The 57,671-nt window shown below is 63.9% G+C and carries 51 protein-coding genes and 2 tRNA genes (2 of these 53 running past the window's edge); 36 read left to right on the top strand and 17 right to left on the bottom strand.

The annotated features are described in order from the left end of the window. On the bottom strand, positions 1-74 hold the 5' portion of the coding sequence (rpsT, locus tag D3260_RS02090) for a 30S ribosomal protein S20 (RefSeq protein WP_120096882.1). The gene continues 199 nt to the left of window position 1, outside the view; the window shows 74 of its 273 coding nt (coding positions 1-74); the start codon lies at positions 72-74; its stop codon lies off the left edge, out of view. Positions 75-226: 152 nt separating this feature from the next. Between rpsT and murJ the strand changes: the two genes are divergently transcribed. The 4 genes from murJ (at position 227) to D3260_RS18020 (ending at position 3,975) form a co-directional block, all read left to right on the top strand. After that, positions 227-1,807, top strand: coding sequence for a murein biosynthesis integral membrane protein MurJ (gene murJ, locus D3260_RS02085; RefSeq protein WP_120096881.1), 1,581 nt, complete (start codon positions 227-229; stop codon positions 1,805-1,807). Positions 1,808-1,868: 61 nt separating this feature from the next. Then, positions 1,869-2,807 carry a bifunctional riboflavin kinase/FAD synthetase gene (locus tag D3260_RS02080; protein ID WP_158583349.1) on the top strand — a complete coding sequence of 313 codons (939 nt, stop codon included), beginning with the start codon at positions 1,869-1,871 and terminating at the stop codon, positions 2,805-2,807. After that, positions 2,804-3,346 carry a signal peptidase II gene (gene lspA / locus D3260_RS02075; RefSeq protein WP_120096879.1) on the top strand — a complete coding sequence of 181 codons (543 nt, stop codon included), beginning with the start codon at positions 2,804-2,806 and terminating at the stop codon, positions 3,344-3,346. The genes D3260_RS02080 and lspA overlap by 4 nt, the downstream gene beginning before the upstream one ends. 368 nt (positions 3,347-3,714) lie before the next feature. After that, a complete protein-coding gene (locus D3260_RS18020; protein ID WP_370456269.1) occupies positions 3,715-3,975 on the top strand; it encodes a hypothetical protein in 261 nt (86 codons plus the stop codon). 639 nt (positions 3,976-4,614) lie between these two features. On the opposite strand, the gene D3260_RS17955 is transcribed toward D3260_RS18020, so the two are convergent. From D3260_RS17955 to D3260_RS02040, 7 genes are all read right to left on the bottom strand, one after another. Next, complete coding sequence (locus D3260_RS17955; RefSeq protein ID WP_158583348.1) at positions 4,615-5,091, bottom strand: type IV pilin protein; 477 nt, start codon at positions 5,089-5,091, stop codon at positions 4,615-4,617. Continuing rightward, positions 5,088-8,819 (bottom strand): pilus assembly protein, encoded by a 3,732-nt coding sequence (locus tag D3260_RS02065; protein WP_120096877.1) that lies wholly within the window; start codon positions 8,817-8,819, stop codon positions 5,088-5,090. Before D3260_RS02065 ends, D3260_RS17955 begins: the two co-directional genes overlap by 4 nt. Before the next feature lie 12 nt (positions 8,820-8,831). Continuing rightward, positions 8,832-9,428, bottom strand: coding sequence for a PilX N-terminal domain-containing pilus assembly protein (locus D3260_RS02060; protein ID WP_120096876.1), 597 nt, complete (start codon positions 9,426-9,428; stop codon positions 8,832-8,834). Between the two features lie 3 nt (positions 9,429-9,431). Further along, a complete protein-coding gene (locus tag D3260_RS02055) occupies positions 9,432-10,193 on the bottom strand; it encodes a PilW family protein (protein WP_158583353.1) in 762 nt (253 codons plus the stop codon). Beyond that, positions 10,190-10,696 (bottom strand): type IV pilus modification protein PilV, encoded by a 507-nt coding sequence (gene pilV, locus D3260_RS02050; RefSeq protein ID WP_158583347.1) that lies wholly within the window; start codon positions 10,694-10,696, stop codon positions 10,190-10,192. Before pilV ends, D3260_RS02055 begins: the two co-directional genes overlap by 4 nt. A 20-nt stretch (positions 10,697-10,716) precedes the next feature. After that, the gene (locus D3260_RS02045; RefSeq protein ID WP_158583346.1) at positions 10,717-11,235 is read right to left on the bottom strand and encodes a GspH/FimT family pseudopilin; all 519 of its coding nucleotides are present in this window, start codon (positions 11,233-11,235) and stop codon (positions 10,717-10,719) included. Between the two features lie 194 nt (positions 11,236-11,429). Continuing rightward, positions 11,430-11,505: transfer RNA gene (locus D3260_RS02040), tRNA-Thr, on the bottom strand. 182 nt (positions 11,506-11,687) lie between these two features. On the opposite strand from D3260_RS02040, the gene D3260_RS02035 reads away from it, so the two are divergent. Together D3260_RS02035 and D3260_RS02030 are read left to right on the top strand one after the other, a co-directional pair. Further along, positions 11,688-11,777, top strand: a tRNA-Ser gene (locus D3260_RS02035). Between the two features lie 74 nt (positions 11,778-11,851). Then, positions 11,852-12,871 (top strand): class I fructose-bisphosphate aldolase, encoded by a 1,020-nt coding sequence (locus D3260_RS02030; protein ID WP_120096873.1) that lies wholly within the window; start codon positions 11,852-11,854, stop codon positions 12,869-12,871. A gap of 446 nt (positions 12,872-13,317) precedes the next feature. On the opposite strand, the gene dapE is transcribed toward D3260_RS02030, so the two are convergent. The 5 genes from dapE to map form a co-directional block, all read right to left on the bottom strand. Beyond that, positions 13,318-14,454: a succinyl-diaminopimelate desuccinylase gene (gene dapE / locus D3260_RS02025; RefSeq protein WP_233543913.1), complete on the bottom strand. Its 1,137-nt coding sequence runs from the start codon at positions 14,452-14,454 to the stop codon at positions 13,318-13,320. Between the two features lie 5 nt (positions 14,455-14,459). After that, positions 14,460-14,813, bottom strand: coding sequence for an arsenate reductase family protein (locus tag D3260_RS02020; protein WP_120096871.1), 354 nt, complete (start codon positions 14,811-14,813; stop codon positions 14,460-14,462). A 6-nt stretch (positions 14,814-14,819) separates the two neighbouring features. Beyond that, the gene (gene dapD / locus D3260_RS02015; protein ID WP_120096870.1) at positions 14,820-15,644 is read right to left on the bottom strand and encodes a 2,3,4,5-tetrahydropyridine-2,6-dicarboxylate N-succinyltransferase; all 825 of its coding nucleotides are present in this window, start codon (positions 15,642-15,644) and stop codon (positions 14,820-14,822) included. 121 nt (positions 15,645-15,765) lie between these two features. Then, positions 15,766-18,447 (bottom strand): [protein-PII] uridylyltransferase, encoded by a 2,682-nt coding sequence (gene glnD / locus D3260_RS02010; protein ID WP_120096869.1) that lies wholly within the window; start codon positions 18,445-18,447, stop codon positions 15,766-15,768. 4 nt (positions 18,448-18,451) lie between these two features. Then, complete coding sequence (map, locus tag D3260_RS02005) at positions 18,452-19,219, bottom strand: type I methionyl aminopeptidase (RefSeq protein ID WP_120096868.1); 768 nt, start codon at positions 19,217-19,219, stop codon at positions 18,452-18,454. A 464-nt stretch (positions 19,220-19,683) separates the two neighbouring features. Here map and rpsB point away from each other — a divergent pair, with 464 nt between their 5' ends. The 22 genes from rpsB (at position 19,684) to truD (ending at position 44,866) form a co-directional block, all read left to right on the top strand. Further along, the gene (gene rpsB / locus D3260_RS02000) at positions 19,684-20,598 is read left to right on the top strand and encodes a 30S ribosomal protein S2 (protein ID WP_120096867.1); all 915 of its coding nucleotides are present in this window, start codon (positions 19,684-19,686) and stop codon (positions 20,596-20,598) included. 60 nt (positions 20,599-20,658) lie between these two features. After that, a complete protein-coding gene (gene tsf, locus D3260_RS01995) occupies positions 20,659-21,540 on the top strand; it encodes a translation elongation factor Ts (protein ID WP_120096866.1) in 882 nt (293 codons plus the stop codon). 119 nt (positions 21,541-21,659) lie between these two features. Continuing rightward, the gene (gene pyrH, locus D3260_RS01990; RefSeq protein ID WP_120096865.1) at positions 21,660-22,409 is read left to right on the top strand and encodes a UMP kinase; all 750 of its coding nucleotides are present in this window, start codon (positions 21,660-21,662) and stop codon (positions 22,407-22,409) included. Next, a complete protein-coding gene (gene frr, locus D3260_RS01985; protein WP_120096864.1) occupies positions 22,406-22,963 on the top strand; it encodes a ribosome recycling factor in 558 nt (185 codons plus the stop codon). The genes pyrH and frr overlap by 4 nt, the downstream gene beginning before the upstream one ends. Further along, entirely contained in the window at positions 22,963-23,703 is a 741-nt protein-coding gene (gene uppS / locus D3260_RS01980; protein ID WP_120096863.1) for a polyprenyl diphosphate synthase, read from the top strand. Before frr ends, uppS begins: the two co-directional genes overlap by 1 nt. Continuing rightward, the gene (locus D3260_RS01975; RefSeq protein ID WP_120096862.1) at positions 23,703-24,524 is read left to right on the top strand and encodes a phosphatidate cytidylyltransferase; all 822 of its coding nucleotides are present in this window, start codon (positions 23,703-23,705) and stop codon (positions 24,522-24,524) included. Before uppS ends, D3260_RS01975 begins: the two co-directional genes overlap by 1 nt. A 91-nt stretch (positions 24,525-24,615) precedes the next feature. Further along, positions 24,616-25,974 (top strand): RIP metalloprotease RseP, encoded by a 1,359-nt coding sequence (rseP, locus tag D3260_RS01970; RefSeq protein ID WP_120096861.1) that lies wholly within the window; start codon positions 24,616-24,618, stop codon positions 25,972-25,974. A 13-nt stretch (positions 25,975-25,987) separates the two neighbouring features. Further along, entirely contained in the window at positions 25,988-28,336 is a 2,349-nt protein-coding gene (gene bamA / locus D3260_RS01965; protein ID WP_120096939.1) for an outer membrane protein assembly factor BamA, read from the top strand. A gap of 84 nt (positions 28,337-28,420) precedes the next feature. Continuing rightward, a complete protein-coding gene (locus tag D3260_RS01960) occupies positions 28,421-28,933 on the top strand; it encodes an OmpH family outer membrane protein (protein WP_158583345.1) in 513 nt (170 codons plus the stop codon). After that, entirely contained in the window at positions 28,930-29,985 is a 1,056-nt protein-coding gene (lpxD, locus tag D3260_RS01955; protein ID WP_120096859.1) for a UDP-3-O-(3-hydroxymyristoyl)glucosamine N-acyltransferase, read from the top strand. The genes D3260_RS01960 and lpxD overlap by 4 nt, the downstream gene beginning before the upstream one ends. Then, positions 29,978-30,433, top strand: a complete 456-nt coding sequence (gene fabZ, locus D3260_RS01950; RefSeq protein ID WP_120096858.1) for a 3-hydroxyacyl-ACP dehydratase FabZ — start codon at positions 29,978-29,980, stop codon at positions 30,431-30,433. The genes lpxD and fabZ overlap by 8 nt, the downstream gene beginning before the upstream one ends. Then, positions 30,433-31,206, top strand: a complete 774-nt coding sequence (lpxA, locus tag D3260_RS01945) for an acyl-ACP--UDP-N-acetylglucosamine O-acyltransferase (protein WP_120096857.1) — start codon at positions 30,433-30,435, stop codon at positions 31,204-31,206. Before fabZ ends, lpxA begins: the two co-directional genes overlap by 1 nt. A gap of 10 nt (positions 31,207-31,216) precedes the next feature. Continuing rightward, positions 31,217-32,380, top strand: coding sequence for a lipid-A-disaccharide synthase (gene lpxB, locus D3260_RS01940; RefSeq protein ID WP_120096938.1), 1,164 nt, complete (start codon positions 31,217-31,219; stop codon positions 32,378-32,380). Continuing rightward, on the top strand, positions 32,380-33,003 hold the full coding sequence (gene rnhB, locus D3260_RS01935; protein ID WP_120096856.1) for a ribonuclease HII: 624 nt from the start codon (positions 32,380-32,382) through the stop codon (positions 33,001-33,003). Before lpxB ends, rnhB begins: the two co-directional genes overlap by 1 nt. A gap of 51 nt (positions 33,004-33,054) precedes the next feature. Then, positions 33,055-36,567 carry a DNA polymerase III subunit alpha gene (gene dnaE / locus D3260_RS01930; protein WP_120096855.1) on the top strand — a complete coding sequence of 1,171 codons (3,513 nt, stop codon included), beginning with the start codon at positions 33,055-33,057 and terminating at the stop codon, positions 36,565-36,567. A 4-nt stretch (positions 36,568-36,571) separates the two neighbouring features. Continuing rightward, positions 36,572-37,543, top strand: a complete 972-nt coding sequence (locus tag D3260_RS01925) for an acetyl-CoA carboxylase carboxyltransferase subunit alpha (protein WP_120096854.1) — start codon at positions 36,572-36,574, stop codon at positions 37,541-37,543. Positions 37,544-37,865: 322 nt separating this feature from the next. Beyond that, positions 37,866-39,203 carry a tRNA lysidine(34) synthetase TilS gene (gene tilS, locus D3260_RS01920; protein WP_120096853.1) on the top strand — a complete coding sequence of 446 codons (1,338 nt, stop codon included), beginning with the start codon at positions 37,866-37,868 and terminating at the stop codon, positions 39,201-39,203. A 40-nt stretch (positions 39,204-39,243) separates the two neighbouring features. Then, positions 39,244-40,887, top strand: a complete 1,644-nt coding sequence (locus D3260_RS01915) for a CTP synthase (protein WP_199671305.1) — start codon at positions 39,244-39,246, stop codon at positions 40,885-40,887. After that, the gene (gene kdsA, locus D3260_RS01910; RefSeq protein WP_120096852.1) at positions 40,884-41,726 is read left to right on the top strand and encodes a 3-deoxy-8-phosphooctulonate synthase; all 843 of its coding nucleotides are present in this window, start codon (positions 40,884-40,886) and stop codon (positions 41,724-41,726) included. Before D3260_RS01915 ends, kdsA begins: the two co-directional genes overlap by 4 nt. Before the next feature lie 71 nt (positions 41,727-41,797). Next, complete coding sequence (eno, locus tag D3260_RS01905; RefSeq protein WP_120096851.1) at positions 41,798-43,081, top strand: phosphopyruvate hydratase; 1,284 nt, start codon at positions 41,798-41,800, stop codon at positions 43,079-43,081. Positions 43,082-43,156: 75 nt separating this feature from the next. Beyond that, positions 43,157-43,486: a cell division protein FtsB gene (gene ftsB / locus D3260_RS01900; RefSeq protein WP_120096850.1), complete on the top strand. Its 330-nt coding sequence runs from the start codon at positions 43,157-43,159 to the stop codon at positions 43,484-43,486. A 303-nt stretch (positions 43,487-43,789) separates the two neighbouring features. After that, entirely contained in the window at positions 43,790-44,866 is a 1,077-nt protein-coding gene (gene truD, locus D3260_RS01895) for a tRNA pseudouridine(13) synthase TruD (RefSeq protein ID WP_120096849.1), read from the top strand. On the opposite strand, the gene D3260_RS01890 is transcribed toward truD, so the two are convergent. Then, positions 44,867-45,430, bottom strand: a complete 564-nt coding sequence (locus D3260_RS01890; protein WP_233543912.1) for a Smr/MutS family protein — start codon at positions 45,428-45,430, stop codon at positions 44,867-44,869. Between the two features lie 129 nt (positions 45,431-45,559). On the opposite strand from D3260_RS01890, the gene surE reads away from it, so the two are divergent. The 8 genes from surE to recJ all read left to right on the top strand — a co-directional run bounded on the left by surE (position 45,560) and on the right by recJ (position 54,578). Further along, positions 45,560-46,309, top strand: a complete 750-nt coding sequence (gene surE, locus D3260_RS01885) for a 5'/3'-nucleotidase SurE (RefSeq protein ID WP_120096848.1) — start codon at positions 45,560-45,562, stop codon at positions 46,307-46,309. A 41-nt stretch (positions 46,310-46,350) separates the two neighbouring features. Beyond that, positions 46,351-46,986, top strand: a complete 636-nt coding sequence (locus D3260_RS01880) for a protein-L-isoaspartate(D-aspartate) O-methyltransferase (RefSeq protein ID WP_120096935.1) — start codon at positions 46,351-46,353, stop codon at positions 46,984-46,986. Next, on the top strand, positions 46,980-47,561 hold the full coding sequence (locus D3260_RS01875) for a YqaA family protein (protein ID WP_120096847.1): 582 nt from the start codon (positions 46,980-46,982) through the stop codon (positions 47,559-47,561). Before D3260_RS01880 ends, D3260_RS01875 begins: the two co-directional genes overlap by 7 nt. After that, a complete protein-coding gene (locus tag D3260_RS01870) occupies positions 47,561-48,562 on the top strand; it encodes a peptidoglycan DD-metalloendopeptidase family protein (protein WP_158583344.1) in 1,002 nt (333 codons plus the stop codon). The genes D3260_RS01875 and D3260_RS01870 overlap by 1 nt, the downstream gene beginning before the upstream one ends. Before the next feature lie 126 nt (positions 48,563-48,688). Beyond that, entirely contained in the window at positions 48,689-49,897 is a 1,209-nt protein-coding gene (alaC, locus tag D3260_RS01865; protein WP_120096845.1) for an alanine transaminase, read from the top strand. 25 nt (positions 49,898-49,922) lie between these two features. Continuing rightward, positions 49,923-51,236: a homoserine dehydrogenase gene (locus tag D3260_RS01860; RefSeq protein WP_120096934.1), complete on the top strand. Its 1,314-nt coding sequence runs from the start codon at positions 49,923-49,925 to the stop codon at positions 51,234-51,236. Then, complete coding sequence (gene thrC / locus D3260_RS01855) at positions 51,236-52,624, top strand: threonine synthase (protein WP_120096844.1); 1,389 nt, start codon at positions 51,236-51,238, stop codon at positions 52,622-52,624. Before D3260_RS01860 ends, thrC begins: the two co-directional genes overlap by 1 nt. A gap of 202 nt (positions 52,625-52,826) precedes the next feature. Further along, positions 52,827-54,578 (top strand): single-stranded-DNA-specific exonuclease RecJ, encoded by a 1,752-nt coding sequence (gene recJ / locus D3260_RS01850; protein WP_120096843.1) that lies wholly within the window; start codon positions 52,827-52,829, stop codon positions 54,576-54,578. A gap of 342 nt (positions 54,579-54,920) precedes the next feature. On the opposite strand, the gene D3260_RS01845 is transcribed toward recJ, so the two are convergent. The 3 genes in view from D3260_RS01845 to sufD are tightly spaced (at most 34 nt apart) and all read right to left on the bottom strand, a layout consistent with a single transcriptional unit that may run on beyond the window. Next, entirely contained in the window at positions 54,921-55,241 is a 321-nt protein-coding gene (locus tag D3260_RS01845; RefSeq protein WP_120096842.1) for a non-heme iron oxygenase ferredoxin subunit, read from the bottom strand. Between the two features lie 34 nt (positions 55,242-55,275). Beyond that, positions 55,276-56,532: an aminotransferase class V-fold PLP-dependent enzyme gene (locus D3260_RS01840; protein WP_120096841.1), complete on the bottom strand. Its 1,257-nt coding sequence runs from the start codon at positions 56,530-56,532 to the stop codon at positions 55,276-55,278. Between the two features lie 19 nt (positions 56,533-56,551). Continuing rightward, positions 56,552-57,671: the 3' portion of a Fe-S cluster assembly protein SufD gene (sufD, locus tag D3260_RS01835; protein WP_120096840.1), read on the bottom strand. The gene runs 218 nt beyond the window's last position; only the last 1,120 of its 1,338 coding nucleotides appear in the window; the start codon falls outside the window, past its right edge; its stop codon occupies positions 56,552-56,554.

The raw sequence follows: 57,671 nt of genomic DNA, 5'->3' as shown, positions 1-57,671 counted from the left end.
CGCTGCGCCATGTTGCGCTGGCGACGCTCGGTGGCCTGGAGGACGCGCTTGCGTGCTTGGGCAGTATTCGCCACGAGGTGCTCCTAGAAACTTGTCGATTGAGTGACTGGACTGGACAGGCGCGCGATTCTCTTTGTTTCCCGCGGTTTTGTCAATAACCGGACTGCTTTGCGCCACGTCGCACAAAGGCTATAGTGCGCCACGTTTTCAGCTGTACGCGCGCACCATGGCTTCATCTCTGGCACGCTCGACCGGTGTCGTCGGCGCTATGACGTTCATCTCCAGAATTCTGGGGTTCGGGCGTGATGTGGTTCTGGCCGTGATGTTCGGCGCCGGGCCGGCCATGGACGCTTTTCTCGTGGCGTTCAAGATTCCCAACTTCCTGCGTCGCCTGTTTGCCGAGGGCGCGTTCGCGCAGTCGTTTGTGCCGGTTTTGTCGGCCACGCGCGACCAGGAAAGCGGTGACGACGTCAAGAATCTGGTTGCGGTCGTCTCCGGCACGCTGGGTCTCATCCTGCTGGCGATGACGATCATCGGCGTGGTTGCTGCCCCGTTGCTGATCTATCTGTTCGCGCCGGGCTTCGCGGAGAACCAGAGTCAGTTCGATCTCGCGGCCTCGCTGTTGCGGCTGACCTTTCCGTATCTGTTCTTCATCTCGCTGACCGCGCTGGCTGGCGGCATTCTGAACACCTACGGCCGTTTCGCGATTCCGGCGGTGACGCCGGTTCTGCTGAACATCTGCATGATCGGCGCTGCGGTGCTGATTGCGCCGATGCTGTCCGAGCCCACGTTCGGGCTGGCGATTGGCGTTTTTGTCGCCGGGCTGGTGCAGCTGCTGTTCCAGTTGCCGTTTCTGATACGCCTGGATCGGTTGCCGCGGCCGCGCTGGGGCTGGGCCGATGCCAAGGTACGGCGCATTCTGAAGCTGATGCTGCCGATCATGTTCGGCTCATCGATCGCTCAGATCATGCTCCTGCTGGATACGATCGTGGCCTCGTTTCTGGCCAGCGGCAGCGTGAGCTGGCTCTATTACGCCGATCGCCTGATGGAATTTCCGCTGGGGGTGTTCTCGGTCGCCATCGCCACCGTGATTCTGCCGTCGCTGTCGGCACGCCATGCCAGTCGGTCGACCGCGGAATTCTCCGCGACACTCGACTGGGCGCTCAAGCTGTTGATGGTCATGGGCCTGCCGGCGATGGTGGGGCTCTACGTCATGGCAGGGCCGCTGGTGACGACGCTGTTCAATTATCGCTCGTTTGCCGAGCACGACGTCTTGATGAGTCAGTACGCGCTCATGGCCTATGCGCTCGGCTTCATGGGCTTTTCGATCGTCAAGGTGCTCGTCACGGGGTTCTATTCGCGCGAGGACTCGAAGACCCCGGTCCGTTGCGGCGTGATTTCGATGATCAGTGCCATGGCGATGAACCTCATCTTCGTCGGCGTGTTCATCTGGCAGGACTGGCCGGCGCCGCACGCCGGTTTGGCGCTGGCGGGCTCACTCGGCGCGTTTGTCAACGCCGGGCTGCTATATCGCTATCTGCGGGCTTCCGGTGCCTATCAGCCGGGCAGTGGCTGGGGCCTGCTCTGGCTGCGGACCGGGCTGGGGTGTCTGGCGATGGCACTGGTGCTGCATTTCGGTGCCGCGGCGCTCGATGTCTGGATGGCGCGCGATGCGCTCATGCGCGTGGCCTGGCTGGCTTGCTGGATCGGCAGCGGCATGCTCGTATACTTCGGCATTCTGGCGCTGCTGGGGATGCGCCCGGGCCATCTGCGCCTGTCGCACCCAGACACGGCCAGCCCAGGGTAAGCCGTTCGAGTCTGTCAGACTGACGGCCACGGAATCCTTCGGTTCGAGACGATACGCGCTCATGCAGATTATTCGTTCGATTCGTCATCACCCCGGCCTGCGCGGCGGCTGTGTGCTGACCGTCGGCAATTTCGACGGTGTTCATCTGGGGCATCAGGCCATCATCGCGCGCGTGCGCGCCAAGGCAAGGCTGCTCGGCGTACCGGCGGCGCTGATGACTTTCGACCCGATGCCGGGCGCGTTCTTCCGGCCGGATGCGCCGCCGACGCGTCTGTCCTCGCTGCGGGAGAAGATCGAGGATGTCGACGCCTTCGGTATCGATTGCTTCGTGCGAGCCCGTTTCGATCGTGCGTTCGCGGCCATGTCGCCGGAGACGTTTCTTGACCAGCTCATCGCGCGACGTCTGGGTGCACGGGCGGTTCTGGTCGGTGACGACTTCCGGTTCGGCCATCGCCGGGCCGGTGATGTGGAGACGCTGGCCGCGTTCGCCGAGCAGCGCGGCATCGAGCGCATGTCGTTGCCGGATGTGTGTTTCGAGGGGGAACGGGTCAGCTCCAGCAGTGTGCGACAGGCGTTGGTGAACGGCCATGTCGAGCAGGCCGCGCGACTGCTCGGGCGCCCCTATCGCATCAGTGCGCGCGTGGTTGCCGGCCAGCAGCTCGGGCGCACGTTGGGATTTCCGACCGCGAACCTGCGTCTTCATCGGCCGAGCGCGTTGCGCTACGGTGTCTATGCGGTGCGGGTGGGCCTGCCCGACGGGCGCGAGGTCGGCGGGGCAGCCAGCTTCGGCGTGCGTCCGGCGGTCAACGGCGACGAGCCGCTGTTGGAGATCTATCTGCTCGATTTTGCCGAATCCATCTACGGATGGCGTCTCGACGTCCGGTTCGTCGAGTTCATTCGTCCCGAGGCGGACTACGATTCGATGGATGATCTGGTCGCCGATATCAACAACGACATCGCCGAAGTCCGGCGTATCCTCAATCAGCCGAGTGTTGCATGACCGAACAAGTGAGCGAGAACCGCACGACACGCCGGACAACGACATGGCAGAACGTGCACTGGCTGTGGCTGTCGGTGCTGGTCATCGCGGCCGACCAGTTCACCAAGCAGCTGGTCGTCAACCATTACGCGCTCTACGACTCGACGCCGCTGACTTCCTGGTTGAATCTCACGCTCGTGCACAACACCGGTGCGGCCTTCTCGATGTTGCACGGTGCCACGCCCTGGCTGTTCGTGGCACTCGGTGTGGCGGTGACGTTGGGTATTACCATCTGGATGGTGCGCAACCCGTACGACAAACGATTGTTCGCGGGCGCACTGGCCCTGATCGCCGGCGGCGCGCTCGGCAACGTCGTCGACCGGGCGCTACGCGGGTTCGTGGTCGATTTCGTGGATTTCCATATCGGCGCCTGGCACTACCCGGCGTTCAATCTCGCCGATTCGGCCATCGTTGTCGGTGCGGTTTTGATCTTCGTCGATATGTTGTTCGTTTCCGGCTCGCGTGGGTCAAATAAAGAAACTGACCCGACATCGAAATAAACGACGTTTCGGGGGATAAGACGCACCGGTGAACGCATTTGCTCTTGCCCAGAGGGCGCCGCATTGCAAGCAGGCGACGGGTAGGTCGCAGTGTTTGTTTTTCGATGGCGTTGAGGGTTACAAGGTCGGTGCCAGTCGTGCGGCTGATATTGATCGAGCACCAAAACAGCTGACGACGTCAGCTGTTTTCAACGCCTCGTCGCGGCGGCGTCGACGACCGATCAGAGCAAGCCGCATCAAGCGGTTCTGCGTTGTTTGCGCTTTCGATCCGAGGCGATCGCGGACTGGGCCAATGACGATTTGGCGGCCCGGCCCGTACCCAGGCGGTCTCTGATGGCTTGTCAGCGTTTCGGGCACTGCGCGCCGAAGTGGCCGATCATGATGTGATTGTGACCGGGTCGGGGTTGCCGCGGCAAAGCATCCGGAAATTCGAGTGCGTGAACATCGTGCTCGGTCACTTGAAGAGCGCCATCACGGGCACCTATCGTGCATTCAACTTCGCCAGGTACGCCGCACGTTATCCAGTACCGATTCAATCGCCGGTACGACTCGCGTGCCATCCTCGGCGGACTCATCGCCGACGCAGCCACAGCCAAGGCCTGGCCCGAAGCCAGGCTCAGAGGGGCTGAGTTTCGGACCCAGGGCCTGTTATTAATCCAGCACCAAAACAGCTGACGACGTCAGCTGTTTTCAACGCCATCGAAAAATAAACGCCGGCGCTCATTTTTTGCAAGACAAGGCATCGGACGCGTACGGCCGTCATTCTGGCGTCGCGAACGACAACGCCGGATTGCGGAAAATGACCGCCGTCCCGTCGGGTTGCGCGCGAAGTGTGAACAGGCTCCAAGGAACCTCTGATCTATTCATCCACGGTCGCGCCGGTGTCTTCTGCGCGCGTCTGACAAGACGCCGCGAGCGCCGTTTGCTGAATGCAAATGAGCGAGCGGCAACGCCGCTCAGGCGCGCGCAAAAGCCCGGCCGCCAAGCGGTTTGGCCCAAAAGGCCGCGCTACGGCCTTGCATGGCTGGATCATGGCGTGGCTATGACGCGGCGCCATGCGTCTTGTATCGTGGCCTTTTGGGACTCAAACGCGACCGTGGATGAATAGATCAGAGGTTCCCTAATCAGATCTACTTTCATGACGGGTCGATAACAGCCGATCCCGTTCGAAGCGTGGTCACGCAAAGGCTGGCACCGACTGGCTCCGGCCCCACGCTTTGAGTTGGCCTCGCTCCGTCGCCGCTGTCGAATCGGCCAAGCGAGAATACCTACCAGCAACGGGCCGTCACGTCCTTGCCCTTGCCATCGCCGGCACCGCTCCAGGCTTTTTTGACGTCCCGTTCGTTGATCACGAAAGTTCGACATGGGTCGTTGGTCTGATCGCCCCGGGCCGTAGCTACGACGGTGTATCGCTGTGTGTCATCGTCAACGATGGAGGTCTTGACGTCATAGAAGCCGTTTTCTGTCGCGTCTGGCAGGCTGAGCGCTGTCATCGAATTCAAGTATCGATTCTGATTGGCGGCGTAGAGCTGCTCTTGGCGATTGGCTGCCCGTAGCACCAGGCTTTTGGCCTCGGTTCGTCTGGCTTTACGCACCTTGTCTATGTACGTGGGATATGCGATTGCGGCCAGAATGCCGATGATCGCAACGACAATCATCAGCTCGATCAACGAGAAACCAAGTATAGGTGCATGGACTGTCGTTGGCCGCGAATGGCCGGACGAATCAGTTCGTTGATCGATCATTCGCGGATTTCCCGCCATGAACGCCGCCCGCTTGATTGGACATCACTAAGCAGAATATTGACATCGCCACCGGAGGTCGAGCCACCGATCAGGCGTACGGTGTTCGTCGAGCGATCGCTGAGTCGCGCGAGCGTCCCGGCCGAGCCGCCGCTAAGTGCCACGCCACTGGCGGTCGCGCGCTCGCCGTTGCCGAGTTGGAGGTTATCGTCGGCATTGATGACGCCGTCTCCGTTGACGTCGAATACATTCGTATCGGGCGAGCCGCCACTTGCCAGATCCAACGCCATCACGAAGCCACTTCGGGTAATTGAGCAGGCGTTGCGCCCCTTGATCGTCGTCGTGAATTCGAGTCTCGAGGTGCGCAATGCCGCGATCGGACGCGTCAGTATCGCTTCGCCATCGCCCGGCAGATCGAACCGCCAGCCCCGATAGGTGTTGTCCGCGCTCGTACCGAAACGAATCGGGTGTCTGGTTACAATGCGAAATTGTAGACTGCGGCGATCCTGCGTCTCGCGAAGTGATTGTTCGAGCAACTGGTCTCGTGAGACGGACCAATTATTGCGGGCACTTGGTGAAACGACGTTGTCCGATGTCGAAAAGACGGCCGGATCCCAGACGCCGTAGACCGAATTGGCACCGCGGGCCTGATCGTCGATCGAGAGCACATCCTGGCCTGTGCCGACGTAGACCATGGCGCCGTAGGTGCTGCCGTAGGGGTGTGGGATCGCAACGGGCGCGGTCGTGATCGGCTGCGGATCGCCGTTGGCACTGACGGCACGAAACAGGGGCTGTGCCGGGTTGCGCCAGGCGGATGGATCGGTCGAGGTGAGATCGAATTTCCAGACGTTGCCCTGGAAATCGCCGGCATAGATGAAGTCTGCGATGTGGTCGTTGTCCAGATCGAGCACTGCGGGCGAGGCGAGACCGTTACGCCCGGCCGTGTCGCCCCCGCCGGGCGCGCTTGCCTCGAGGCGACGTATCAGTTGCCCGGTTTCCATGTCGACAATATAGAGTCGGGCCCCGGCCTGGCGGCTATTGTAGCCGTTGCCGAAGATGGCGGCCCAGCGGCCACTGTGCAGGCGCGCAATAACCGGGTCGCCATAGGTCAGCCCGAGACCGGGATCCCGAAATTCCCACTTGACGATATTGCCGACGTTCGCCCGAGTGAAATCTTTCGGGTTAGTGATGTCCAGTGCGTAGATCGTGCGCCCGCCGCTACGTAGACCGCCAACCAGCATGGTGCGCCATTGTCCGCCGACGAACACGGCACCGGAGGTCGACTGGCCGTCCACGAAGTATTGATGCACATACTGCGATGACTGCAATCCGGTGTCTGGCGCGCCGATTCCGTTGAGCACAGCATTGGGTACGAAGGCCAGTTTCTCGTCGCCGGTGTTTGCATCGAAGCCGTGGAGCATGCCGTCGTTTGCACCGACGTAGATCATTGGCGTGCGCGCGGCATTGTCGACGGCGAAACCACGGCCGGCCGCTGGATTGTAGTACAACCCATTGTTTTCGGGCGCCGTGAGCTCGGGGTGGCGAGCATCCTGAAACCGGCCGGCGTAGAGGGCCGGATTGGGCGCGCCGACATAGGTCGGCACGGAATGCACGATATCGCCCAGTACGGTGTTGTTAACGGGATTACCGCGATTACGCATGTTGCCACCATTGGACTGCTCGTCGCCGCGATAACCTCTCAGATAGAATATTGTCGTTGGATCCAACCCCGGAAATTCCCGGGTGTAGCTGACGGGATCGGCGGCAAAGCGCACGCTGTCGACCTGGCCGCCGCTGTCGCTGTCGGTACGGCGCAGATCGGTCACCACCAGACGGGTGTCCTGCGCGGGATTGGTGAAGCCCGTCAGTTGGTCGGCGGCGCTCCACTCTCGGCCGTTTGGGGTGGCATCACCATTGACCGCATCGTAGGCAACGAGGTTGCCGGTCCAGTTCGAGGGCGCATAGCTCGTCTGATAGACATCAGTGCCCAGCGAAAAATTGCGTGAACTCGCCGACGCATTGGTCAGCGTGGACTCGCGCGCGAGGATATCGGTCAACGTTTGTGTGAAGCGGTCGGTCAGCTCTTCAGGCGATTCCGCGTTGAGCAGCTGGCCGTGCGTGTCCAGAGTGGCATGCCAGAGGTCATCAATTTCAAAAGCGCCGCCGACCGGCATTCCGCCGCTCGGAATTTTCTGTAGATTATCGTCGACATACCACGGGGGCGGATACTGGTACGGTTGGCGATTCGCCTGAGGGTAGGCGGTCGTGTTGCCGAATATCGGGCCGTTTAGCCCGACAGTGACGCCGAATGTCGTCATGTGTAGATTGGGATTGCAGTCGAGCGACGCATCGGGACAGCCAGCTGGCAGCGCCAGTTGTCCACGCTGTGTGTCGTAAGGCGCCGGTGCGTTCAGGTCGCTGTAGAAACGCATCGCGATATCCGACATCGCGTTACGATAGCCGTCGCTGTCGCGATCGCCGATATCGTTGACCTGTCCGCTGTTGAAGCCGTCAGTGAACAAGATCCCATAATTGCGCTGACAGGCCGACTGGATGATCGATTTGTTGTTTTCGAGCTCCTTGCCGAGGTCGTAGAGGGCAGGTCGGTTGGGGGTTCCGAGTGGGGAGTGAAAGTCGATGTTGTATATCGACTTGCGGAATGCTTCTCGAGCGCTGGCACTCTCAAGAGAGCGCATGGTCATTGCCTGAAAGTTGCCTGCGCTGGCGCGTGAGTCGGCTTCGTTGATCGAGCAGGCGGCAACGCGAACTTTCGGGAGACGATCGAAAGCGGTCGTGACGGCCCCGCGAATCGCCAAGCTGCGCTTTCGGTAGTAGCTATACCAGTTGGCGAAGTTCTGAATCGCGGCCCGGTATTGGCGTCTGCCTTCCGCGTCGTCGGAAAAATTGGACGGCCTAATCTGGTAAGAGCGCATGGGTTCGCCGTTCGGCCCTTTGCCACCGAACACTGAGCCGTTATATCGGCTGTAATTATCGGGCAGTGCTTGACCGGCCGGCAGAAAGAACGTGGCCGGAAAATACTTGATACCGATCTCGGTGTAATTCTGAAACGTGACCGGTCGGTTGTAGCTCTGCCAGCGACCGTCGATATAAATCGGCAAGTTGGCATCGATATAGATGCCGGGACCAACGAGAAATCGCTCATTGTTCTTGCTGCTGCTGATGTCGTTGGTCAGATTCATTGATGTGGTGCCAATCGCCGGGTCGGACAGCGCTGCCTGTGGATCGGCGTTCGGATAACCTATCCAGGGTCGATAGGTCACGGTCGGGTCGAAGTAGGCCTTGTTATATCGCGCCGAACGCGTAAATCCCAATTGTTCGACAGGGGGGGCCGCATTATCGAAGTTTCCGCCATTGGCGCAGTACACGCGACGGTCTCTATACCCGTCGTCATTGCAACCATTCGGGAAGAGATAGCTGTAGTTATAGAAATCGCCCTGATCGCTGTAAAATGTCCCGTTACTTTTGGTAAAGCGATATCGACTCGATCCTGCCCGTTGCCAGTAGAGCGTTCCATTGAGCGTCGGGAACAACAACTCGGAGTCCATAGAGGCCGAGTTATCGACTGCGACAAGCACGTTGGGCGGCGGGCCACCGCTGCCTGGCGGTTGATCGTCGAGACTTAGCGAGCTGTTGTCCTGAGCGGAGGCGTTCGTACCGATGAATGTGACGGCCAGCAGGAGCGTGTAGGTGATCCTTTTTGTTGTTGTCATGACATCCCTGCCTCAGTGGTCGATTTCATAGACGCTTTGCGCCATCGCGCTCGCTGCAGGCGATGCACCGTCCGCGCGGGCGGAAATCAGGAAATAGAAATTCGCATCGGTACGACCGTCGCCGGCCGCGCTCTGGCTGGCGAAGGCCAGATAATCGACGCGGTAGACCACATGAATCGGCGCGCCGCCTTGCGTCGTTGGCAGTTCGAAGGTTCGTACGGTCGGTGCTTGCCAGAAAGCCGTGTCTGCATAGTCCTGTGCAAACACGTTGTGCCAGCCGGCGCTTGGGTCGTTCTGAAAGCTGGCGAGATTCACGGCCCGGGCGAGCTGCCCCGCAGGGCCGGCGCAGCTATTCTGCTGGCTGGGCACGATGAAAAGCGCCATGCATTGGGTGAAACCCGAGTCCGACATCAGGCTCTCGACGTGGGCGAGGGCAGCGTCCGCTGCCTGCAGTGCCCGATTCTTCTCCTGCTGGTTGGTCGCCATGCGGGTGCCGAGCGTCGAGGAGTTGATGGCCGATACCGCGAGCAGCGTCAGCACCACAAGCAGTACCAGACTGGTCACCAGAATCAGACCCTGCTGTCTTTGAAATGTCTTCCCGGTGTCCATCGATCAATCCGGAATGAGATTCGGAAGCGCGATTGTTTCGTCCAGGAGCATATGAATACGTCGATCATCAAAGGTCGTGATGCTGCCGTCGGCGAACGTGAAAGTACGTTCGATGTTTGCGGCTAGCGGGGTCTTGCCGTATTCGCTGGACAGCAAAAGCTGAATACGGATGCTGCGTACCTGGACCGCCTGTCCGGCAGATAGCGACGCGACAAAGCGATCAACCCCGGGCGTCTTGTCGGAATCGAGGCCGTAGGTCACTTCGAAGGCATCCACGTTTTCGGCTATCGGTTGTCGGTCGCCACCGATGACATGGCAGATCAGGCTGTTGTTATTGTTGATATAAAACTCGAAATCAGCGGTCTCGATGTCGGTCGTGCGACCAATATCTTTGCCACGGCAGTCCCGTATACCGCCGCCGCTTTTGTAACGTATGCGCAAGGTGTCGTCGTAACCATGAGTATCGGGCTGATCCGCGACCACGGCACCGGCTGCAAGGCCGGGCTTGCCCGGCATCGAGGGAAAGATATCCGCCGCACGGACATTGAGTGGGACATGAAAGCCGGCGTGTGCGATCGAGTGCGAGAGTACGAATTCGGCGAGCCGAAGATTCTCCTGCACGCGCGACGTCGCCTCCTGTGCATCGAAGCTCTGGCGATTGCTGAGCATGATCTGAAGCACGCCGGCGAGGAGCAACAAGCCGATCGTCATGGCGACCATCAGTTCCACGAGACTGAAACCGCTTATGGTCGAGCGCCGCGTCATGGTGCCACCTCGGAAATGAGGCAGGCACCGTGAATATCGTGTCGGGTATCGGCACATCGCAGCCCGGCGGTCTGATCGTCGGCGTGGTCACGCAGCCGCCAGCCGATCGTGACCCGATAAACGCTGCAGCGCGAACCGCCGGCCTCGGTTCGAGCACAGTCGACGAATCCGCGGCCATTGGGCAGCGTATCGGCGATCCCCTGGGACCATTGCCAGACATCGAGGCGCGCCATGGCTTCGGGCGAGCAAGGCGTCTCGCTGCGGCACTTGTCAGAGGGCTCGCCCGGTGAGTCGATCGCGCTGTAGAACCCCTGGTCGGCAGCACGGGGATTGGCCTGCATACGCGCAGCAATATCCTGGATGGCGATTGAAGCGAGGGTACGGTATTGCGAGCTTTGTGTAGCGGTGATTGCATACGTCTGCAGGCCAAGCAGGCCGAGCAGACCGATCGAAATCACCACGATGGCGATCATCGCCTCCAGCAGCGTGAAGCCAGACTGCATGCCTGTTTGACGGCGCGCAATCATTCGCTGCAACTCTTGCCATCGGCGATCCGCACGCGACCGGTTGCCGCGATACAGACGACACGCGTGATGCCGATATCCGAACGTCCGCCTTGTATCGTGCGCCCGACCATGGCGAAGCCGCTGGAATTGAAGGAAAGCGGCGTTCCATTGTCACCTCGGAGCAAAAAATCCGGACCGAGCCCGGCATGCACCCGAATGATCCGATCGTCGACCGGGGTGGCTGGACAACTGCCGTCGCTGTCCTGTCGGTAGACGATCCATCCCGAGCGCCAGTCGCCGGCTGCCCGGCCGCTGCCACACGCGGTCTGGCTACCGCTGCTGCACACACAGATGGTGGTGCCGCGAGATACGGCCTGACTGCGCGCGTAGTTGAGTGTGGCGACCAGATCGTTGAGGCCGGCGGTCAGACTGTTGCGCTCGACCATGCGATGGTAGGACGGCATGGCAACCGCCACCAGGATCGCTGCGACCGCGATCGTCACCAGCACTTCCAGCAGCGTAAACCCCTTTGTCACCACCCCCTCCGTGTCGGGTACGCACCACGACATGATCATTATGCACGATCGGGGCACGGAATCGCCGGTGTCGGGTATCGGCTGATGGCCGGGAGCGTTCGAGGCGATGTCGATCCGCACGCGTAGTGCGTGGGCGGCGGCTGGCGCCAGACATGAAAAAAAGCCTGCATATCCGTGATATGCAGGCTTTCGTATGGTGCCGGGAAGAGGAATCGAACCTCCGACCTACTAATTACGAATCAGTTGCTCTACCGACTGAGCTATCCCGGCGAATCTTGCGAGGCGCGGAGTATAAAGAAAGCAGGGCGTCTCCACAATGCCCGATGGACAATCGATGGATTACGCGTTTTGCGGCTTGCATTCGAGGGCGTCGGCCGACGAAAATAGCGGGATAACGACAAGGCGGTCGATGATGCTCATCGACGATTCAGCCGGCCAAAACTAGCGTTCACGGAGAGGTGGCAGAGCGGTTGATTGCACCGGTCTTGAAAACCGGCAGGGGTTCACGCCCCTCGTGGGTTCGAATCCCACCCTCTCCGCCATCCTCCACACGAAGATTTTGCTCATGCCGATCGCGTATCGATCGGGTCTACGCATTTTTGGAGGAGAGAATCCGATGAATTCGGAAACGCTGACGCGTACCGCGCAAGAAATCATGGCCGACGGGAAGGGTATTCTCGCGGCGGACGAGTCGACCGGTACGATCACCAAGCGATTGTCGAGCATCGACGTCGAGTCAACGGAAGGCAATCGACAGGCCTACCGTAATCTGCTGTTCACCACGGAAGGTGTGGCACAGCACATCAGCGGCGTGATCCTGTACGAGGAAACCCTGTATCAGGCTGCCGACGACGGCACGCCCTTTCCCAAACTGCTGGCCGACCAGGGCATCGTGCCCGGCATCAAGGTCGACAAGGGCGCCAAGCCGCTGGCGCTCTCCGGCGACGAGAAGATCACCGAAGGGCTCGACGGGTTGCGCGAGCGGCTGGCCGACTACGCCAAGGCCGGTGCCCGCTTTGCCAAGTGGCGCGCGGTGATCGATATCGCCGATGACCAGCCGACGGATTACTGCATCGATGTCAATGCGAACGCGCTCGCGCGTTATGCCGCCCTCTGTCAGGAAGCCGATATCGTGCCGATCGTCGAGCCGGAAGTGCTCATGGACGGCGGCCACGACATCGCCGTGTGTGAAGCCGTGACCGGTCGCGTGCTCAAGGCGGTCTTCGATGCCCTGAACACGCAGCAGGTGATGCTGGAGGGCATGCTCCTCAAGCCCAACATGATCATCGCCGGCAAGAAGTCTGCGCGGCAGGCGGATGTCGATGCCGTGGCCGAGGCAACGCTGCGTTGTCTGAAGCGGTATGTGCCGGCATCGGTGCCGGGCATCGTGTTCCTGTCGGGGGGGCAGAGCGATGAGCTGGCCACCGCGCATCTCGATGCCATGAACAAGCGCGGCCCGCATCCGTGGAAGCTGTCGTTTTCCTACGGTCGGGCGCTACAGGCGCCGGCGCTCGCGGCCTGGCGCGGCGAGCCCGAAAACGTGCCGGCAGCGCAGGCGGCGTACCTCAAGCGGGCGCGCAACAACGGCGCGGCCGCCGCCGGTCGTTACGAGTCGACGATGGAAAACGTGGCCTGAGCGGACTGCCGCCCGAGGCATGGTCCGAGCCGGCGTCTGTATGACGCCGGCTTTTCATTATCGATCGGCTCGTCCTTGATCGACGCTGATCGACGCGTTGTCGGTGTACGCGGAAGACTGGCCGCGGCCATCGCCATGTAAGCGCGCCAGAAAACGGATGACAGGCAAATCGACATGCCCCGGACGCCGACGGTTCAATCCGGGCCGTCGACGAACGTCGGGCTTGCCGGTTCGCTGTTCCGGTGCGGAGCGGTGGCTCATGTTGCCAGGCCACGTGGCTGGGCCGCATGGCCGGTTCTTGGGTGCAACCCGACGGGGCGGCGGTCCCATTTTCGCAATTCGGCGTTATCGTTCGCGACGCCAGAATGACGGCCGTACGCGCCCGATGCCTCGTCTTGCAAAAAAATGGGCGCCGGCACGGCGCACGCAGGACGTGTTGACAGGCCCTAGTCGATCAGAAGACGCGCCAGAATCGCCTCGTAGATTTCACTCAAGCGCGCGACGTCGCGGGCGGGGATGCGCTCGTCGGCCTGATGAATCGTCTGATTGCACGGGCCGAGTTCGATGACTTCAGCCCCGGTGGGGGCAATGAATCGGCCATCCGAGGTGCCGCCGCCGGTCGACAACGCTGGCGTCGTGCCAAGACAGGCCTGCACGCCGGCGCGGGTCGCCTGGATCAGCCGGCCTTCGGTGGTGACGAACGGTGCGCCGGAGAGGTGCCAGTCGATGGCCTCGGGCGGGATGCCATGGGCCTCGCCGTACGCCTCGGTGACGGCCCGCAGCGATTCCGCGCTCTGCAGCGTGGAAAACCGCCAGTTCACGGCCGCATCCGCAACACCGGGAATCACGTTTTCCGCGCCGGTGCCTGCATTCAGATTCGAGACCTGAAACGAGGTCGGCGGGAATGAGGCGTCGCCGTCGTCCCAGCGATGTGCAACCAGATCAGCCATTAATCCGAGCAGACGATGCAGGGCATTGTCGGCCTTGTGCGGGTAGGCGACATGGCCCTGCGTGCCACGCACGCGAACGCGCGCGTTCAGGCTGCCGCGACGCCCATGCTTGGCCGTATCGGCCAGCGCGAGATCGCTTGACGGCTCTCCGATCAGACAATGATCGATACGTTGCCCCCGCGCGCCCAGCCAGTCCAGCACGGCGCGTGTCCCGTCAACGGCAGGACCTTCCTCATCGCTGGTCAGCAGAAATGCCAGCCGACCGGCATGGTTCGGTTGGGCCGCACGAAAGCGTTCAGTGGCACAGACCATGGCCGCGACGCTGGATTTCATATCCGCGGCGCCGCGCCCGTAGAGCCAGCCGGCCTCGTCGACGTGGGCGGCGAACGGATCGTGCGTCCAGTCTTCGATGGGGCCCGGCGGCACCACATCGGTATGCCCGGCGAAGCAGGTGATCGGCCCGTGATCGCCGGCCACGGCCCAGAGATTGTCGACCGAGCCGAAGCGCAAATGCTCGACATGAAAGCCGGCACGGGCCAGGCGTTCGCCGATCAGGGCCTGGCAGCCGGCATCGTCGGGCGTCACCGACGGGCGACGAATCAACTCACGCGCGAGTTCGAGCGGTGCCTGCATGGACATCAATCCGCGCCGGCGAGCGCCGCTTCGTAACGCTCGGCCGAAAACCCGGCGAGTGTGTGCGGCGGCGCATCCAGGATCGGGCGCTTGATCAGCGTGGGATGCGCGATCAGCACCGGGATCGGGTCCTGTCGCGTCGCCTCACGCTGTTGTTCATCGAAGGCGCGCCAGGTCTGGCTCCGTTTGTTGATCAGCGCGTCGTCGCCGAGCGCTTCACGCCAGGCGACGAGCTGTTCGCGATTGACCGGGGTGTCCCGGAGATCGATGAATTCGTGCTTGATCCCGGTGCGTGTGAGCCACTGACGCGCCTTGCGGCAGCTATCACAGTTGCGGATTCCGTAAAGACGAACGGTCATGGCGGATCACTCGGCGTTGCGCAGCAGCTCGTTGACGCTGACCTTGGCCCGCGTGCCTTCATCCACTTTCTTGACGATGATCGCCGCGTTGATCGAATAGCGTCCATTGTCACGCGGCAGGCTGCCGGCAACCACGACCGAGCCGGCCGGCACTTCGCCGTGGATGATGGTATCGGCTTCGCGGTCGTAGATCGGGGTCGAGGCGCCGATGAACACGCCCATGGAGATGACCGAGCCGCGGCCGATGCGCACGCCTTCGACAATTTCCGAGCGTGCCCCGATGAAGCAGCCGTCCTCGACAATGGTGGGGGCGGCCTGGAGCGGCTCGAGAACGCCGCCGAGGCCGGCGCCGCCGGACAGATGCACGCCTTCGCCCACCTGGGCACAGGACCCGACGGTCGCCCAGGTATCGATCATCGAGCCACGGCCCACATAGGCGCCGATGTTCACGTAGCTCGGCATGAGCACGACGTTCGGCGCGATGTGGGCACCGCGGCGCACGGTCGCCGGCGGCACCACGCGTGCGCCCTGACGCTTGAAGGCAGCATCGTCGTAGTCGGCGAACTTCGAGGGCACCTTGTCGAAATACTGCGTGTAGGCGCCGTCCATCGGCGTGTTGTCACGCAGGCGGAAGGACACGAGCACGGCTTTCTTCAGCCACTCATTGACGTGCCAGCCGTCGGCCGTCGGCTCGGCAACACGGGCTTGGCCACTGTCGAGCTGGGCAAGGGCGGCCTCGACGGCCTCGACAATGCTCGGGTCGGCACTTCCCGGGGACAGCGTCTCGCGGTTGTCGAATGCGTCCTCGATGATCGACTGGATATCGGCCATGGTTGATTCCTGTATGCAATGCCGTGATGAAGCGCGCCGCGGTCGGGACATGAGACCGCGGCGCAAGGTCGGGGCGGAAGTCTAACGCGGCTCTCCCCGACGATGAAAAACCGCTGCGGGATCAGTTGTCCGCGCGATCGAGCTCGAGCGTCATGGTGCGCCGCAGTTCGCGCAGGATGCCTTCATCCCGAAGCGCGATCTGCTGACGGTCCGTGACGAAGAACACATCCTCGGCGCGCTCGCCGATAGTGGCGATCTTCGCGGTCTCGATGAGAATGCCGCATCGATGGAAGACATCGCCGATGATCGACAGCAGTCCAGGCCGATCGGCGGTGATGATCTCCATGATCGTGCAGTCGCGCTCGATCGCCTGCGAGAAATAGATCTGCGTCGGCACGTTGAAATACTGATTGCGTCGTGCCGGCCGGCGGGTGACGTCGATGCTCTCGATGGTCGGGTCGGCAATAGCGCTCACCAGCGCCTGTTCGACTTCCTCGCGCCGGAAGGCTTCGTGGATCGGCTCGCCCGTGCTGTCGGCGATGACATAGGTGTCCAGGGTGTAGTCGTCGCTTGTGGTGTTGATGCGCGCATCCAGTACCGACAGGCCGAGCTGGGCGAGTACCCCGGTCGTCACGCCGAACAGATAATCGCGGTCGCGTGTGTAGACGAACAGTGTCGTGCCCTGGTCGGGGATATCGGTCAACGTGACCAGCGGGCGGCCATCGTCGCCATGATCGATGATCGCCCGGGTCTGCCGGGCAATCTCGTCGGGACTGTGGCGCAGGAAGTATTCCGGTTCGAACCGAGTCCAGAGCTGCTTGAACGCGGGGGTGTTGATGCCGGCACGCGTGAGCATGGCGGCCGCGGAACTCCGGGTTTCGGCGACCAGCTCATCGCGGTTGAGCGGGTCGTCCAGGCCGCGTTCCAGGGCGCGGCGCGTATTCAGATAAAGATCGGTGAGCAGGCTTTCCTTCCACGCGTTCCACAGGTCCGGGTTAGTGGCGCGGATATCACAGACCGTGAGCAGAAACAGACGATCCAGGCGCTCGCGACTGCCGACCTCGCGGGCGAAATCGTTGACGACTTCGACATCGTTGATGTCGCGTCGCTGCGCGGTCATCGACATCAGCAGATGACGTCGGACCAGCCAGCACACGAGATCGGTGTCTTCGGAGGACAGACCGTGTGCTTCACAGAAATCACGCGCATCGGCCGCGCCGAGTTCCGAGTGATCGCCGCCGCGTCCCTTGGCGATATCGTGCATCAGGCCGGCGATATAGAGAATCTGCGGCTTGTTGAGCGACTGCATCAGCTCGCTGGCAAAAGGCAGTTCGTCGTCGAACCGGGACAGCGTCAGCCGGCGCATGTTGCGGATCACGAACAATGTGTGCTCGTCGACCGTCAACGTATGGAACAGGTCGTACTGCATCCGCCCGATGATCTGGCCGAAGTTGGGCAGATACCGTCCGAGGATGCCGTAGCGATTCATGCGACGCAGGGCGCGGATCACGCCGCTGCGCTGACGTAGAATCTCGGTGAAGAGGCGCCGGCAATGGATTGAATTGCGGAAACTTTCGTCAATCAGGCGCCGGTCCCGACGCATCAGGCGCAGCGTGCGGGCCCGAATGCCGTGCAGGCCGGGGCGAGTCTCCATCAGGTAGAAGATCTCGAGCAGGGCGCTCGGCGTCTGCTCGAATACCCGGTCGCTCGTGACCTCGATGAAACCGTGACGTGCCTGGAATCGCTCGTTGATCGGGCGCGGCCGTTCGTCCTCTTCATCGTCTACGTGAAGAATGGCCTCCGAAAAGAGTTGAAGTAGAATATCATTTAATGCCGATAAGGCTTTGATATTTCGATAATAACGCTGCATGAATCGCTCGACTGCGAGCGTGTTCTCGGCATCGTCGTAGCCCAGCATGTGGGCGATCTGGATCTGATGATCGAACAGCAGTCGATTTTCGTTGCGCCCGGTCAGCACATGCAGGGCGAAGCGTACGCGCCAGAGAAACGCCTGGCCGCGCTGCAGATCGCTGTACTCGCGCTGGCTCAGGAAACCGTAGTCGACAAGCCCGTCCAGTGTCTGGGCCGAGAACTGTCGCTTGGCCACCCAGGCGATGGTCTGGATATCCCGCAGGCCGCCGGGCGACTCCTTCACGTTCGGTTCGAGCTTGTAGGCCGTTTCGTCGAAGCGTGCATGGCGTGTGTTCTGTTCGGCGATCTTCGCGTTGAAGAAATCCGCCGAGGGCCAGACGTGTTCGGCCGAGGTGGCCGCGCGCATGCGCGCGAACAGCGCCGGGTCGCCGGCCAGTACGCGAGACTCCATCAGGTTGGTGATGATGGTGATGTCGTCGGCGGCGATTTCGGCGCACTCGGCCGGCGTACGGACGGCGTGGCCGATCTCGAGGCCCAGATCCCAGAGATGAGTCAGGAAGCTCTCGATCGAGGGGCGTACCGTCTCGAGCTGGCCGCTCTCGTAGAGTACGAGCAGATCGATGTCCGACTGCGGCAGCAGCTCGTTGCGACCGTATCCGCCTACCGCGACCAGGCAGGCATGTTCGGTGGCGGTGAGCACGCGCCAGGCGTGTTGAAGCACGCGATCGACGATCTGGCCGCGTGCCTTGACCAGTCGCCCGATCGAGACCTCGGCCGTGAACGCGTCGGCGATGCGTCGCTGCCCTTCGCCGAGCGTGTCGCGTACGGCATGCAGATCACGGATATCGAGCGCATCGATCGTATCGAGGAAATCGGCCCAGCCATCCAGGCCGGGAGTCGTCGCGTCGGCGCGGCTGGTGATCGCGTTCATGGTCTCAGGCGGTGGCCAGCTGGCTCGGCGTGAGAATTTCGACGCCGTCCTCGGTGACGAGGATCGTGTGTTCCCACTGTGCCGAGAGCGAGTGATCCTTGGTGACCACCGTCCAGCCGTCGGGCAGCAGTTTCACATGACGTTTACCGGCATTGACCATCGGCTCGATGGTGAAGGTCATGCCGGCTTCCAGCGTCGTGCCGCTGCCGGCCGTGCCGTAATGCAGCACCTGTGGCTCCTCGTGAAAGCCGCGGCCGATGCCGTGGCCACAGTACTCGCGCACGACCGAGGCGCGCTGTGATTCGACGAATGTCTGGATCGCCGCGCCGATGTCGCCGAGTGTGGCGCCCGGGCGCACCTGGTCGATGCCGACATAGAGCGCGCGCTCGGCGATATCGGAGACCCGCGCCGCTTTCACCGACGGTTCGCCGGCAAAGAACATGCGCGAGGTGTCACCGTGGTAGCCGTCCTTGATGAGCGTTACGTCGATATTGACGGAATCGCCTTTCTTGAGCTGCTTGTCGCCGGGAATGCCGTGACACACCACATGGTTGACCGATGTGCACACGGATTTCGGAAAGCCGTTGTAGTTGAGCGGCGCGGGCGTGGTGCCGAGCTCATCGACCATGTAATCGTGGCAGCGCGTGTTGAGTTCGTCCGTGGTCACGCCCGGGACCACATACGGTCCGATCATGTCGAGGACCATGGCCGCGAGACGACCGGCCTCGCGCATCTTTTCCTGTTCTTCGGGCGTCTTGATCGTTGCGCTCATCTGACGGATATCCTTGGCTTTCGAATCGAGGCGGCAGCGTTTGTGTTCGGGGTGTCGCGCACGGCATCGCATCCGCGTCGCGGGTTTCAGAGCCAGGCCGGCGGTCGTGTCCGGAAGACGCTGCGCTGCCGCGAATTCTACGCGACTGCGCGAGCATGCCGGCCAGCCGAGGCGTCAACGACGTTCGGCAGGGCGCGGCACATGCGGATTGGTCCGCCGCAGGGCGCATGTCGAAACGGCGGCGCCCGGCGCGGCGAGAGTGGCATCGTTCGAGCGGCAACTGACTCTGGCCTGTCGAGGTGGGCTATGGTATAAACCGCCGGCGTTCGCGGCAATCGCCGCGCGCTGCGGCCATCGTGCCGTCATATATTTCAATTACACACGCACTTCGACACATGAAGCTGGGTGCCCGTTTCGACGGGTTGCTTCATGGGATGTGCGGAGGCTCAACCCGGAGACAATCTATGAGCGATATCAGCATGCGCCAGCTGCTCGAGGCCGGCGTGCATTTCGGCCATCGTACGCGTTACTGGAACCCGAAGATGGGTCCGTACATTTTCGGCCATCGCAACAAGATCCACATCATCAACCTTGAACAGACGCTGCCGCTGATCAAGGATGCCTATAATTACATCAGCCGGCTCGCGGCCAACGGCGGCAACATCATGTTCGTCGGCACCAAGCGGGCCGCGCGCGAGGCGATCGGCAAGCAGGCCCAGCGTGCCGGCATGCCGTTCGTCAACTACCGCTGGCTCGGTGGCATGTTGACCAACTTCAAGACGGTCAAGAACTCGATCCAGCGCCTGCACGATCTCGAGCAGATGATCGAAGACGGCTCGATCCGCAAGCTCAACAAGCGCGAGGCGCTCGATCTGTATCGCGAGCGCGACAAGCTCGAGCGTTCGATCGGCGGCATCAAGGAAATGACGAGCCTGCCGGACGCGCTGTTCGTGATCGATGTCGGCTTCGAGAAGATCGCCATCGACGAAGCACGCAAGCTCGGTATCCCGGTCGTGGCCGTGGTCGACACCAACTGCTCGCCGCAGGGCATCGACGTCGTCATTCCCGGCAACGACGATGCGATTCGCGCGATCCGCATCTACAGCCAGATGGCGGCCGACGCCGTGCTGGCCGGTCGTGGCAGCAAGGGCCAGTTCTCGGGCGTGGGTGAGGACATCACTGATGTGCAGGCCGAGGGCGAGACCCATGAGCCGGGCAAGCCGGCCGAAGCCCAGGCCGAGTCCAAGGCTACCCAGAATTCGGTGATTCAGGAGTCGCAGGGCGAGGCCGAGCCGACCGCCACGGCTTCGCTGGGCGATGTCGCCTCGGTGCCGGCTGAAGAGCCGACCAAGGCCGACCCGCAGCAGTCCGACCGATAAGCAATTGGGAGCGCGGCCGCTGCGCGCGGCCGCATCCGTCCACTTTTCTGGAGTCAAAAAATGGCAATCAGTGCAGCTCTGGTGAAAGAGCTCCGCGAACGCACCGGCGCGGGCATGATGGAATGCAAGAAGGCCTTGCAGGCCGCCGAAGGCGATATCGAAGCCGCTGCCGAGGCCATGCGTCGTGAAGGGTTGGCCAAGGCCGACAAGAAGGCCGGTCGGGTGGCCGCCGAGGGCCGTATCGCCACGGCGACGTCCACGGCCAAGGACGCCGCGGTGCTGGTCGAGGTCAACTGCGAAACCGATTTCGTCGGCAAGAACGACGACTTCGTCGACTTCGCCAATGCGCTGGCCGAGCTCGTGCTCGAGAAGAAGCCGGCTTCCGCTGACGAAATCAACGACCTGCCGATGGCCGGTCAGACGGTTGAAGACCGTCGTCGCGAGCTGATCTCGACGCTCGGCGAGAACATCACGGTACGTCGTTTCTCGCGCATCGAAGCGGTTGGCGGCACACTCGACGTATACTCGCACGGTGCCCGCATCGCCAGTGCTGTCGCCATTGAAGGCGGCGACGAGGCGCTGGCACGGGATCTGGCGATGCACGTGGCTGCATCTGCGCCCGCGCATCTGTCCGCCGAGGACGTGCCGGAAGAGCGCCGCAACGCCGAGAAAGAACATCTCATGTCGCAGGCGCGTGATTCCGGCAAGCCCGATCACATCATCGAGAAGATGGTCGAAGGCCGCCTGAACAAGTATCTCGGCGAGATCACGCTGATGGGTCAGCCGTTCGTCAAGGATCCGGACCAGACCGTCGCGAAGCTCGTCTCGGAAAAAGGCGCCAGGGTTCTCGACTACGCGCGGCTGGAAGTCGGCGAGGGTATCGAGAAAAAGACCGAGGACTTCGCCGAAGAGGTCAAGAAACAGGCCGGCACCTCGGCCTGATGCCTCGAAAACGCCGGCTGCTTCGGCAGCCGGCTTTTTTTTGCCCGCCGGGCTTCCGGCATCGGCGGGTGCGTGTGACATAATTCGCGCGTTTGTGACACCGACGGGATGCGCCGCCCATGACCGATAAACCGATTCCGAGCTATCGCCGTGTTCTTCTCAAGCTGAGCGGCGAGGCTCTCATGGGACGGGAGCAGTTCGGGATCTCGGCTGATGTCGTCGAACGCCTGGCCGGCGAGATCCGCGAGCTGGTCGAGGCCCGCGTACAGGTCGCCCTGGTCGTGGGGGGTGGCAACATCTTTCGCGGCGTGGGACTGGCCGGACGTGGCATGGATCGCGTCACCGGCGATCAGATGGGCATGCTGTCCACCGTGATCAATGCGCTGGCCCTGCAGGATGCGATCGAGCATGCCGGGATGAACGCCCGTGTCATGTCGGCGGTACGCATCAACCAGGTCTGCGAGGACTATATCCGGCGTCGCGCCATCCGGCATCTGGAAAAGGGGCGTGTGGTGGTCTTTGCCGCCGGCACGGGCAATCCCTTTTTCACGACCGATTCGGCGGCGAGCCTGCGGGCCATCGAGATCAACGCCGATCTCATGCTCAAGGCCACCAAGGTGGACGGCATCTACAGCGCCGATCCGATGAGCGACGCCAGCGCGAAGCGCTACACGCATCTCACCTACGATGAAGTCATCGACCAGCGGCTGGCAGTCATGGATACCACGGCCATCGTGCTGTGCCGCGACAACGGCATGCCGCTGCGTGTGTTCGACATCAACAGCCCGGGCGACCTGATGCAGGTCGTGATGGGCGCTGATGACGTCGGCACGCTGGTCGACAACAACACCACGAGAGCCAATCGATGATCGACGATATCTATGCTGACGCGAAGCAGCGCATGGACAAGAGCATCAGCGTCATGCGCGAAGACTTCGCCAAGATCCGGACCGGTCGGGCCTCGACCTCGCTGCTCGATCACGTCACGGTCGAGTACTACGGCGTCGAGGTGCCCCTGAACCAGGCCGCCAACGTGGCCACCGAAGACGCGCGGACCATCACCGTCATGCCTTATGAGAAGAGCATGGTCCAGCCGGTCGAAAAAGCCATCATGACGGCCAATCTGGGGCTCAACCCGTCGACCGCGGGTCAGGTGATCCGTATCGTGCTGCCGCCCATGACCGAAGAGCGTCGCAAGGATCTGGTCAAGGTACTGCGCTCGGAGGCCGAGGACACACGTGTGGCCGTGCGTAACGTGCGTCGCGATGCCAACGCGGACATGAAAGAGCTCGTCAAGGAAAAGGAAATCACCGAGGACGAGCAGCACGGTGGCGAAGAGCGTATCCAGAAGCTCACCGACGAGCACATCGAGCGCATCGATGCTCTGCTCGGCGAGAAAGAGCAGGAGATCATGACGGTCTGATGGCGCGCGGCGAGACGCAAGACCCCAAGCCCCGTCATGTCGCCGTCATCATGGACGGCAATGGCCGCTGGGCACGCAATCGCGGTCTGCCGCGCGCAGCCGGTCATCGTCGTGGCGCGAAGGTCGCCCACGAGGTCGTCGAGTCTGCGTCCCGCGCGGGCATCGAGGCGCTCACGCTCTTCGCGTTCTCGAGCGAGAACTGGCGTCGGCCGACGCACGAAGTGCGTCTGCTGATGGACCTGCTGCGCCGGACCATCCGCAAGGAGCTGGCCGGGCTGGATGCCAATGACGTCCGCCTGTCGTTCATCGGCGACCGATCACGGTTTTCGGCGGCGCTGGCCAACGAAATGGCGGCGGCGGAAAGCCGTACGGCCGACAACGACGGGTTGCGGTTGATCATCGCGGTCGACTACGGGGGGCGTTGGGACATCGTGCGTCGCGCCCGGGATCTGGCGGCGGCAGTACAAGCCGGCGACATGACGGTCGACGAAATCGACGAAAGCCAGTTCTCGGCGGGCATGAGCCTGTCCGGCTGGCCGGTGCCCGATCTGCTCATCCGGACCGGCGGTGAGTGCCGGATCAGCAACTTCCTGCTCTGGGATCTCGCCTACAGCGAGCTGTTCTTCACTGATGTGCTGTGGCCGGATTTCGATGAGACGGTGCTGGCCGGGGCGCTCGACTGGTTTGCCGGCCGCGAGCGTCGCTTCGGTCTGGTGGCGGCGCCGGCTGCGAGGCGCTGATGCTCTATCAACGCATTCTCACGGCGGCCGTGGCGCTGCCGATCACGGTCGCGGCCATTCTGTTCCTGCCGACCTGGGGTATCGCGACGGTCGTGGCGGTTCTCATGCTGTTCGCGGCCTGGGAGTGGGGCGGTCTGATGGCACTTTCCACGGCCGGCCGCAGCGTCTTCGTCGTGCTTGTGGCCGCTTGCTTGATGCTGCTCGGTGGTCTGCGCGACAGTACAGGGATGGTGACGCCGGATGTCGCCGTAATCGCGGTGGCCAGTCTGTTCTGGTTGCTCGTGATCGGCCAGCTGGCCCGTTTTCCGCGCGGTTGGCACCATCTGCTCGGGCGGCGGCCGCTTGCCGGCATCGTGGGCTGCATCGTGCTCAGCGCGCCGGTCGCGGCGCTGGCCTATATCCACCAATCGGATCACGGTCCATCACTGGTGTTGCTGCTTTGTGTGATGGTCTGGGGCGCGGACACCGGGGCCTATGCCGCCGGACGAACGCTCGGGCGGCGCAAACTGCTCGTCAACGTCAGTCCGGGCAAGACGGTGGAAGGCGCGCTGGGCGGCGTGGCGGCAGCCATGCTGACGGGGGCTGCGGGCGCGTTTCTTCTGGGCCTGCCGAGCATGCGTATACTCGCGTTCATCGTTCTCGGCGCGTGGATCGCACTGATCTCCATCGTGGGTGACCTCACCATCAGCATGTTCAAACGCCAGGCCGGCCTCAAGGACAGTGGTTTTCTGTTCCCGGGCCACGGTGGCGTGCTCGATCGGCTCGACAGCCTGACGGCCGCCGCGCCGTGGTTCGTTGTGGGCCTGTTGCTCATGCGTTGATGATCGGCTTCAACGATCACAATTTCATGGTCAGCCGTTGTGTGCCACAACCGGCTTTACGCCATGCCAAGCGATTCGGCAGGGGGCGGCGATGAGTCAGCTCCTTATTTCCGTGCTGGCATTTCTGGTGGCGATCGGTGTGCTGGTGTCCGTTCACGAATACGGGCACTTCTGGGTCGCGCGCCGCCTGGGCGTGCGTGTCTTGCGTTACTCCATCGGGTTCGGTGGGCGGCTCTGGGGCTGGACCAGTCAGCGTACCGGCATCGAGTACCGTCTCTCGGCGCTGCCGCTCGGCGGCTACGTCAAGATGCTCGACGAGCGGGAAGCGCCGGTCGACGATGCAGACAAGCCGTTTGCCTTCAACCGGGTTCATCCCTGGCGGCGTATTGCCATCGTCGCGGCCGGGCCGGGCGTGAATATTCTGTTCGCGATTCTGGCCTACTGGCTGGTCATGATGCTTGGCGTGCCGGGCATCAAGCCGATCATTGCGCAGCCGGCCGCGGACACGCCGGCTGCGCAGGCCGGGCTTCATGCGGGCGACCGGATCGTCTCACTGGGCGGCCAGTCGATCGAAGACTGGCAGACGTTGCGCATGGCTCTGGTCGAACGGGCGCTGGATGGCCGTACGGTCACGGCCCGGGTGACTTCGCCCGACGGTGAGACCCGTACCGCGCGGCTTGATCTTCAAGGCGCGCCGGCAGATCCGCAGGCGTTGTTCGACAAGATCGGTCTGTCGACCTACGAGCCACCGGCGACGCCGTTGATCGAACGTGTCCTGGCCGATTCGCCGGCAGGTCAGGCCGGTCTGGCCAAGGGCGATGCGGTGCTTGCCGTGGACGGACAGTCAATCGGCTCGCCACGCGGACTGATCGAGGCGATACGGGCGCATCCCGGCGAACGTATCGACCTGCGCATCCGGCGCGACGGGGCGATACAGACACTGCCGGTCACGCTGGCCCGCGAACAGGATGACGGCCAGGCGGTCGGCAAACTCGGTGCCGCGATCGGTGTCGCGCCGGGGGCATGGTCGGACATGCAGACGGTCCGCCAGCTCGGCCCCGTGGCAGCCGTGCCGGCGGCGCTGTCCCAGACCTGGGACCTGTCGGCGTTGTCGTTGCGCCTGATCGGCCGCATGATGGTGGGCCAGATCTCCTGGCACAACGTGGGCGGGCCGATCCAGATCGCCACGGTCGCCGGCCAGAGTGCCCAGGTCGGCCTGGTGGCGTTCATCAGTTTCCTGGCGTTCATCAGTATCAACCTGGCACTGATAAATCTGTTGCCAATCCCGGTGTTAGACGGGGGGCATCTTCTGTATTATGCGATCGAATGGATTCGGGGCAAGCCTCTTTCAGAGGCCGTACAAGCGGTCGGTCAGCAGGTCGGGATAGCCGCGCTGCTACTGCTCATGACTGTCGCTTTCTATAACGATATCCTGCGCTTGCTCGGGTAGCGGAGCTTTGTATATGGCTGGAATGGTTAAGCGCGCCGCGGGCGTGTTGCTGGTTGCGTACGCCGCGGGGTCTTATGCCCAGTCGTACGACTTTCAGATTTCGAACATCAAGGTGCAGGGCGTTCAGCGTCTCGAACCGGGCACGGTGCTGACCTATCTACCGGTGTCGGTCGGCGACCGCATGAGCGAGTCACGTGCCCAGCAGTCGATTCGTGCGCTCTACGACTCGGGCCTGTTCGAGAACGTGGCACTGGATCGTCAGGGCAGCACGCTCGTCGTCAACGTGACGGAGCGCCCCGAGATCGCCAGTTTCAAGATCGAGGGCAACAAGGCCATCGGCGGCGATCAGCTCAAGAAGGCGCTCAAGCAGCAAGGGCTGGCCAAGGGCGAACTGTACAAGCGATCACTGCTGGACTCGCTTCAGCAGGAACTGCGTCGCCAGTACTATTCCAACGGTTACTACAGCGTCAAGATCGATACCGACGTCAAGGATCTCGGTAACAATCGGGTCTCGATCGATATCAAGGTGACCGAAGGCCCGATCGCCTCGATCAAGGACATCAACATCATCGGGAATCATGAGTTCTCCGACGAGCAGTTGAAGGACGTCTTCAACCTGAAATCCCATAGTGCGTTCTATACGCATCCGTTGACGTTCTGGAAGCACCCCGATCGCTACTCGCGAGAAAAGCTGGTCGGCGATCTCGAATCGTTGAACTCCTATTACCAGAACCGAGGCTATGTCCGGTTCAACGTGAGTTCGGTCCAGGTGTCGCTTTCGCCCGACAAGAAAAACGTGTTCATCACGATCAACGTGGACGAGGGCAGCCAGTACAAGATCAAGGACGTGAAGTTCGCCGGCAGCATGATCGTGCCGCAGGCCTCGCTGGCACGCCTGGTTACCGTGGACGACGACGAAACCTTTTCGCGCCAGAAGGTCCAGACGTCGGCAGATAACATCAGTTCCGGCCTGGCCGATTTCGGCTATGCGTTCGCCAGCGTCGATCCGCTCACGCGCATCGATGATGACAACAAGACGGTCGACCTGACTTTCTTCATTGATCCGGGCAAACGCACCTACGTGAACCAGATCGTGTTCAACGGTAACGAAAAGACCAACGATCAGACGCTGCGCCGCGAGATGCGCCAGTTCGAAGGGGCGCCGTATTCACGCCGAGCGATCCAGCGATCGCGCACGCGTCTGGCCCGTCTGCCGTTCATGCAGGACGTGAAGGTCAATACGAAAAAGGTGCCGGGCACAGATGATCTCGTGAATGTCGATTACGACGTCTCGGAGCGCGCGGCCGGCCAGATCAACGCCGGCGTGGGCTATTCGGACTCGGAAGGCTTTCTCATCAACGGCGGCGTCAAACACACCAACTTCCGCGGTACGGGCAACACGATTCAGGTCAACGCCCAGACCAACGATTACGCCAAGAGCGTCTCGGCCAGCTACACGAATCCGTATTTCACGCCGGAAGGCGTGTCACGCACGATCTCGGGCTTCTACCGCAAGACCGACCAATTGATTCGTACGGGGTCGAGTTTCGACTTGAACTCCGTTGGCGGGGCGGTGACGTTCAACTTCCCGATCACCGAGTACACGACGTTCCGCGCCGGTCTGGGGGCGGAAAACAACAAGATCACCACGGCGGTCAATCGAAACGGTGACCAGGTGGTCTCCGATCAGGTCGCCGACTTCATTCGCGAAAACGGGCGTAGTGCCACGACGTATGAGCTGCGGACCGGCTTCGATCGCGATACGCGCAACCGAACGTTCTTCGCCACGCGAGGTTCGCAGACGCAGCTGTTGTTCAACATCAAGGGGCCGGGTTCGGATCTCGAGTACTACAAGGCGAGTCTCGAGCACGAGCGTTATCTGCGCGTCGGTTCTTGGGTGCCGAAACTCTCCGACAAGGTCGTTCTACAGCTCGACGGTCGTGTCGGCCAGACCGCGATCTGGGGCAAGGGCAGCGATGTGCCGCCCTATGACAACTTCTTCGGCGGCGGTGCCCAGTCGGTGCGTGGTTTCGAGAACGGTGGACTCGGCCCGCAGGACTCGTACGACAACCCGTTCGGTGGCCAATTCCTGACCACGCTCCAGACCGATCTGGTCATCCCGACGTTCTTGGATTCGGACAACAAGACCACGCGTTTCTCGCTGTTCTACGACATGGGTAACGTCTACGATCGCGCCAGTGACTTCGACGTATCGAAGCTCGGCAAATCGGCCGGTGTGGCCTTCGACTGGTTCACCCCCTTCTTCGGGCTTCTTCGCGTCAGCTATGCTGCCTATGTGGACAAATCGCGCCCGACGGACGAAACCAACCGGTTCCAGTTCTCCTTCGGCGCAAACTTCTAGAGCCACGCAGGAGCGCGCGCCATGGTCTGGGCCAGGGGAGCAACGAGGGGAGTCACGAAACGCGGCGATCGGTTAAGCCCACTGGTGGCCGTCGCGGTACTCGCGATCGGTCTGTGTCTGTCGGCGGGCGCGGCAAGCGCCCAGCCGACGCGACCGGGTACGAAAGTCGGCGTCGTCGATCTGGATCGGCTGGTCTCGGAATCGCCGCAGGCTGACAAGGCCAAGACGAACATGGCCAAGCGATTCGCCGGCCGCAAGGATGCGCTGGAACGGGCTTCGGACAAGCTCAAGCAGGCCATCGACCAGCTTAATACGGAGTCGGATCAGCTGAGCGAGAGCCAGCGCAACGATCGCGAGCAGTCGATACGTGAGCAAAAGCACGAGCTTGAGCTGCAGCAGAGCCATTACAACGATGACGTATCTGCTGCCGAGAAGAAGGAACTGTCGGCGATGCGCGCCGATCTGCGCAACGTCATCGATACCTACGCCCGGGAGAAGGGCTACGATCTGATCCTCGGCAATTCGGTTCTCTACGCGCGTGACAGCGTCGATATCACCGACGCGATTCTCGACCGTCTGAAAGACGACAGACAATGAGCCACGCAACCGACCCGTCGAACGGCTGGCGTTTGGGGACGCTGGCCGAAGCCGAGGGCCTGTCGGTGACGGGCGATTCTGACGTGCGCTTGACCGGCGCCTGTGCCTTGGCACCGGGGCGCCCGCACGGTCTCGTTTTCGCCGAAAAAGAGGCCCAGCGTGAAGCAGTGGCCGCCACCCGCGCGAGTGCCGCCATTCTCCCCCCGGCGCTGGCCGATGCGTTCGCCGGGCCGGTGATCGTGACCGAGTCGCCGCGCCTGATCTTCTCGCGTATCGCGCGCGCGTTCGAGCCCGCCGATCCGCCGCCGGGCATTCATCCCGCCGCGGTCGTCTCGCCGGCGGCCACGGTCGCTGGCGACGCCTGTGTGCAGGCACAGGCAGTGATCGAGGCCGGTGCGGTGATCGGCGCAAGGACGGTGATCGGCGCCGGGGCGATCATCGGCGCGGATACCAACATCGGCGTTGCATGTCGGATCGGGCCGAGAGCGAGCGTTCTCGCCAATAGCCGGCTCGGTGCACGGGTGCGCGTTGGCGCCGGCGCCGTCATCGGCGAGCGCGGGTTCGGTCTCGTACCAGGCCCGGCCGGTCTGGAGCCGGTGCCGCAGCTTGGCGGCGTGCTGATCGGCGACGATGTAGAAATCGGGGCCAACACGACGATAGACCGCGGCGCCCTGGACGATACGACGATCGGGGCGGGGGTCAAGATCGATAACCAGGTGCATATCGCGCACAACTGTCGGATCGACGGGCATACGGTGATCGCCGGCTGTACCGGCATCGCCGGATCGACCCATATCGGGGCCGGTTGCATGATCGGTGGCGGCGTGGGCATCGGGGACCATGTGACGATCGCCGACGGTGTCACGATCACCGCGGCAAGCCAGATTCCCAAGAACATCGAGGCGCCCGGGGTATACTCCTCGACATTTCGCGCGATGCCGGCGGGTACCTGGCGACGGCGTCTGGCGCTGTTCCGGGGGCTGGACCGGATCGAAGCCCGGTTGTCGCGCGTGGAAAAGAATCATCGCTTTGCTGGAGACACGGATGACTGAACAGGACGAAATTCGCGCGATCATGCAGAAGGTGCCGCACCGGTATCCGTTTCTGCTGGTTGATCGCGTGCTCGAATGCGAGCCCGGCGTCTCGATCACGGCGCTCAAGAATGTGACGGTCAACGAGCCTTTCTTCACCGGTCATTTCCCCGGTCATCCGGTCATGCCCGGCGTACTGATCCTGGAAGCGCTGGCCCAGGCCGGTCTCATTCTGGGCATGCGCACGGTCGACGCCGAGGACGGCACGATCGTCTACTTCGCGGGCATCGACAAGGCGCGCTTCAAGCGCCAGGTCATTCCGGGCGATCAGCTTCTGCTGAAGCTGTCGATCGGTTCGGCCAAGAAGCGGCTCTGGAAATTCAACGCCGAGGCCTGGGTGGGCGCAGAGCTGGCCTGTCGTGCGGAAATGATGGCGATTCCCGGCGCACCGGCGCACGAGGCTTCCTGATGTCGATTGATGACTTGGCCAAGGTTCACCCCGACGCCGAGATCGCCGACGACGTCGAGATCGGGCCGTTCACGGTGGTTGGCCCGAACGTGAAGATCGGTGCCGGCACGGTGGTTGGCCCGCATGTGGTCCTGAGCGGCCACACGACGATCGGGCAGAACAACCGCATCTCGCATTTCGTCTCGCTCGGCGCGGAGCCGCAACACCGCGGCTACAAGGGCGAGCCGACCGAACTCATCATCGGCGACGGCAATACGTTTCGCGAATACTGCAGCGTGCATCGCGGCACGATGCTCGATCAGGGCGTCACCCGGATCGGCGACGACAATCTGTTGATGGCCTATGTCCACGTCGCGCACGACTGCGTGCTCGGCAACGGGATCACCATGGCCAACGGCGCGAGCCTGGCCGGTCATGTGACGATCGACGATCATTGCATCCTGGCCGGCTTCGCACTTGTCTACCAGTTTCGCAACGTCGGCAAATACGCGTTCCTGGCGTATTGCTCGGGCGTGGTTCAGGACGTGCCAGCGTTCGTGCGTTCGGCCGGCTCTCCGGCCGAACCGCACGGCATCAACTCGATCGGCATGCGGCGTGCCGGCTATGCGAACGACGAAATCGCGGCGGTCAAGAAAGCCTATCGCACGCTCTATCGCTCGAAGCTGCGACTCGACGACGCGCGCGAGACGATTCGCGCACAGGCCGGCGACAGCCTCGCGGTGGGAGAGCTGCTCCACACGCTCGATCGAGCCGAGCGCGGCATCATTCGCTGATCGCGTGGGTGTGGCCCCTGCCGCTGCGCCGTTGTTCGTCATCGTCGCTGGCGAGGAGTCGGGCGATGCCCTCGCGGCCGGACTGATCAAGGCCCTGGCCGCGCGCTGGCCCGGCGCACGCTTTGCCGGCGTGACCGGGCCGCGCATGCGGGCTGCCGGGTGTGAGTCGATGGCGGACGTCGAGGCGCTGTCGCTATTCGGAATCAGTGAGATCATCGGCCAGATTCCGCGACTGCTGCGCCTGCGCCGTCATCTCCATCACGAGATCCGCCGACGCGCGCCGGCGGTGTTCATCGGTGTAGACGCGCCGGCCTTCAACACGCGACTCGAAATCAATCTGCGCCGCGCCGGCATCCGGACCGTCCACTATGTCTGTCCGACCGTATGGGCCTGGCGGGAAGGGCGGGTTCGTCATATCCGGCGCGCCGTGGACCGGTTGCTGGCAATCTTTCCCTTCGAACCGGCCTATTTCGCCCGGCACGGCATCGAGGCTCGTTTCGTCGGTCATCCGCTGGCCGATGCGTTGCCGGTCCATCCGGATGCCGACACCGCCCGTGCGGCGCTCGACTTGCCGGCCGCCGGGCCGCTCGTCGGCCTGTTGCCCGGCAGTCGTGGTGCCGAGGTGCGTCGTCTGATGCCCCGCCTTCTGGCCACTGCCCGCTGGCTGACCGCGCGCCGGCCCGATCTGGTGTTCGTGGTGCCGGCCGCCAATCCGCGCATGCGCGCACTCATCGATGCCGTGGTTGCCGATGCCGGAGACGGGCTCTCGATCGTGATGGTGGATGGCCGGGCACGCGAGGTGATGCGCGCCGTCGACGTGTTGCTGCTGGCCTCGGGCACGGCCACTCTCGAAGGGCTGCTGGCCAAGACGCCGATGGTGGTGACCTACGAACTGTCGCAGGCGAACTACTGGCTGGCTCGCGGACTCGACCTGATCAAGACCGACGTGGTGAGCATGCCGAATCTGCTGGCTGGATATCGACTCGTGCCCGAGCTGCTGCAGCATGATGCCAACATCGCCGCACTCGGGGCCTGGGTGTTGCGTCTGCTGGCGGACTCGCCGGCGCGCCAGCGCCAGATCGAGGCCTTCGACGCCATCCACGAAACGCTCGCGCGTGATGCCGATGCCCGCGCCGCCGAAGCGGTTTCCGAACTCGTCGACGATTCGGCCTGATGGCGCGCGGCCGCCGTCAATTCGCCTGTCCGATGATCGCCGGCGTGGACGAGGTCGGGCGGGGCCCGCTGGCCGGTCCGGTGGTCGCGGCGGCGGTCATCATGCCGAGCCGTCCGCTGCCGCGCGGCCTGACCGACTCGAAGGCATTGCGCGAGGCCGATCGATTGACGCTCGATGCCAAGATCCGTGGCCGAGCGCTGGCCTGGTGCATCGCCGAGGCCAGCGTGGCCGAGATCGACTCGCTCAACATCCTGCAGGCGACCATGCTGGCCATGCAGCGTGCTATCGCCGGGCTCGCGCAGCAGCCGGCGGCCGCATGGGTCGACGGCAACCGGGCGCCGCCCCTGAGCATGCCGACGCGCACGGTCGTCGGCGGCGATGGATGCGTGCCGTCGATCAGTGCGGCATCGGTGATCGCCAAGGTCGCCCGGGATGCGCTGATGGCCGAACTGGACGCGCAGTATCCCGGCTATGGCCTGGCCGGCCACAAGGGTTATGGCACGCCAGCCCATCGTGAGGCCTTGTCAAGACTTGGGCCGTCGCCCGTGCATCGGTACAGTTTCGCGCCGGTCGCTCGTGCCGCGGCTGCCCGACAGGGTAGTCTGGATCTCGCGCTTCGATGAGCGGCGCCTGCCGCGTCATCTCAATCTCTTCGACAATCGGTCGCCCCGAACATGTCCACGCCATTCGTTCATCTGAGCCTTCACACCGAATACTCGCTGTCTGACGGCATCGTGCGTATCAAGCCGCTCGTGGCAGCAGCGCGCGAGGCCGGCATGCCGGCCGTCGGTGTTGCCGACACCGTCAATCTGTTCGGTATGGTCAAGTTCTACAAGGCCGCGCTCGGTGCCGGCATCAAGCCGATCGTCGGTGTGGACATGCGTATCGACGAGGGCGAGGCGCCGCCGTCGCGCCTGCGGCTGTTCGCCCAGCATCGCGACGGATATCGCAATCTCTGCGAGCTGCTCACGCGGGCCTATCTGCATGGCCAGGGTCGCGGCGGCGTGCTGGCCCGACGGGAATGGGTGATCGAGAAGGCCGACGGGCTCATTGCGCTGTCGGGCGGTATGAACGGCGATACGGGCATGGCCCTGATGGCCGGCAAGCGGGCGCTGGCCGAGCAGCGGGCGCGCGAGTGGCAGAGCGTTTTCGGCGATCGCTACTATCTGGAAGTCACCCGATGCGGACGCACCGGCGAGGCCGGCTGGCTGGCCGAGACGGTCGGCCTGGCGCTGGATGCCGATATCCCGATCGTGGCGACCAACGATGTGCGGTTCCCGAGTGCCGACGACTTCGATGCGCATGAAGCGCGCGTGGCGATTCATGACGGCTACACGCTGGCCGATCCGCGACGCCCGAAGACCTACACGGCCGAGCAGTATCTCAAGACGCCGGAACAGATGGCCGAGCTGTTCTCGGACCTGCCCGAGGCCATCGAGAACTCGGTCGCGATTGCCAAGCGCTGCAATCTGGTGCTCACGCTCGGTGAGAACGTGCTGCCGGACTTCCCGGTGCCGGAAGAACACGATACCGATTCCTTCTTGCGCGCCGAATCCGAGGCCGGGCTGGCCGAGCGCCTGAACAACCTGTATCCGCAGGCCGAGGAGCGGGAACGCCACGTCGACGAATACCAGCATCGACTCGATCACGAGCTGGACGTAATCAGGACGATGGGCTTTCCCGGCTACTTCCTCATCGTGGCCGACTTCATCCGCTGGGCGCGCGAGAACGGCGTGCCGGTCGGGCCGGGCCGTGGTTCGGGCGCCGGGTCGCTCGTGGCCTATGCGCTCGGCATCACCGATCTGGATCCGCTGGCCTACGACCTGCTGTTCGAGCGTTTTCTCAACCCCGAACGTGTCTCCATGCCCGACTTCGATGTCGACTTCTGCATGGACGGGCGTGACCGCGTCATCGAATACGTGGCCCAGGCCTACGGCCAGGAGAAGGTCAGCCAGATCATCACCTACGGCACCATGGCCGCCAAGGCTGTGGTGCGCGACGTCGGACGCGTGCTCGGCCATCCCTACGGTTTCGTTGACCGCATCGCCAAGCAGGTGCCGTTCGCCCCCGACATGACGCTGACCCGGGCGCTCGAGGAATCCGAGGAGCTGCGAACCTCGCGCGAGGACGAGGAGGTCGGTTATCTGCTGGACCTGGCCCTGTCCCTGGAAGGGCTGTCGCGCAACGCCGGCAAGCACGCCGGCGGCGTGGTCATCGCACCGTCCAATCTCAACGATTTCACGCCGCTGTACTGTGAAGCCGGTGGCAACAACCGAGTCACGCAGTTCGACAAGGACGATGTGGAGGCTGTCGGCCTGGTCAAGTTCGACTTTCTCGGCCTGCGCACCCTCACGATCATCGAAAACGCGGTCCGCGTGGCCAATGCACGCCTGGCGGCCGCCGATCGCGAGCAGATCGACGTGCGGCATATCCCGCTCGACGACAAGGCTTCGTTCGACCTGCTCAAGGCCGGTGACACCACCGCCGTGTTCCAGCTCGAATCCTCGGGCATGCGTCGGCTGATCAAGCGCCTGCAACCGGCCGAGTTCGAGGACATCATCGCGCTGGTCGCGCTTTATCGGCCCGGGCCGCTGGAATCGGGCATGGTCGAGGACTTCATCGACCGCAAGCACGGCCGGGCCAAGGTCGTTTATCCGCATCCACTGCTCTCGGAAGTGCTCGAGCCGACCTACGGCGTCATCCTGTACCAGGAGCAGGTGATGCAGATCGCCCAGGTCCTGGCGGGCTACAGCCTGGGCAATGCCGATCTGTTGCGACGCGCCATGGGCAAGAAGAAGCCCGAGGAAATGGCCAAGCAGCGCGACGGTTTCGTCAAGGGAGCCGTCGAGAAGGGCATCGAAGAGGATACGGCGGCCTACATCTTCGATCTGGTCGAGAAATTCGCCGGCTACGGTTTCAACAAGTCGCACTCGGCCGCCTATGCGCTGGTGTCCTACCAGACCGCATGGCTCAAGGCGCATTACCCGGCGGATTTCATGGCCTCGGTGCTCTCCGCCGACATGGACCACACCGACAAGATCGTGGTCATGATCGACGAGTGTCATCGTCTGGACATCGAGGTCGCACCGCCGGACGTCAATGCCTCCGAGTACAACTTCTCGGTGGTCGATGACACGACGATCCGCTACGGGCTGGGCGCGATCAAGGGTCTCGGGAAGGGCGCCATCGAGGCCGCGATCACCGAACGCAACGACGGTGGGACGTTCGCGAGCCTCTACGATTTCTGTCGTCGCATCGATACCTCGCGTATCAATCGACGGGCGATCGAGGCGATGATCAACGCCGGGGCGCTCGACGGCCTGGGGCCGAATCGCGCGAGTCTGGCCCATGGCGTGACGCGCGCACTCGCCGCGGCCGACCAGGACCGGGCCGCCGCCAACGTGGGCCAGAACGACATGTTCGGGCTGGCGGAAACGCCGGATACGGCCGGCCCGCCGCTCGAAACGCTCGACGAATGGCCCGAGGACGAGCGCCTGCGTGCCGAGCGCGACACTCTGGGGCTCTATCTGACCGGGCATCCGATCAAGGCCTGGGAGGCCGAGCTGGCCGACATGACGAACGGCAAGATCGCCGATCAGGTCGCGGCCATGCCAAGACCGGAAGAGGGCGGCGGACGGCGTCGTGAGCGCAAGGAGGCGATCGTCGCCGGGCTGGTCGTGGAAGTCCGCCGCATGAAGAAGGGCAAGCGCATCATCGTCGTGCTCGATGACGGCTCGGCTCGCATCGAATGCCCGCTGTTCGAGGACAAGGCCGCGGAATACGGTCATCTGCTGGCCGCGGACAAACTGGTCATCGTCGAGGGCAGTCTGTCCTACGACGATTTCTCGGACGGCTTTCGCCTGAACGCCAACCGCGTGATGGATATCGAGGGGGCACGGGCGGCCTATGCCAGCCGTATCCTGCTGCAACTGCAGAGCGAGGCCCGTCTCGATGTCAACGCGCTGGCCGGCTGCGTGGATCGTTACAAGGCGCCGAGTGGCTGCGATGTGGTGCTTCGCTATGCCAACGACGAAGCGCGAGCAGTGCTCACGCTGGGTGAGACACGACTGGCGCTTTGCGACGATCTGCTGAGTGATCTGCGACGCGTCGTGGGTGCGGATGCTGTGCAAGTGCGTTATCGTCGCGCACAATCAAGCGTGGCCGCACATTCACCCAACGAATCCTAGACCGATGGCGCAGAAGAACCTGGACTATCTCGATTTCGAACAGCCGATCGCCGAGCTTCAAGAGAAGATCGAGGAACTGCGCTTCGTCGCCGACGGCAGCCAGGTCAATCTGTCCGAGGAGGTTCAGCGTCTCGAGGACAAACGCCACAGTCTGACCGAGCAGATCTTTTCCAAGCTGTCGACCTGGCAGGTCGCGCAGATGGCCCGACACCCGCTGCGGCCCTACACGCAGGACTACGTCGACGGCATGATCGACGAATTCGTCGAGATGCACGGCGATCGCGCCTATGCCGATGATGCCGCCATCATCGGTGGCATCGGTCGGCTCGAAGGCGAGCCGGTCATGATCATCGGCCATCAGAAGGGCCGAGACACCAAGGAAAAGATCCACCGCAACTTCGGCATGCCGCGGCCCGAGGGCTATCGCAAGGCGTTGCGCCTGATGAAGACCGCGGAACGGTTCAATCTGCCGGTCATCACCTTCATCGACACGCCCGGTGCCTATCCGGGCATCGGTGCCGAAGAGCGCAATCAGTCCGAGGCCATCGCACGCAACCTGTTCGAGATGGCCAAGCTGCGGGTGCCGATCATCTGCACCGTGGTCGGCGAGGGCGGTTCCGGCGGTGCGCTGGCCATCGGCGTCGGCGATCGTCTGATGATGATGCAGTACAGCATCTACTCGGTGATCTCTCCCGAGGGCTGTGCCTCCATCCTCTGGAAATCGGCGGAAAAGGCCGAGGATGCGGCCGAGGCCATGCGCGTCTCGTCGGTGGATCTCAAGCGCCTCGAACTCGTCGATGAAGTGGTCGACGAGCCGCTGGGCGGCGCGCACCGCGACCCCGCTTGGCTGATGCGACATCTCAAGACGCGTCTGGTCGACGAACTGGCCCGTCTGCGCGAGATGTCGATCGACGAATTGCTGGAGACCCGCTATCAGCGCTGGATGGGTTTCGGCGATTTCAAGTCGACGGGCTAGGGCCTGTTGATGTTTCGTGCGAGTCCGCGCCAAGTGCGCCCTGAAATTGACGATGGGCGGCAAGACGAGGCGTAGCACGCGCCGCGCAGTCATTCTGCGCCAGCGTGCTGCAACGCTGGATTGCCGTCGTGTTTTTGATTTTGGGGCGCTTGTCCCTTCGGGTTGGGCCACAAATCACGCCCGGCGGCTCGCGCCTTGCCGGACACACGGCGGTCTCTCGACGAAAAGGCGCTCGAACGAAACCTCAACACGCCCTAGGCCCGCGGTCGGCGCGATGCCGACCGACGATTGATTCACGGCGTTGCCGCCGCGGGGCGCCTGCATGACGGACGATCACGCGCTGCTTTGTGCCCTCGCGACGCCGCCGGCCGATACGGCGCGGCTCGTCGTGGCCTTCAGTGGCGGGCGGGATTCGGCGTCGTTGTTGCACGCTCTCGCATCGCAGGCGGGCGGGCCGACGCTCTGTGCGGTGCATGTCTGTCACCATCTCGAGGCGCAGTGCGAGGGCTGGGCGGCCTTCTGCACGCGACAGGCCGAAGCCCTCGGCGTGCCGCTGACCCGGCTAGATGTCGCCGTCGATGTCTCGCAGGGCGGCCTGGAGGCCGCAGCACGGGCAGCGCGATATGCCGCGATCGCGGACTGGCTGGCGCCCGGCGATGTCCTGGTTTGTGCGCACCATGCGCGTGATCAGGCCGAGACCGTCCTGTTGCAGGCCCTGCGGGGGACCGGCATGCGCGGGCTGGCGGCGATGCCGCGGCTTGCAGCACTCGGGCCCGGTCGGCTCTGGCGTCCGTGGCGTGACGTGTCGTCCGAGGCCATCGCGGCCTATGCCACGCGCCACACTCTCGACTACATCGACGACCCGTCGAACACCGACCCACGTCGTGAACGCGGCTGGCTCGATCAGACCATCTGGCCGGCACTGGTCGCACGTCGTGCCGGGGTGGTCGGGGCGCTGTCACGCGTAGCCGAGCGTGCCGCGGAGGCCACGGCCGCGATCGAGGCGCTGGCCGGGGTCGATCTGGCCGCGTCAACGAGCGCCGACGGGGCGTTGTCCATCGCCGCACTGGCCGGGCTGTCGGCGCCGCGCCGCGCCGAGGTCCTGCGACGCTGGCTCGGCGACAATGCGGCCGACGTGCCCGATCATCGACAGATCGCGGCGCTCGCAGGCCTGCTCGAGGCGCGCGAGCACAACAGTCCGCGCGTGGTCTTCGGCGCGACTGAGGTCCGACGGTTCGACGGCCGGCTCTTCGTGATGCGACGACTCGCGCCGCCGCCCGATGGCGTATTCGCCTGGACCGGCCCGGCAACCGTGGCATTGCCCGGCGATGCCGGCTGTCTGGCCCTGGACGCGCCGGTCCCGGCGACGGCCTGGCCGGATGCACTCACGGTCGTCTTTCGGCGCGGCGGCGAGCGCATCGTGCGCGCCGACGGTCGACGAATCGCGCTCAAGGACTGGTTGCGCGAGCAGCGCATCGCCCCCTGGGTGCGTGAGCGCATGCCGCTGATCTACGTCGCGGATCGTCTCGTGGCGGTCGCGGATCGTTGGCTTTGTGCGGATTGGCCGGCCTGTTTCGCCGGGTTCGATGTCCGGCCCCGATGGCGCCATGAGCTGGTCGGCGACCCGGGCTGCGTTGTCGCTTCGCGGGCTTTGGGCTAGCATGCGCGGCAAGCCACCCCGTACACCTTTCTGAGCGCGCATGTCAGGGCACGCCAACGGCACTCGTTATATTTTCGTCACCGGCGGGGTCGTCTCCTCGCTCGGCAAGGGTATTGCTGCCGCCTCGCTGGGCGCGCTGCTTGAAGCACGGGGCCTTTCGGTTTCGGTGATCAAGCTCGACCCGTATCTGAACGTGGATGCGGGCACCATGAGCCCGTTCCAGCACGGCGAGGTTTATGTCACCCGTGACGGCGCCGAGACCGATCTGGATCTCGGTCACTACGAGCGTTTCTTGAAGACGCGGACCTCGCGCCTGTCGAACTTCACGACCGGCCAGATCTACAATAACGTCATCAACAAGGAACGCCGCGGCGATTATCTGGGCGGTACTGTCCAGGTCATTCCGCACATCACCGACGAGATCAAGCGCTGCATCCTGGAAGGTGGCGAGGGCGCAGACATCTGTCTCGTCGAGATCGGCGGAACGGTGGGCGATATCGAATCGCTGCCGTTTCTCGAGGCGATCCGTCAGTTCGCGGTCGAGCTGGGCCATGATCGTGTGCTGTTCATGCATCTCACGCTCGTGCCCTATATTCCGTCGAGCCAGGAGATGAAGACCAAGCCGACGCAGCATTCGGTCAAGGAGCTGCGCTCGATCGGCATCCAGCCGGATATCCTCGTCTGTCGCGTGGACCGCCCACTGCCGGAGAACGAGCGCCGCAAGATCGCGCTGTTCACCAATGTCCAGGATCGCTCGGTCATCGCGGCCGAGGACGTCGACGATATCTACAAGATGCCGAGCCTGCTCCAGAGCCAGCATCTCGACGATCTCGTGATCGGGCATTTCGGCATGGCCGCGCCGGTCGCCGATCTGTCGAACTGGTCGGCGCTGGTCGATGCCCGCACGAGCCAGGATGTTTCCGTGCGCGTGGCCATGGTCGGCAAATACGTGGATCTCGCCGATGCCTACAAATCGGTCAACGAGGCGCTGTCGCACGCCGGGTTGCATACGGCCACCCGCGTCGAGATCGATTACGTCGATTCCGAGGCCGTCGAGCGCGATCCGGAAGGCGCGCTGTCCGGCGTGGATGCGATTCTCGTGCCCGGGGGATTCGGCGAGCGCGGCATCGAAGGCAAGATCGCGGCCGCACGCCATGCGCGGCGGCACGGCATTCCCTATTTCGGCATCTGTCTGGGGATGCAGGTCGCCTGCATCGACTATGCACGCGATATCGCCGGTCTGAGCGAGGCCCACAGCACCGAGTTCCGGCCCGATGCGACCGATCCGGTGATCGCGCTGGTGACCGAATGGCACGATGCCGGCGGCGAACGCCAGATCCGCGACGAGAACGTCGATATGGGCGGCACCATGCGACTTGGTGAGCAGCGCTGCCGCCTGGTGCCGGATACGCTGGCTCGTCGCTGCTACGACGCCGACGACATCTACGAGCGACACCGGCATCGCTACGAGTTCAACAACCACTATCGCGATCGACTGAGCCAGGCGGGGCTGGTGTTCTCCGGCTTCTCGGTCGAGGACGATCTGGTCGAGATCGTGGAAATCACCGAGCATCCGTGGTTCCTCGGCTGTCAGTTCCATCCGGAGTTCACGTCCACGCCGCGCGCAGGACATCCGCTGTTCATCGGTTTCATCGCCGCGGCACGCGAGCGGAGGCAGGGATGAAAATCGACGACTTCACGGTCGGCATCGACCGGCCGCTGTTCCTGATCGCGGGACCGGACAGTCTGGAATCCACGCAGCTGGCCGTGGATGTGGCCGGGCATGTCGCCGAGATCTGTCGCGAACTGGGAATCGGCTACGTTTTCAAGGGCTCCTTCGACAAGGCCAATCGCAGCTCACACACGAGCTACCGCGGGCCCGGCATCGAAGCCGGTCTCGAATCCCTGGCCACGGTGCGACGCGAAATCGGCGTGCCGGTCACAACCGACGTGCATACCGACGCCCAGGTCGGCCCGGTGGCCGAAGTGGTCGATGTACTCCAGACGCCGGCCTTTCTCTGTCGCCAGACCGATTTCATTCAGGCGGTCGCGGCCGCGGGCAAGCCGGTCAACATCAAGAAGGGACAGTTCCTGTCGCCGGCCGAGATGTCCGGTGTGGTGGCCAAGGCGCGCGAAGCCGGCAATGCGTCGGTCATGGTCTGCGAACGCGGGTTCTCGTTCGGCTACAACAATCTGGTGGTCGACATGCGCGGCCTGGCGATGATGCGCGCGACACAGGCGCCGGTCGTCTTCGATGCCACGCATTCGGTACAACTGCCCGGCGGGCTCGGCACGGCCTCCGGTGGTGCGCGTGAGCACATCAGTGTGTTGTCGCGCGCGGCGGTCGCGGCCGGCGTGTCGGGTCTGTTCATGGAGACGCATCCGGATCCCGATGCTGCGTTGTGCGACGGACCGAATTCGCTGCCGTTGGCGCATATGCGCGAACTGCTCGAAACCCTCGTGGCACTCGACACGGTGGTCAAACAGCGTCCGTTCATGGAAGATAGTTACCGCACCGGTTAACGGGGACCGGTTTCCGGGAGCGGCGCTCGCGCCGGTCTCGTGTCAATAATTCACGTCAGTCTTCGAAGCTTATGTCCAAGATTTCCAACACGCGCGCATATCAAGTCATCGATTCTCGTGGCAATCCGACTGTCGCGGTACGGGTCGAACTCGACAGCGGCGCGCACGGTCTGGCCATGGTGCCGTCCGGTGCGTCGACCGGTAGTCTCGAAGCGGTGGAGCTGCGCGACAATGATTCGACGCGTTTCCTCGGCAAGGGCGTGACCCGAGCCGTGGCCAACGTCAACGGTGAGATCGCGAAGAAGGTCAAGGGCTTCGAGGCCGATGATCAGGCCGGGCTCGACAAGATGCTCATCGAACTCGATGGCACGGACAACAAGGGCCGCCTGGGCGCCAACGCGCTGCTGGGCGTCTCGCTGGCCGTCGCGCGCGCGGCCGCCAATGATTCGCGCCAGGGGCTGTATGCCTTTCTGGGCCACGACGATGCGACGCATCTGCCGGTGCCGATGATGAACGTCATCAACGGCGGCGAGCATGCCTCGAACAATGTCGATATCCAGGAATTCATGATCGTGCCGGCCGGCATGACCAGCTTCTCGGACGCACTGCGTTGCGGCGCCGAGGTGTTCCAGCATCTGAAGAAGCTGCTCGGCGAGCGCGGCATGTCGACGGCGGTCGGCGACGAGGGCGGGTTCGCCCCGGACCTGCCGTCCAACGAGGCGGCCCTCGAAACACTGGTCGAGGCCATCGAACGCGCGGGTTACGCCCCGGGCGAGGAAGTCTTCCTCGGCATCGACGCCGCCAGCACCGAGTTCTACGAGGACGGCACGTACAAGCTGTCCGGCGAGGGCAAGGACTACGACGCCAAGGGCTTCGTCGATTATCTGGCCGACCTCGTCGATCGTTATCCGATCATCACGATCGAGGACGGCATGGCCGAGGATGACTGGGACGGCTGGGCCTTGCTGACCGAGCGTCTGGGCGACAAGATCCAGCTCGTCGGCGATGATCTGTTCGTGACCAACACGCGCATCCTGCAGAAGGGCATCGAGCAGGGCATCGGCAACTCGATCCTCATCAAGCCGAACCAGATCGGTACGCTCACCGAGACGCTGCGGGCGATCGACGTGGCCACGCGTGCCGACTACACCGCGGTGGTCTCGCATCGTTCCGGCGAGACCGAGGATTCGACGATCGCCGATGTGGCCGTGGCCACGTCCGCGACCCAGATCAAGACCGGGTCGCTCTCGCGATCGGATCGCATCGCCAAGTACAACCGGTTGCTCATGATCGAGGCCGAGCTCGGCAGCCGCGCGGTTTACCCCGGCAAGAAAGCTTTCAACGTCGAAATCTAGTTGGTACGCGACGCAGCGAAAAGCGCGTCCGCGCCGTCTTCTGGACAGGCGTCGCCGCCGCGGTACACTCGACGCATGTACCGCGTCGTCATCGTCGTGTTGTTGCTGGTCTTCGCCGCCCTGCAGTATCGGCTGTGGGTCGGCGATGGCAGCGTTGCCGAGATCAGTCGCATCGATACGCAGCGTGATGCCTTGCATGAGGCCAACGCCAAGGCCGAGGCGCGCAACGATGCAATGCAGAAGGAAGTCGACGATCTTAAGGCCGGCGAAGGTGCTTCCGAAGGGCGTGCGCGTAGCGAAATGGGCATGGTGAAGCCGGGTGAGACGTTCTTTCTCACGGTTCCGGACGGCCAGGATGCATCGGATGGCGATGCCGACAGATCCGACGCAAACGACCAGCCTTAGGTCTGGTCGTTGCGCGATATGAGGTCGCATGGCTCGCGCCCGGCGTGTCAGGCAAGGTGCGAGTTGCCGATCGTGGCGTGCCACGATCAAGGCTCGCAACGCTGGCAGGCGCCCATCGTCGATTTTTCATGGGCGGCCCAACCCGAAGGGACAAGCGCCCCAAAATCAAAAACACGACGGCAATCCAGCGTTGTAGCCCACTGGTGCAGCATGGCTGCACGGCGCGCACTACGCCTCGTCTTGCCGCACAACAGCGTTTGGCGCGGACTCGCACGAAACCTCAACACGCCCTAGGCTCTGCCCATGTCCGATCAAACCGTTGTGGATGTCGACGCGCTGGCGCGGGTCGGCGAGTCCGGTCTGTATGGCCGTTTTCGATGTGAGCCGGCGGATTTCCAGGTCGAGGAGGTGCTCTCGCATCCGTTCGACGGCGCTGGCGAGCATCTGTGGCTCTGGGTCGAAAAGACCGGTCTGACGACACCACAGGCGGCCTCGCGCCTGGCCTCGGCCTGTGATCTGCCGGCCCGTCAGATCGGCTTCGCCGGGCTGAAGGATCGACACGCGGTGACGCGCCAATGGTTTTCCGTCACCTGGCCGATCAAGGCGGCCACACCGGTGTGGCCGGACACGCCCGAGCTGCGTGTGCTCGCCGTGCATCGTCACGGGCGCAAGCTCAAGCGTGGCGCCCATGATGCCAATCGATTCATCCTGCGAGTGCGCGACGTGCAGGGCCTGGACGAATTCGACAGCGAGGCAGCCGGCGCGCGCGTCGTGCGTGACGGGGTGCCCAATTATTTCGGTGCCCAGCGGTTCGGCCGGTTCGGTGACAACGTCGAGCTGGCCCGCGCGCTGTTCGCCGGTCGTCGCCTGCCACGCGGCAAGCGCAGCATGGCGCTGTCGGCCGCGCGCTCGTTCATGTTCAACGAAGTGCTCGATGCCCGCGTGCGTGATGGTTCCTGGAACCGGGCCATGGACGGCGACGTGTTCATGCTCGACGGCAGCCACAGCGTCTTTCGCGCGGCCGATAGCGACGAAGATGGAGCCAGTCTGTCGCGTCGCGTGGTCGAGCGGGATCTGCATCCGACCGGGCCCATGCCCGGGCGCATCGGCTCACGCAGCCGTTTGCCGAGTGGCGATGCCGCGGTGATCGAGGATCGCGTTCTGGCCACCCATCCGGATCTGTGCGATGGGCTGGTCGCCGCCGGGGTGGACGCCGATCGTCGTGCGTTGCGCCTGTGTGTCGATGATTGGTCGCTGGCGCCGGCCGGCGATACGCTCCGGGTGCAATTCTCATTACCGAGCGGGGCGTTCGCTACGACGGTGCTGCGCGAGCTCGGGCGGTTCGTCGATGCGCAGACCGAGCCTTCGACCGACGATTGATCAGCGCTTCTTGAGCAGAACGTAGAGGGCACCGGTGCCGCCATCGACCGGGCGGGCCGAGGCGTAGGCCAGCACCTCTTCGCGTTGCGCGAGCCAGCCGGCGACCTTGGTCTTGAGAATCGGCCCACGATGGCCCGAGCGCAGCCCCTTGCCATGGATGACGCGGATACAGCGATGACCGCGATCCAGCGCGTCTTGCAGGAATTCCGCGAGACAGCGACGCGCGACGTCCACGATCATGCCGTGCAGATCGATTTCGCCGTCACAGCGATAATGCCCCCGCCGCAGGCGCCGGATCACCCCGAGCTGGACGCCGGTCTGTCGATGGACGAGATCGTCGCCGGTGGCGATATCCGGATCGGGCGGTGGCGCATCCAGCAGTTCGGCGACCACGGCGACTTCGTCGGCTTCTCGCATGCGCGGACGAGCCGAGGGGAGTCGGCGTTCCGGCGGACGGCGCGGTGCACCGGCAACTCGTTTGACAGGGCCGACGGCATCGCGAAACAGCGCGCTGTCGGCATCGTCCACCGGCGGCGGGTCGGATTTGTCGGACGATCGGCTCACGGTGATGGCTTCCTTGCCGGCGCGTAGACGCGCGTCGTCGAGCGCGCCGGTTCAAACAGTACGTCGGTAAGTTATGCTATAGGGGCGACGACGTGCTTGCACGCGATACCCCTTGCCAAGACGAATCTGATGCGATTATTGCTGAGCAATGACGACGGCTGCCATGCGCCCGGTCTCGCGGCGCTCCAGGCAGCGATGGCCCGTGTGTGCGACGACGTGATTACCGTGGCACCGGACCGCAACCGCAGCGGTGCATCCAACTCGCTGACGCTGGAGCGGCCTCTGCGCGTGCGCGAGGTTGGCCCACATGTCTTCTCGGTCGACGGCACACCGACCGATTGCGTGCATCTGGCCACGACTGGCCTGCTGGACCGCGATGCCGACATGGTGATCTCCGGCATCAATGCCGGTGCCAACATGGGCGACGATGTCCTGTATTCGGGCACCGTGGCGGCCGCGACCGAAGGACGCACGCTCGGCCTGCCCGCGATCGCGATTTCGCTGACCGGCGACCGCTTCGAGCATTTCGATGCCGCGGCCCGGGTCGCGGCCGATCTGGTGGGCTGGGTACGACGACATCCGCTGCCGGCCGACACCATTCTCAACGTCAACGTGCCGGATCGGCCGTTCGAGTCGCTGGCCGGATATCGCGCCACCCGGCTCGGCAATCGACATCGCGCCGAGCGGCTCATCGAGGACGAGGATCCGCGCGGACGCCGGGTCTACTGGATCGGCCCGGCCGGCGGCGAGGCGGATGCCGGCCCCGGCACCGATTTCGACGCCGTGGCCAACGGTTATGTCTCGATCACGCCGCTACAGATCGATCTGACCCGACATGCGAGTCTCGACACCTTGTCGGACTGGCTCGACGGCCTGTGAATCAGGAACCGGACAAACACCCGCATGTGCTGGGTTTCGGCATGGCCAGCGCGCGCAGCCGCAGTCGCCTGCTCGACCGGCTCGGACAACTCGGTATCCGGGACGAGCGCGTCCTCGAGGCGATGGGGCATGTGCCGCGACATCTGTTCGTTGACGAGGCCATGTCGAGCCGGGCCTACGACGATACGGCGCTGCCGATCGGCTACGGCCAGACCATCTCCCAGCCGTTCGTTGTTGCCCAGATGACCAGCCAGGTGCTGGCCCATGGCGCGCCGCGAAACGTGCTCGAGATCGGAACCGGCAGTGGCTATCAGGCTGCCGTACTCGCCGAGCTGGTGGCGTCGGTGTACACGGTCGAGCGCATCAAGCCACTCTATGACCGGGCCCGGCACCGCCTGGCCGAGCTCGGTTATCGCAACATTCGGATCCGGGAGGCGCGTGACGATGTGCTCGGCCTGCCGGCCTATGGGCCGTTCGAGGCCATTCTCGTGACCGCGGGGGCGGAAGTGCTGCCGGAAAGTCTGTTCGGCCAGCTGGCCGACGGGGGGCGCATGATCGTGCCGGTCGGCGGTGGCGGCCAGCAGCGGCTGGTGATCGTGCGGCGCCAGGGCGACAGTTTCGTACGCGAGTACCGCGATGCGGTGAGCTTCGTGCCGCTGATCGAGGGTGAATCCTGATGTGGCGCGCGCTCTACGCCCGGACCGTGCGGCTTGCCGGCCATCGGCATGCACCGGCCTGGCTCGGCGGGCTGGCGTTCGCCGAGAGCTCGTTCTTCCCGATTCCGCCGGATGCCATGCTGGTGCCCATGACGCTGGCGCGTCCGGCGCGGGCCATGCGGTTCGCGTTGATCACCACACTCGGTTCGGTGGCCGGCGGGTTGCTGGGTTATCTGATCGGGGCATTGTTCATCGACTCGATCGCGCCGTGGCTTGACGAGCTCGGCTATCGCGATGGCTACGATACGGTACGGCACTGGTTCGCCGCCTACGGTTTCTGGGCGGTCCTGTTCGCCGGCTTTGCGCCGGTGCCCTATAAACTGTTCACGCTGGCCGCCGGCGGCCTCGGGATGCCGCTGCTGCCGTTTGTCGCCGGTTCGCTCGTCGGGCGCGGCGCACGTTTCGTGCTCATCGCCGGGCTGACGCGCGCGCTCGGCCCGGTGTTCGAGCAACGGCTACTCAAATATCTGGACTGGATCGGATGGACACTCGTCGCGCTCGTGATTGTCGGCTACGTGGGCTATCGCCTGATCTGATGCGACGCCTGGCTCTGGCAGCATTGGTGATCCTCTTGCTCGGCGGCTGTTCGATCGACCGTGCCATGCGCCCGGAAAGCTACACCGTGCAACGCGGCGACACGCTGTCGGCGATCGCGGCCGATTACGGCGTGGACTGGCAGGCCCTGGCACGCTGGAACCGGATCGGCCCGCCGTATCGGCTGCATGTCGGTCAGACGCTCTATCTGAAACCCTTCCCGCCGATCGACTACGGCCGTTTCGCCAATAATGCGAATGCCGGCGCGTCGGCTCGGCCGGGCCCGCAGGTCGCCCGGCAACCGACCGCGGATCGCCAGGCGACACACGGACAAACGCGCGCCTCGCATCCCACAACGACACGCACGCCGGCTGCGGCGTCCAGCGGTATATCCATGCCGTCATCGACGCCCCGGGGGCCGGCCATCGACAACGGCTCGGCGGCGGCGTCGGCCGGACCGGCATCGCCTGCGTCATCGGCGCCTGCGCCGGCGGCCGAGAAGACCACCGCACCGGCGTCATCATCCGAGCCGGCAGCTGCCCCGACGCCGTCGGGCAGCGACGAACAAGGCATCACGGCCGCATCGGAGTCCACGCCGGCCGGGCGTGCTGCGGTCAAGGCCGGCGGGCCGAGCGAGGACGGCTGGCAGTGGCCGGCCAGTGGTTCGCTGCTGCGCGGCTACGATCCGGATGATCGTCATCGCGGCATCGAAATCGGCGGCCAGACCGGGACGCCGATCTATGCCGCGTCCAGCGGCACGGTGGTCTACAACGGAACGGGCCTGAAAGGCTACGGACGTCTGATCATCATCAAGCACGACGCGCACTATCTGTCTGCCTACGGATTCGTCGAGCACAGTCGTGTGACGCAGGGCCAGACCGTCGCCGCCGGCGCCCAGATCGCTGACATGGGGCTCGGCCCGGGCAACAAGCCCATGCTGCACTTCGAGATCCGCCGCGACGGCGACCCCGTCAATCCGGAAAAGCTGCTGCCCTCGCATTGACCGCCATGCCGGGGCATGACGCCGCCTGATCGGTAGTGTCGGCCCCGCGAATCTGGCAGACTCGCCGATTCATCGCACGGCGCGCGCAGCGTCGTGTATCCGCCAGGCCCAACCGACTGAATCATCATGGCCGACGCATCGTCCAAATCCAATTTCGCGCGGATCAATCGCCTGCCGCCATACGTGTTCGCGATCATCAACGAACTCAAGCAGGCGGCCCGAGCGCGAGGCGAGGACATCGTCGATTTCGGCATGGGCAATCCGGACCAGCCGACGCCGTCGCATATCGTCGATAAACTGACCGAGAGCGTCCAGCGTCCGGACACGCATCGCTATTCGGCATCGCGTGGCGTGCCGCGGCTGCGTCAGGCGGTCTCGGCCTGGTACAAGCGTCGTTTCGATGTGGACGTGGATCCGGATGCAGAGGCCATCGTCACGATGGGCTCGAAGGAAGGGCTGGCCCATCTCATGCTGGCGATTCTCCAGCAGGGCGATCAGGTTCTCGTGCCCAATCCGGCCTATCCGATCCATACCTATGGCGCGGTGATCGCCGGCGCTGATGTGCGTCATATCCGGGCAATGCCGGATACGGACTTCTTCGCCGAAGTTGAAAAGGCCATCAAGGAATCCTGGCCGCGGCCGAAGATGCTGCTGCTCAATTTCCCGTCGAATCCCACCACTCAGGGCGTGGATCTGGCGTTTTTCGAGCGCATGGTTGCCATGGCGCGTGAGTACGATCTGTGGATCGTCCAGGACCTGGCCTATGCCGATCTGACCTTCGACGGCTACGAAGCCCCGTCGATCCTGCAGGTCGAAGGCGCCAAGGACGTCGCGGTCGAGTGCTTCACGTTGTCCAAGAGCTACAACATGCCGGGTTGGCGCATCGGTTTCATGTGCGGTAATCGCGAGCTCATCGCCGCACTGTCGCGCATGAAGTCGTATCTGGATTACGGGATGTTCACGCCCGTGCAGATCGCGGCCATCGCGGCACTCAATGGCCCGCAGGACTGCGTGGAGGAAATCCGGACACTGTATCGGGACCGGCGCGATATCCTGTGCCGTGGCCTCAACAGCATCGGCTGGCCGGTGATCCCGCCGAAGGCGACGATGTTCGTCTGGGCCGAGATACCGGACGCTTATAAAGAGATGGGGTCGCTGGAATTCACCAAGAAATTGCTGGCCGACGCCCACGTGGCGGTCTCGCCGGGCATCGGCTTCGGCGAATACGGCGATACGCATGTGCGTTTCGGTCTGATCGAGAACGATCAGCGCACGCGTCAGGCGCTGCGCAACATCAAGCGCATGTTCAAACGCGACGGCGTCGTCGCGGCATAAACGACTCACAGACAGGATTGACATGATGGATGCGGTCAAGGTCGGTGTTCTCGGCCTGGGCACGGTGGGTGCCGGCGTGGTGAACCTGCTCGAACGCAACGGCGACGAAATCGCCCGGCGCGCCGGGCGCGAAATTCGCGTGACCCGGGCGGCGGTGCGCAATCCCGCTCGCGAGCGGGAGTGTGATACCCGCGGCATCGAACTCGGGACCGATTGTCAGGCGATCGTCGCGGATCCGGCGATCGATGTCGTCCTCGAACTGATCGGCGGCGACACCGAAGCCTATGACCTGGTCATGGCTGCGATCGCCAACGGCAAGCACGTCGTCACGGCCAACAAGCACCTGATCGCGTTGTACGGCAACGAGATCTTCGCCGCGGCCGACGAGGCCGGGGTGGTCGTTTCCTTCGAGGCGGCCGTGGCCGGCGGGATCCCGATCATCAAGGCGATACGCGAGTCGCTGGCGGCCAATCGGATCGAATGGGTGGCCGGCATCATCAACGGGACCGGCAACTTCATTCTCTCGCAGATGAATTTCGAGGATGTCTCGTTCGAACAGGCGCTGGCCGATGCCCAGGCGCGCGGCTTCGCCGAAGCGGATCCGACCTTCGACGTCGAGGGCATCGATGCCGCACACAAGCTCGCGATCATCGGCAGTATCGCTTTCGGGATTCCGCTGTCGTTCGATCGGATCGTCACCGACGGCATCCGGCGGATCGCGGCCGACGATATCGAATACGCCGCCGAGCTGGGTTATCGCATCAAGCATCTCGGCATCGCCCAGCGCCAGGATGATGGCGTATCGATGCGTGTGCACCCGACGCTGGTGGCCGAGCGCGCACTGCTGGCCAACGTCGAGGGTGAGAAGAACGCGATCATGGTCTACGGCGACGCGGTGGGCCCGACGGCCTACTACGGCGCCGGTGCCGGAGCCGGGCCGACGGCCTCCTCGGTCGTGGCCGACATGATCGACACCGCGCGCATGATGAGCGTCGATCCGAGCGGTCGGGTGCCGCATCTGGCCTTCCAGCCGGATCAGATCGCCGAAGTGCCGATTCTGGGCTCCGAGGATTTCGTCTGCGGCCACTACTTCCGGGTACAGGTCGCCGACCAGACCGGCGTCATGGCCGAGATTACGCGTTTGCTGGCCGAGCGGGCGATCGGCATCGAGGCCATCCTGCAGAAGGACCCGCCGACCAGCGACGACGATGCCCGCATCATCATCATCACCAAGCGCGCCCGGGAAGCCACGCTGATGGACGCGCTGTCGCACATCATGGCGCTGCCCACCACGCGCGAAGGCGTGGTGCACTATCGGGTCGCGGAGTTCGAGGACTGATGCGCTACGTCAGCACGCGCGGCAATGCGCCCGCCATCGGATTCGAGGATGTCGTGCTCACCGGCCTGGCGCCGGACGGTGGCCTCTATGTGCCCGAGCATGTCCCGCAGTTCTCGCACGACGAACTCGCGGCGATGTCCGGGTTGTCCTATGCCGAGATCGCGGTCCGCGTGATGCGGCCGTTCGTGGGCGAAGCCATCGACGACGACGTCTTCGCGGCCATCGTTCACGAGACCTATGCCAGTTTCAATCACGATGCCGTGGTGCCGCTGGTTCAGCTCTCGCACGATCATCACCTGTTGGAGCTGTTTCACGGGCCGACGCTGGCGTTCAAGGACATTGCGCTGCAGCTTCTCGGTCGCCTGCTGGATCATTTCTTGGGCCGACGTGGCGAGCAGGGCGTGATCATGGGCGCAACCTCGGGCGATACCGGCTCCGCGGCCATCGAGGGCTGTCGGGCGTGCGACAACCTCGATATCTTCATTCTGCATCCGCATGAGCGGGTCTCCGAGGTCCAGCGTCGTCAGATGACCACGGTGGGCGCGGCCAACGTGCACAACATTGCCATCCGCGGCGATTTCGACGATGCCCAGGCCATGGTCAAGGCCAGTTTCGCCGATCAGGCATTTCTCCAGGGCACGCGGCTGATCGCCGTCAACTCGATCAACTGGGCACGGATCATGGCCCAGATCGTCTATTACGTCGCCGCAGGCGTGGCCCTGGGTGCGCCGCACCGGGCAGTCTCGTTCACCGTGCCGTCGGCCAATTTCGGCAACCTGTTCGCCGGTTATATGGCCTATCGCATGGGGCTGCCGGTCGCGCAGTTCGTGATTGCGACCAACGCCAACGATATCCTGCACCGCACGATGGCGGACAACGATTTCTCGCGTCGTGCGCTACAGGCCACGCTCGCGCCGTCGATGGATATTGTCGTCTCGTCGAATTTCGAGCGCCTGCTGTTTGAGGCCTACGGGCGTGACAGCGACCGTCTGGCTCGCTTGTTGGCCGACTTTGCCGAGGGCAAGGCCCGAATCGACGACGAAGCGCTGGAAGCCCTGCGCAATCTGTTCTCGAGCCACACCGTGGACGACGAAACGATTCTCGAGGTCATTCGCGAGGCGCATGCCCATACCGGGCAGCTGCTCGATCCCCATACAGCCTGTGGCTACCGTGCGGCACAGGTCTGTCGAGCCGACGCAGCGACGCCCATGATCACGCTGGCCACCGCGCATCCGGCCAAGTTCGAAGCGGCGATCGTCAAGGCAGGTTTCGAAGGCGCGCCGCTTCCCGAGGCCATGCACGATCTGATGACGCGCGAAGAGCACTACGATGTGCTCGACGCCGAGCTCGAAACCGTGCAGGCATACGTGGCGGCCAAGCGCCACTGAGTGCGACCGTGCCCTCGCTCCGGCGTCGTGCCGGGTGAGGGCGCCGACGCGTCGTCGGGCTCTGATCCGGGGCTGCCCGCCTTCGATGCATTTGCGCACGGGCGCTTGGCCTTGATGCGGCGGGCGGCGCTTTCGGCGGCGTGTCGCAGCCCGGGACATGGCTGCCATGTTGCCGCTTGGCATGAATCGAACCGAGGAGCCCATGGCGTCAGGCCAACCCCGACATGTCGACGACGAAAGCCCGCGTATCGTCGAGCGCGAGCTGACGGGCGACGTGACGGCTCTGGCGTATCTCGGCCAGCCGCTGCTGGCTCGTATCTATGCCGGCCGGGGCATCGCTGATCCGGCCGAGCTCGACTATGCGCTATCGCACCTGCCGGATTTCTCGGCGCTGAAGGGCGTCGACGGGGCGGTTAGCATTCTCTGCGCGGCCATCGATGCCGGCGCCCCGATCTGCGTCGTCGGGGATTTCGACGCAGACGGTGCGACCAGTACGACACTGGCGCTGGAGGCGCTTTCGGCCTGCGGTGCCGTCGCGGTGGATCATTTCATGCCGCAACGGGCGACCCATGGCTACGGTCTGTCGCCGTCCGTCGTCGAGGCGCTCGGGCCGCCGAGCGCTGCCGGCGCGGTGCTGTTGACGGTCGACAACGGTATCGCTGCCCATGCCGGTGTCACCGCGGCCCGGGCGGCCGGCTGGCGTGTGGTCATCACCGATCATCACCTGCCGGGCGATACGCTCCCGGCCGATGCCGAAGCCGTGGTCAACCCGAACCAGCCCGGCTGCGAGTTTGCGAGCAAACGCCTGGCCGGCGTCGGCGTGGTGTTCTATCTCATGGCGGCACTGCGAGCGCGTCGGGCTGCGCAGGGGGCAACGCATCTGCCGCGCCTCGGGGATTTTCTGGATCTCGTGGCTGTCGGTACCGTGGCCGATGTCGTCCCCCTCGACCACCTCAATCGCACGCTCGTCGCCCAGGGGCTGCGCCGCATCCGCGCGGGTCGAGGGCGCCCGGGCATTGTCGCACTCGCCGATATCGCCGGCCGCGATCATCGCCGTCTGACGCCCGATGATATCGGCTTTGCCATCGGCCCGCGGATCAACGCCGCCGGACGGCTCGATGACATGGCGATCGGTGTGCACTGCCTGCGTGCGGCCGATCCCGACACGGCGCGGGCGGCCGCCGAGCAACTATCGGCGATCAACCGCGACCGACGCCGGGCCCAGCGACGCATGGTTGCCGATGCCGAACAGGCGCTGGCCCATCTGTCGTTGTCCGGCACGGACATGCCGGCGGGGCTTGTCGTCCACGGCGCGGACTGGCACGAGGGCATCGTGGGGCTCATCGCCGCCCGCGTGCGTGAACGGGTTCATCGTCCGGTCGTGGCGTTTGCGCCCGGCGCGAACGGCGAACTGAAAGGATCGGCCCGGTCGATTCCCGGCGTGCATGTTCGCGATATCCTTGCGGCGATCGATGCACGGCACGCCGGGCTCATTCGTCGTTTCGGGGGACACGCGCAGGCCGCGGGCCTGAGCCTGGCGGCAGCTGATCTCGATGACTTCAGGCAGGCGTTCGATACCGCCACAGCCGACGTTCTGACGCCGGCGCTGCGCACACGCGCGTATCTGACCGACGGTGAGCTCTCGGCCGGCGATTTCACCCTCGAGACCGCGAAACGCCTGCGCGACGCCGGGCCCTGGGGCGCCGGATTCGAAGCGCCGCTGTTTCACGGCCGATTCCACATCCTGAGCCAGCGCATCGTCGGCGAGCATCACCTCAAGCTACGCCTGTCGCCGGCCGCCGGCGACGCGCCTGCGATGGCCGGTATCTGGTTCAATCGGGAGGAGACGCTGGAGGAGACGATCGCCCATCGGCTCGTCTTCCAGCTTGCGGTCAACGAGTTCCGGGGCCAGGAAAACCTCGACCTGATCGTCGTGCACGCCGAGCCAGCCTAGGGCCTGTTGATGTTTCGTGCGAACCACCGGTCGTCGAATTGTCGTGGGCGGCCGGAGTGATCGCGACAAGCGCGCCGAATCAAAAACAGGGCGGCAACCCGCGTTCGTACCTGGTGACATCACACCCACGCACCATGCGTGTGATCCGAGTCCTGTCTCATGGCCCGTCTCGGGAAGCGCTCGGCGCCTCAGCCGCACGACACGCCGAGCGACCAGGTGACCGCTGCGCCATGGCATGCCCTGAAGCGAGCGATCACGCCGGTCGGAATCGCTCGACGCGTATGGGGTGACCCGGGCAGCCTGTGTCAGGCCGCGTCGTGCAACTTATCGCTATAGTCAGGGTCAGTCGAAACGATCGTCGCGAACCTGCACAACCCCGTTTTCGACGCGGGTGGGGAAGGTATCGACATCTTCGTAGGCCGGCGCCGACAGGGCCTTGCCGTTCTTGATGCAAAAGCGTGCGCCATGTCGTGGGCAGATCACTTCATCGCCCTCGACCTCACCACTGGCGAGCTCACCGCCGTCGTGGGTGCACATGTCCTGAATGGCGTAATAGCCGCCATCCTGATGGAAGACGGCGATCATCGTGTCGTCCACATCCACGATACGGCACTGGCCGTTCTCGAGGTCGCCGTCCTGGCAGACGTCGGTCCAGTCGGTCATGTTCGAATCCTGAAAGAGTCGTTCGACGGCTGCTTCAGCCGAAAATGCGTTGGATGCTTTCGAGGCCCGCAATCAGCGCATCCACATCAGCATCCGTGTTGTAGAGCCCGAAGGAGACACGCGCCGTCGCCGCAACCTGGAAACGCTCCATCACCGGCATGGCACAGTGGTGGCCGGTGCGTATGGCAATACCGGATTCGTCGAGAAGCGTGCCGATATCGTGTGCGTGTACGCCGTCCATGACGAACGAGATGATGCCGGCCTTGCCCGGTGCCGTGCCGACGATGCGCAATCCGTCGATGGCCTGCATGGCTTCGGTCGCCCGCGTGAGGAGTTCGTGCTCGTGCGCGAAAACCTCGCCCATGTCGAACTGCGAGACATAGTCAATGGCGGCGCCGAGCGCGGCGGCGCCGGCAATGTTCGGCGTACCGGCTTCGAACTTGTAGGGCACGTCGTTGTAGGTCGTCCCGGCGAAGGAGACCTGTTCGATCATATCGCCGCCGCCCTGATACGGGGGCATGTCCTCAAGCAACGTTTTCTTGCCGTAGAGCACGCCGAAACCGGTCGGGCCAAACAGCTTGTGTGCCGACATGACATAGAAATCGGCATCGAGCGCCTGCACATCGACCTTCGCGTGCGCAACCGCCTGTGCGCCGTCGATCAGCGTCGTGGCGCCGGCGGCGTGTGCGGCCTCGATCATGTCGGCGACCGGAAGCACGGTGCCGAGCGAATTCGAGATATGGGCGAATGCGGCGATGACGGTTTTCGACGACAGGTGCGCCTTGAAATCCGCAAGCGAGACGCTGCCGTCATCGCCAATCGGGACCACGACCACCTTGGCACCCGTGATTTCGGCGATCATCTGCCAGGGCACGATGTTGGAGTGATGCTCCAGCTCGGTCAGCAGAATTTCGTCGCCGGGCGACAGTCGTGGTCGCGCGAAACACTGGGCTACCAGGTTGATGCCGTCGGTGGTCCCGCTCGTGTAGACGATCTCGTCTCGCGAGGCGGCGCCGAGAAACGCTGCGGCCTTGTCCCGGGCCCCCTCATACTGAGCGGTAGCGCGTTGCGACAAGGTATGAATGGCGCGATGCACGTTGGCATTGGCATGCCGGTAGTAAGCGTCGCTGGCATCGAGAACCGCCGCGGGTTTCTGGGTGGTGGCGGCGTTATCGAGGTATACCAGTCGCTGCCCGGACGGCAGCGCTTCTTCCAGAATCGGGAAGTCACGACGCACACGTTCCGCGTCGAAACCGTTCTTCATCGCGGATAGGGGCTGGACTTGCGACATGGGATACCTCGTTTGACGATCAGGCGAGATCTGCGAAAGCGGTGCCGCCCGGCAGCTTCACCAGCATGGCGGCTTCGACGTACCGTGCCACCGCTGGCATGCCGATCTGCTCGATGAGCGACTTGGCGAAGCTGTAGGTCAGAATCGCACGCGCGCCTTCCTCGTCGACCCCGCGGCTCTTGAGATAGAACACGGCGTCTTCGTCGAGCTGCCCGACGGTCGAGCCGTGGCCGGCCGTGACATCGTCGGCGTAGATCTCCAGCTCCGGCTTGGCGTCGACTTCGGCCTTGTCCGATAGCAGCAGGGCATCGCAGGACAGGTCCGAGTCGGTCTTCTGGGCATCCTTCTGGATCAGGATCATGCCGTTGAAGACGCCGCGGCCGTGGCCGGCGAGAACGCCCTTGTAACGCTCACGCGAGATGCTGTGCTCGGTGGCATGCTCGATGCGCGTGTGGTTGTCGATATGCTGTCGCCCGGTGGGCAGATAGACACCGTTGAAATGGACTTCGGCGTTCTGGTCGACCAGGCGCGTATTGGTGTTGATCCGGGCCAGACGGCCGCCGAGATCCACGCCGTGGTTGTAGACACGCGAATCGCGGCGCTGTTCGGCGAAGAAGCTTGAGACGTGATAACCACGACCGGATTCCTGCTGCAGTCGCACCCGTGTGAGCTGGGCGTTGCGGCCCATGACAGCCTCGGTCACGGCATTGGCGAAATACGCCTTGTCACCGAGCCCGATGGCGTGCTCGACGATCGTGGCCTGGCTGTTCTCGCCCATCACATAGCGATGACGAACCTGCGTCATGCGCTCGTCGACGGCGCCGGAGGCCACGCTGATCACATGCAGGGGTTTGTCCAGCACGGCACCGGCGGCGGTTTCAATATAGGCGCCGTCGGTGAACAGCGCGGCATTCATCGCGCTCAGGCTACCCGGTTCCTCGGAGATCTGGGCGGCCTTGACGGTCGCGCCTGCATTATCGTTCAACCAAGCGGCGAACGAGCGCACGGTCACGCCTTCGGGCAGGCGATCCAGATCGGACAGGCCGGCAACAAAGTGGCCGTCAACGAGCACCAGTCGATAGGCCTCGAGCCCTTCGGGAAGAAACGCGGCGATGTCGTCCATGCCGATCGCGTGCGGC

Source organism: Salinisphaera sp. Q1T1-3 (assembly GCF_003602005.1).
In the GTDB taxonomy this organism is placed as follows: domain Bacteria; phylum Pseudomonadota; class Gammaproteobacteria; order Nevskiales; family Salinisphaeraceae; genus Salinisphaera.
Note: the sequence above shows the minus strand (reverse complement) of the source record. Positions and strands in the feature narration are given on the sequence as shown.

Coding starts and splice junctions, on each gene's coding strand:
- murJ (WP_120096881.1), top strand. CDS start 227: ATGGCTTCATCTCTGGCACGCTCGACCGGTGTCGTCGGCGCTATGACG.
- D3260_RS02080 (WP_158583349.1), top strand. CDS start 1,869: ATGCAGATTATTCGTTCGATTCGTCATCACCCCGGCCTGCGCGGCGGC.
- lspA (WP_120096879.1), top strand. CDS start 2,804: ATGACCGAACAAGTGAGCGAGAACCGCACGACACGCCGGACAACGACA.
- D3260_RS17955 (WP_158583348.1), bottom strand. CDS start 5,091: ATGATCGATCAACGAACTGATTCGTCCGGCCATTCGCGGCCAACGACA.
- D3260_RS02065 (WP_120096877.1), bottom strand. CDS start 8,819: ATGACAACAACAAAAAGGATCACCTACACGCTCCTGCTGGCCGTCACA.
- D3260_RS02060 (WP_120096876.1), bottom strand. CDS start 9,428: ATGGACACCGGGAAGACATTTCAAAGACAGCAGGGTCTGATTCTGGTG.
- D3260_RS02055 (WP_158583353.1), bottom strand. CDS start 10,193: ATGACGCGGCGCTCGACCATAAGCGGTTTCAGTCTCGTGGAACTGATG.
- pilV (WP_158583347.1), bottom strand. CDS start 10,696: ATGCAGTCTGGCTTCACGCTGCTGGAGGCGATGATCGCCATCGTGGTG.
- D3260_RS02030 (WP_120096873.1), top strand. CDS start 11,852: ATGAATTCGGAAACGCTGACGCGTACCGCGCAAGAAATCATGGCCGAC.
- dapE (WP_233543913.1), bottom strand. CDS start 14,454: ATGCAGGCACCGCTCGAACTCGCGCGTGAGTTGATTCGTCGCCCGTCG.
- D3260_RS02020 (WP_120096871.1), bottom strand. CDS start 14,813: ATGACCGTTCGTCTTTACGGAATCCGCAACTGTGATAGCTGCCGCAAG.
- dapD (WP_120096870.1), bottom strand. CDS start 15,644: ATGGCCGATATCCAGTCGATCATCGAGGACGCATTCGACAACCGCGAG.
- glnD (WP_120096869.1), bottom strand. CDS start 18,447: ATGAACGCGATCACCAGCCGCGCCGACGCGACGACTCCCGGCCTGGAT.
- map (WP_120096868.1), bottom strand. CDS start 19,219: ATGAGCGCAACGATCAAGACGCCCGAAGAACAGGAAAAGATGCGCGAG.
- rpsB (WP_120096867.1), top strand. CDS start 19,684: ATGAGCGATATCAGCATGCGCCAGCTGCTCGAGGCCGGCGTGCATTTC.
- tsf (WP_120096866.1), top strand. CDS start 20,659: ATGGCAATCAGTGCAGCTCTGGTGAAAGAGCTCCGCGAACGCACCGGC.
- pyrH (WP_120096865.1), top strand. CDS start 21,660: ATGACCGATAAACCGATTCCGAGCTATCGCCGTGTTCTTCTCAAGCTG.
- frr (WP_120096864.1), top strand. CDS start 22,406: ATGATCGACGATATCTATGCTGACGCGAAGCAGCGCATGGACAAGAGC.
- uppS (WP_120096863.1), top strand. CDS start 22,963: ATGGCGCGCGGCGAGACGCAAGACCCCAAGCCCCGTCATGTCGCCGTC.
- D3260_RS01975 (WP_120096862.1), top strand. CDS start 23,703: ATGCTCTATCAACGCATTCTCACGGCGGCCGTGGCGCTGCCGATCACG.
- rseP (WP_120096861.1), top strand. CDS start 24,616: ATGAGTCAGCTCCTTATTTCCGTGCTGGCATTTCTGGTGGCGATCGGT.
- bamA (WP_120096939.1), top strand. CDS start 25,988: ATGGCTGGAATGGTTAAGCGCGCCGCGGGCGTGTTGCTGGTTGCGTAC.
- lpxD (WP_120096859.1), top strand. CDS start 28,930: ATGAGCCACGCAACCGACCCGTCGAACGGCTGGCGTTTGGGGACGCTG.
- fabZ (WP_120096858.1), top strand. CDS start 29,978: ATGACTGAACAGGACGAAATTCGCGCGATCATGCAGAAGGTGCCGCAC.
- lpxA (WP_120096857.1), top strand. CDS start 30,433: ATGTCGATTGATGACTTGGCCAAGGTTCACCCCGACGCCGAGATCGCC.
- rnhB (WP_120096856.1), top strand. CDS start 32,380: ATGGCGCGCGGCCGCCGTCAATTCGCCTGTCCGATGATCGCCGGCGTG.
- dnaE (WP_120096855.1), top strand. CDS start 33,055: ATGTCCACGCCATTCGTTCATCTGAGCCTTCACACCGAATACTCGCTG.
- D3260_RS01925 (WP_120096854.1), top strand. CDS start 36,572: ATGGCGCAGAAGAACCTGGACTATCTCGATTTCGAACAGCCGATCGCC.
- tilS (WP_120096853.1), top strand. CDS start 37,866: ATGACGGACGATCACGCGCTGCTTTGTGCCCTCGCGACGCCGCCGGCC.
- D3260_RS01915 (WP_199671305.1), top strand. CDS start 39,244: ATGTCAGGGCACGCCAACGGCACTCGTTATATTTTCGTCACCGGCGGG.
- kdsA (WP_120096852.1), top strand. CDS start 40,884: ATGAAAATCGACGACTTCACGGTCGGCATCGACCGGCCGCTGTTCCTG.
- eno (WP_120096851.1), top strand. CDS start 41,798: ATGTCCAAGATTTCCAACACGCGCGCATATCAAGTCATCGATTCTCGT.
- ftsB (WP_120096850.1), top strand. CDS start 43,157: ATGTACCGCGTCGTCATCGTCGTGTTGTTGCTGGTCTTCGCCGCCCTG.
- truD (WP_120096849.1), top strand. CDS start 43,790: ATGTCCGATCAAACCGTTGTGGATGTCGACGCGCTGGCGCGGGTCGGC.
- surE (WP_120096848.1), top strand. CDS start 45,560: ATGCGATTATTGCTGAGCAATGACGACGGCTGCCATGCGCCCGGTCTC.
- D3260_RS01880 (WP_120096935.1), top strand. CDS start 46,351: ATGGCCAGCGCGCGCAGCCGCAGTCGCCTGCTCGACCGGCTCGGACAA.
- D3260_RS01870 (WP_158583344.1), top strand. CDS start 47,561: ATGCGACGCCTGGCTCTGGCAGCATTGGTGATCCTCTTGCTCGGCGGC.
- alaC (WP_120096845.1), top strand. CDS start 48,689: ATGGCCGACGCATCGTCCAAATCCAATTTCGCGCGGATCAATCGCCTG.
- D3260_RS01860 (WP_120096934.1), top strand. CDS start 49,923: ATGGATGCGGTCAAGGTCGGTGTTCTCGGCCTGGGCACGGTGGGTGCC.
- thrC (WP_120096844.1), top strand. CDS start 51,236: ATGCGCTACGTCAGCACGCGCGGCAATGCGCCCGCCATCGGATTCGAG.
- recJ (WP_120096843.1), top strand. CDS start 52,827: ATGGCGTCAGGCCAACCCCGACATGTCGACGACGAAAGCCCGCGTATC.
- D3260_RS01845 (WP_120096842.1), bottom strand. CDS start 55,241: ATGACCGACTGGACCGACGTCTGCCAGGACGGCGACCTCGAGAACGGC.
- D3260_RS01840 (WP_120096841.1), bottom strand. CDS start 56,532: ATGTCGCAAGTCCAGCCCCTATCCGCGATGAAGAACGGTTTCGACGCG.